The organism is Agrobacterium radiobacter (assembly GCF_040801995.1).
In the GTDB taxonomy this organism is placed as follows: Bacteria; Pseudomonadota; Alphaproteobacteria; order Rhizobiales; family Rhizobiaceae; genus Agrobacterium; species Agrobacterium radiobacter.
Genome location: NZ_JBEGHX010000002.1, coordinates 2,043,561 through 2,100,675, shown reverse-complemented (window position 1 = coordinate 2,100,675; position 57,115 = coordinate 2,043,561). Strand labels below are relative to the sequence as shown.

Sequence of the window (57,115 nt, the reverse complement as noted above, 5' to 3'; positions counted from 1 at the left end):
CCGTTGCCCTGTCAATCGAACGCGGATGGCGCAGCGATGAAGAGGTGCGAAGCGCTCTGCTGCAGGCAGCCAGCATGATCCGGGATTTGCATATCGTCCTCGACAGCGAAACCGAAATCAGCCTCGTCAAGCCAGCCAGTTGAGGGTTGGCGCCATCTTCGGATGGCCAAATGCAAAATGATACCAGCAATATTCAGTTCGCAAACATTAGGGTTTCATTAACCATACGGAGCCACCCTTCCCTCACAGCAACGATGGAGGTTGGCTATGGCCTATGACTGGAATCGCAATGAACGCGACGGCAGGTTCGATGAACTGGCGGCAGCTCTGATATTCTTCACCGTCGTCACTCTGCTTCTGGCATCCGCCTGTCTGGTGACAAGCTTTGCCGCATAGGCAGGGCGTGGCGTGCTTCACTGGCTGACCATCGCAGGGCGCTGAAGGCCCGGCGACGATACTGTGTGTGTCACCACAGACCGCTGCCGAGCCTGCTTCACGCCGCTCACACGGCAATCCTGTCCCTTTCCTCCTGAAACCGCCTCTCGCGTGTTTTCGGCCTCAGCAGGCGGATACGCGACTGCGGTTCGATCACAGACCAGTGCGGCTGGATCAGCTCACGCAGCATCTTGCGCAGTTCCGGCCAGGGGGTCTCTTCATTGCGAAGCTCCGGATCATACATCACCAGCATGCAGTGAAGCTTGGCGGCAATGTCGTGGATGTAATAGGGTTGCAGCGAAATCAGGACACGCCCGGCAATACCCTCGAACCGGGCAAGGTCCTGCGCCTTCGCAAGACTGGCGCTGTAACCGATGCGACGGTCAGCCGCATTCCATGCCCGTCTCAGTCTCAGCAACTCCAGACGCGCGCTCTCTGCCGCATCAGCGCCAATCCGCGGCGCAAGTTCCCTGATCTCCCCGAAAGAGGATACCGTCCCGACCGATGGACCACCATCGTCAACTGCAATCACGACAGCAGGACGACCGCCGGTCTCTTCCAGCAGTCGCGCCTCGAGTTCCCGGCATTCCCGCTCGGCGGCAAGCCGCTGCTGATACATGTCATACCAGTCCGGCCACAGTTCCTTGGCATGCACCGGTCCGGCAATGGTGCGCGAGGGAAGATCGTTGAGCAGCATCGGCAGGATCCGTGCGGCCAGCGGCAAAAGATTGCGCCGGTTGATCACGCTTGGCAGGTTGTCGACAAACGTCTCGTTGGGGAATGCATTTGCGCACGAAATTTTAGGTAAAGTTCTGCTATTCTCAGAATCAGCCATGATCCAAGCTCCTGATAGCTAGATTGTGGTCAGGTCGAGTCAGGCGGTAGGACGCCTGATTCGGCCGCCTGCATAACGCAGACATCTGATAGTAACTGGAATTGGTAGCGAAGCAATATTTTTCGCTAAATTATGGCGATTTTCATGTTTTCTGTTCAAGTGAGGATGGCGCGTGCCGCTTTAGGATGGGGAATTGTCGAACTTGCGGAACATGCGGGAATATCGACAAACACCCTGGTCCGCCTAGAAAAAGGTGAGGACCTCAAGGAATCAACGATCGAGAATATACGCTTTGTTTTAGAACAAGCCGGCGTGAAGTTCGTAGACAACGACGTCACGTTTGGTGTTCTCGTCAACAAAGACAATTACATTCCGTTGCCGTAAATCGCCTACACATATAACGGCGAGTTACGGTACCGAGCGAGCATCTTCGCTAAAGAGCGAAATTGCACCTGATCCTTTCCCAAAAATTGCGCCATATCAGACTTTCGAGCGCAGCTCTTTATCACGCGAACAGCGAGATCGGCAGCAGGCGGTTGACGATCGATCCGGTGGAATGAAGGATTGCGCAATGACCATTCATAACAACCTTTCCGGCCACATACTCCTTCTCTCCGGCCATCCCGGCTCTGGCAAGTCCACAATCGCCGAAACGCTCGCGCACTTGCCCGGTGTGCCAAAGGTGCATTTCCACAGCGATGACCTATGGGGTTATATCAAGCACGGCCGCATCGCCCCTTGGCTTCCGGAGTCCGATCAACAGAACCGGATGATCATGCAGATCGCCGCCGACGTTGCCGGTCGCTACGCCGAGGCAGGTTATTTCGTCATCCTCGACGGCGTCGTGCGACCGGACTGGCTGCCGGCCTTCATGGCGCTTTCGCGCCCGCTGCATTACATCGTGCTGCGCACGACAGTGAAGGAGGCGATCGAACGCTGTCAGGCACGCGGTGGCGACAGCCTCGGCGATCCGCTTGTCGTCGCCGATCTTCATGCGCAGTTTGCCGATCTCGGCGTCTTTGAACATCACGTCCTGTCAGTATCGGACAAGGACAAACAGGCTGCCCTGCACTCGGTCATCAATGCGCTGCAATCGACGCGCTTCCGTCTGGATGCATCGATCGATGGCGACCGATAACGCGGAAATGGGTGAAGCACGCGTGTCTGGACCGACAATCTACCTCCTGCGTCACGGCGAAACTGTCTGGAACTGCCTTGGCCGGTTTCAGGGGCAGTACCCTGACGACCGGTTGCCAGGGCAAATGGAAGTCGTTATAAGGGTTTTTGAATTTCCTTATAACGACTGTGCCGATTTATCGCGATCCCGGTTATAAGGAAAAAAACCGTATAATGACACATGTCGCCGCAAGGATCGCATGTCTTGAAACAGATTGACCTCGCATACAGGACAATGTTCGCGGAACTGGCGCAGCGATCGTTCGATGGGCAGTTCTCCACCGACTTCCCTCATAATGGACGGTTCGTGAACGTCCCCGTTAAAGGCAAGGGTTACTGGTACTTCGAGTATCCGACCCCCGATGGTGACAAGCGGCGCTATGTAGGGCCGGAAGCAGACGCGGAAATAACCGCGAGGGTACACGCCCACAGGGAAGTCAAAGACGACCTCAGAGAGCGGCGTCGGCTCGTTAACGCCCTTACACGAACTGGTGGCATGGCGGCGCCTGAACGTTTTGCCGGCGAAGTAACGAAAGCTCTTGCAGATGCCGGATTGTTTCGCCTTCGAGCGCTTATCATAGGCTCGGTTGCGTTCAGCTGCTATTCAGGGCTGCTCGGGGTTCGCCTTCCAAATGCCGCGCTCCAGACGGGCGACGCCGACTACGCCCAGGATTTTGCAATAAGCTCAGAGATTGGGGACAGCCTGCCACCAATCCTGGACGTCTTGCATACCGTCGATCCGTCCTTCAGAGCGGTACCACATCAGGCGGACAAGGCGCGTGTGGTCGCCTTCGTGAACTCGGACAACTATCGCGTGGAGTTCCTGACGGGGAACCGCGGGTCGAACGACCATACGGGCAAGCCGTCACCCATGCCTGCTCTCGGCGGCGCGTCGGCGGAAAACCTTCGCTTTCTGGACTATCTGATCTACGAACCCGTGAGAACGGTGCTGCTGTACAGAGAAGGCGTCAGCGTCAACGTCCCCGCTCCCGAGCGCTATGCCGTTCACAAGTTGATTGTCGCGTCTCGCAGGCGCAACGATGCCCTGGGCAGAGCAAAGCGTGACAAGGATCTTCAACAAGCATCCCTGTTGTCAGAGGCCCTGGTGGAAACACGGCAAGGATATTCGCTCGCCGACGCCTGGAACGAGGCGTGGGAACGCGGTCCCGCATGGCAGGAAGCGATCACTTCAGGACTCGCCATGATGCCGGAGAAAGCCAGGTTGCCCTTGGCAGTCGCGCTCGGCGTTTCCGCCGCTGATCCGGTTAAAAAATGATGGCAACCCCGGTGCAGATGCCCGAACTTCCCGTCCCTCGGGACCGGTTCTGTCGACTTCATAACGGCAGTTGCGGTCTCGTCACCGGTTGACCATCCAAAACTGCGCCTGCTCAGTAACGGACCGTTATTCCGCCGGCGAAACGTACTCGCGAGCCTCGCACGAAACGGCTGCCGCGGCGCTGACGCCGGAACCGGTTTGACGTTTAATCGATACGGAGAAACCCATGCCGACACTTCACGACATCTATCTCGCCTATCTCGACTGCCTCAACCGTCAGGCCTTCGATGAACTCGGCACCTTCGTCGACGATACAGTCGAACACAACGGCCGACCATTCGGGCTGTCGGGCTATCGCGACATGCTGGAGAACGACTTTGCCGACATTCCCGACCTGCGGTTCGAGGCAGAGATCCTTGTCAGCGGCGCGACCCGGGTCGCCGCCCGGCTTTCGTTCGATTGCACGCCCGGGGCCACCTTCATGGGCCTTCCGGTCAATGGCAGGAGGGTTCAGTTCTGCGAGCATGTGTTCTACGAATTTGAGCACATGAAAATCCGCAGGGTCTGGTCGGTCATCGACAAGGCCGCAATCGAACGTCAACTTGGGTGACGGCCTTGGCCTTGCAAAGACATCGGCGGCCGGCAAAGGTCCGTAAAATTACCCTGACGAGCGCGATCGCAAGCGACTTCCCACCGCGCCCGGGCAGCCTCCAGTTTATGCAGACAGTCGCCGAGATCGTGGGCGTTGCACAAAGGTTACATCATTTTTCTGGGAAAACGCATATGAATGATCTCTCATGTAAGGGAGTTCAGAGACTATGAAGAAAATCGTATCGACTATCGCATTCGTGCTCGCCGCATCGACTGCAATGGCGGCCGATGCCGTATCAGAAGTTCCTGCAGCCCCGGCAGCAGACGTTGCACCGCTGTTCAGCTGGACCGGATTTACAGCCGGTGTCCAGGCCGGTTACGGCTGGAATCAAAACGACGCTTCGATCGTGGGCCTTCCAGGTGAAACATCCGCAGACTTTGACGGCGCTCTTGCCGGCGGGTTCGTCGGTTTCAACTATGACCTTGGCAACAGCTGGGTCGTTGGCCTTGAAGCAGACTTCGAAAAGAACTGGGGCGACGATTCCGCCACTATTCTGGGCACAAGCTTCGACTACGGGTTCGACTGGCAGGGCTCGGTCCGCGGCCGCGTTGGCTACGCATTTGACCGTGCACTGGTCTATGGTACCGCAGGCTGGGCCTACGCCCGCGGCTATGCGGAAGTTCCAGGCGTTGCCGACGTGAAGGAAACCTTCAACGGTTACACCGTCGGCGTTGGTCTCGACTACGCGTTTACCGACATGGTGTTCGGACGCATCGAGTACCGTTACACCGACTTCGGCGACAAGGATTTCAATTTCGGCGGCGCTGCAATCAACGCAGATGTCGACCAGCATGCAATCCGCGTCGGCCTCGGCGTAAAATTCTGATCCACTCGGACAAGAAACAGCGAAAGCCCGGCCATCGTGCCGGGCTTTTTCCTTGTCCTTTTCCGAAGGCAGGAGAGCGACAAACCGGGGGTAAACAAGTGCGAGCGACCTGTTCGCCACACCTCATGGCACCACAATGATTGAAAACGCCGACCAGCACCGGACACGGTCAGGCACGCTCCCGCCAACCGCCAGCAAACGTCAACCGTTCCCGTCCGCGTTTTCCTCTTTGAGCAACTCCTCAAGCAGTTGACGATCGGCATCCCGCAGCGTCATCTGCGGCAGCTGACGCCGCAGCAGGTCGCGCAGCATCTGCACGTCCGGTTCCGCGGTTGTTTTCCGAAGTTCGCCGGTCACCCACGTGCCCAGCAGCATTTTCCGCCGTACCTCAAGCCGCCGTTCGCGTGCGGCAAGCCGTGCCATCAGCGAGCGCTTGCGTGCCTCCAGTTCCTCGATGCGACGGGCAACCGGTTTACGCACCATCACGGGTTACCTCGCAAGCTGTGGGGGCCTTCTTCTCCACCAGCCTCACCCGCACCAGATGACCGCCCTCGCCACAGCGCCGGACGTTTATGGCAGGGCAGGCATCGACGAAACCGCCAAGCCCGGCAAAACCGAAGTGGCGCGGATTGAACGCCGGCTCATGCAGGGCAAGCCAGAGACCGACCTTTGCCAAAGGTGACCAGCCGTCCTCCTCGATACTGGCAGACACGGCCTCTTCGATCATCGCCAGCATCTGCTGCTCGACATGGGCGGAGAGATCTGTTTCCCTGCCGGCGGTCTGTGTTGCGTCTGCTGTTGTGGCGGAGAGCCACCGCATCTCTTTGGACGGCCGCAGCCTGTCGAAACGGGTAAAGCTGCTGCAGGCGGCAATGAAGGAAGACGGTGTCTGCCGGCCACCAAATCCGTGCACGGCGATACCCTCCTCACGGATACGCAGCGCCAGCCGGGTAAAGTCGCCATCACTCGAGACGATGCAGAAACCGTCAAGGCGGTTCCGGTGCAAAAGATCCATCGCATCGATGATCATGGCGCCATCGGTGGCGTTCTTTCCCGGACAATTTGCAAACTGCTGAACCGGCCGGATCGCATGATCGCCAGGCCGGCTTTTCCAGCCCCTCATGGTTGCCTGTGTCCAGTCGCCATAGAGACGCCGGACAGTGGCATCGCCGAGCGTCGCGATCACGCCGAACAGCCCGCCCACGATTTCCGGCGAGACATTGTCTCCATCGATCAGCACCGCCAGCCTGGGGCCATGCCCGCCCGTGACGCTGCCTGAGTTTGGATATTCCGCGTTGGCACCTGATCTTGCCCTCGACCTCGCGAACCTGATCGCATCCATCACCATCTCCATTGCTCCCGGTGTCACAGGGCCGATGGTAGCGAGGATCGTTTTGCAGGGCATTCTGGTGAATTCACCATAGAGCCAGCCATCCCCCGTCCCGCTAGACTGAATTCGACAAGGGCGCACTTACGAGTTGCCGCCCTGGCGGCAGGCAAGACATCCAAGGGCTGACGTCCGGTTGTTTCCGGTCACCCGCGGGCGGGATCGGGGCGGAAACAGGTGTTCTGCCGGCGCGTTTTATCGGGAGACCGGCATGGCGATCTATCATTGCAGTATAAAACCGGTCGGCCGCAGTGCCGGCAAAAGTGCCGTCGCCGCCATCGCCTATCGCACCGCCAGCAAAATCCTCAACCAGCGTGACGGCATTACCCACGACTTCACCGCAAAGCAGGGTGTCGTCCATACGGAAATCATTCTGCCCGATGGTATCGACGCCCCGTGGGCGCTTGACCGGTCAGGCTTGTGGAATGCCGCGGAGTTTGCCGAACGGCGCTGCGATGCCCGTGTTGCTCGCGAGTTCGAGATCGCCCTTCCACATGAGCTGACCGATAGCGAACAACTGTCCCTCACACGGACCTTTGCCATTGATCTCGCCAATCGTTTTGGTGCTGCCGTCGACTTCGCCATTCATGTGCCACAGGGCAAAAGTGACGGGCGCAAAAGCGACGGGCGCAACATCCATGCCCATGTCGTCATGACCACCCGGGTGATCACCTCCGCCGGCCTTGGAGAAAAGACCCTGATCGAGCGCGAGAACGCATGGCTGGCCGGCCGTGGCCTGCCGAGCGCACAGATGCAGGTGAAACAGGTGCGCCAGGCCTTTGCCGGTCTCGTCAACCGTCATCTCCTGCGTGCCGGCCTTGATCGCCGTGTCGATCACCGATCGCATCTGTCCCGCGGTCTTGCCATCGAACCGACCGGCCATATGGGCGTGCATGCCGCGCAGATGAAGGAGCGTGGTGTCGATGTCTCCCGATGCCGCATCGATGACGACGCGGCACGGCGGAACGCCGAGCTGATCCGCCGTCGTCCCGAACAGGTGCTTGCCCTCATCACATCAGGCCAGAGCGTCTTTACCCGTCACGATATCGCCGGAACCCTCGGCCGCTACATCACCGGTACGGATGCCTTTCACGCGGCCCTTGCCGCCGTCATGGCCTCACCGCAACTTGTCCTTCTGCAGCAGGAGCAGCAACACCGGCCGGCCCGCTATTCCACCCGCGAGATGATCGAACTCGAACGGCTGATGGCAAAAAGTGCGATCAGGATGGCGGAGCGATCGGCGCATGCCGTGAGAGCGACAACGGTCAAAAATGCAATCGCCCGGCAAAACGAAGACCTCACAGGACGCGGCCTCGGTGACGAGCAGGTGCGCGCCGTGTTGCATGTCACCGGACCCGAACAGATTGCAGCCGTGACCGGCTTTGCCGGGGCCGGCAAGTCGACCATGCTTGCGGCCGCACGGCGGGCATGGGAGGCGGACGGTTATCGTGTTCATGGTGCCGCCCTTGCCGGCAAGGCGGCGGAGGGATTGTCCGCATCATCAGGCATTGCCTCGCGCACACTGGCCTCCTGGGAGCTTGGCTGGGAGAACGGCAAATCCCTGCCCGGCCACAAGGACATTCTGGTCATCGACGAGGCCGGCATGATCGGCAGCCGGCAGCTTTGCCGTTTCGTGCAGCAGGTTGAGGCGCGTGGCGCCAAGCTGGTGCTGGTCGGTGATCACGAACAGCTGCAGGCAATCGGTGCGGGCTCGCCCTTCAGGGCCATAACCGAGCGGACCGGCGCCATCGAACTGACAGAAATCCGTCGCCAGAAAGACGACTGGCAACGACAGGCCTCGATCGCCCTTGCCACCCGCCGTACAGCGCAAGCTCTCGCCGATTACGCCGCTCGCGACGCCATCCGCTTTGCCGATGACCGACAACAGGCCTGTGCGGACCTCGTGCGTGACTATCTCGCCGACCGGCGGGACAATCCGCACCACTCCCGCATCGCCCTTGCCCATCGCCGTGTCGATGTCCGCGCCATCAATGACGCCATCCGGCAAGGTCTGCAGGCAGAGGGTGTTCTGGCAAAAGACAGCAGCCAGTCCCTCACACGGGACGCAGTATCGGTCGGCGGAGATGATGCGGGGCAGACGGATGGAGAAATCATCTACCGGACCGTCAACGGCAAGCGTGCCTTTGCCGCCGGTGACCGTATCGTCCTGCTGCAGAACGATCGCGGGCTCGGGGTCAAGAACGGCATGCTCGGGACAGTGGACGCCGTCGAACCGGACGCACTACAGTTGCGGCTCGACGGCGGTACAGGCCGACAGAAAAACGGCCGCAGCATCACTATCCGCCCGAAACATTACCAATTCTTTGATCACGGTTACGCCACCACCATTCACAAGGCACAAGGGGCAACCGTCGACCGCTCCTTCGTCATGGCGTCCGCCACCATGGACCGGCACCTGACCTATGTCGCCATGACCCGTCATCGTCTTCAGGCAACGCTTTATGCCGGTCGTGACGCGTTCAACGACATCAACGCGCTCACCGCCGGCATGAGCCGTTCGGGGCTCAAGCAAACCACGCTCGATTATACCGGTACCTTTGCCGAACGCCGCGGGCTGAAGGAGCAAAAGGGTGACGATATCCGGCAGCAGCAGGCGACAAGACAACCCGCCCTGCAGCAGACGGTGGAAGCACAGCGGCAGCGGCAGCAACAGGCACCGGACACTGACGGGCTGGTACAGGGCGAGTTGCGCCATCACCATCAGCCGCCCGCCGTCCCCGCACCGCTCATTGCCGCCATTACCCGTTACGACAGGACGATCGGGGAGATCGCCCATGAGAAAGCGCTTCCGCATCTGGAAGAGAGGATCGACAGCCTGCGCCCCCTTGCCCGCTACGTCTATCACGATGCCTTCAGCGCCTGCGAAGCCATCAGGCCATGGATCCTCGACCCCGACACCGATCCTGCCACTCTGGAAAGGGCAATCCGGGCGTGTCCCGACCAGTTCGGGACGCTGCGCGGCAAATCGGGCCTCTTTGGCGACAACAGGGAAAGGAAGGAGGCCATGTATTATGCCGGGTCGGTCGCAAGGCTTGTCAGGAGCGCGGCGGAAAGCTGGAGACGGCATCTGAAGCGCGAACGCAAATCGGAAACATGGGAGCGCAAGAGGTGCGATATCGTCGAGGTCCCCGCCCTCACACCGCGCAGCGAGGAGATCCTCACACACCTTGACGCCCTGCCTTATGAGCAGAGGCCGGGTTTCGTGAGGCAGATGATGAACTCGGCGGAAGGCCGCACTGCACTCACGGAAGCGGAAGGCATCGACAACGCCCTGCGAAAACGCTTCGGTACGTCAAGCCTGCGCAACGAGGATTTCGAAAAACTCCGGATCACACCAGACGATGCCCTGTCCGTCGACCGCATCAAACAGGTGACCGGACTGGTCGAGCGGGCCCATCATGCTGAACTGGTCGAAAAGCAGAACCTAACATTCGGCGAGACCCAGGGCCTGCGGATGCGGATGTGAGAACCGGCGCTCGCACGCGTAAAAAACAGGGACAAACGGAAGATGTCACAGCCTGCCTTCGCCAATCCGCCAACAGGGGATCGCAAACAGCAGGAGAAGCGGCCCTTGAAAATATTCCCGATAGCCGTGGAACCGTTCGTCCTTGCCCGTATTCATATCGCGGACGGACCTTTCCCGCCGTCCATCCCTCCTTGCAGCCCTGCAAGGTCGGCACCACTCGAACCCTCCACGCCGGAGGGTTTCTTTTTTGCCGGAGAGTTCCAGAAAGCAGAAGGTCGCAAAAGCCTTGGCCGGCAATTGCCTCACGGTTTGTTTCGGGGCATCATAATCGCGCAGTACCCGCTGCATATTCTTCATTTGCCAACCCCAGGGAGGACAAAATGGAAGGTGCACCCGTACGTTTCAGGGCCATCGAGGACTGTGAGGCCTCGGGCATCCCCATCCCTGCCGGAGCGTATTTCGGCAAGGAAAAAATTCACACAGCAGACAACCATCCCGCCGGACCGGCGTTCCACTACAGCCTCGACTTGACCGAAAATGGCAAAAGCCTCGACGTCACGCCGCTGGTCGAACTCGGAAAGATTACCGTCGTCCGCCAAAGCGCGCTCTAGCAACGCGATCCAGACAGACAGTCTCTGGAGAAACCCTCCAACGTGGAGGGTTTCTTTTTGTGTCAGGCGGGCGAATTGTCCGCAAAGCTGGACAACTTGAATCCTGTCGTCGATAACCACCGCGCTGTCCGGCTCGATCAGCTACCCGGTCTCGCGCCCTGCGTCTTACGGGATCACGCTCATTCAAGGATCGTACATGCGCCCCCCCGCAAATTTGAAAGACAAAACGTTTCCAGGACAACGTCGGAATTCAATTTGCAGCTTACGAAATCATGCGTGATGATATCGATGAATTGGCGGGTGATTTTCGGGGGCGAAATGGATCAGCACAATACTCGTGGCAGCGCGCCTGCTGCCATACGACCGGCACGTTTTAGTGAGGGGATTGCTTGGGTAAATGCGCCATCCAGCAAGATCTTCGCGACATCGAACTCGCCCAGATCATATGAAGGACGCCGCGTGTGACCCTTCACGATCAAAGTTTAGCTGAAAACAGCAATCGGACGAATTCGGAAAAAAGAGGCCTCAAGGTTCGCCTTCTTGAAAAGGTCGACACACCCGCCGTTCGTGAAATCATGAAGCAACACCACGCTTCAACGGTGTTTCGTGACCAGGAATTTTCGGACTGGAAGCTTAACGAACACTTCAGCCTCATTTTATCCCGCCCACCACGCATGATTTGCCCGGTTGCCACGCTGGACGGAAAACCTGTTGGCGTAACCTGGGCAATTGCCGATTCTTATATGTTGAGCGATGGGCCGATATTTGTGACGGTGCACGTCATCGCGGTCGATTTATCTTTGCCGCCTGTTCGCCGTGCCAAGGTGTTTCTCGCCTTAGTCGCGGCTATCAAGAAATGGGCAGCCTCTCTCAACGCCAGCCATTCATTCATACACGTGACAACTGGCTCGCGCATCGAGGCAACGGACCGATTGATGAGAGCCGCAGGGGCAAAATTCATCGGAGGCACGTATGCGTTGGTATAAACGGTTGCGCTTTTACAGCCTCTCTGTGTCGGCTAAGATTTTTTTTACTTGGCTTGTCGCTGGCGTTTGCTGCTGCCTCATAAGCACCCGCGCCTCCGCATCAGATCCCGACAATATAGCCTCAACCAATGCGGTCCTCGAGTCATACATTCTGCGCGCGGCCAAAAAAGGTTCTTTCAACCACAGTTCCCCGATTTTTATTAACGTTAGAGCGGGAATTGGTAGTGATTCATTGTTTGGATATTTATCCCAGTGGTACAAATTCTATGCAGAGTTCTTTAATTTTACGCAGGATCCAAATAGAAATAATATTACAATACTAATTGGAAAAGACGTTCTGAAAGAGGCAAAATCTGGTAAAATTACAGGTTTTGGATCTAATTTTGACGTTGTAAATACTCGTTACGACTATTGTTATGTCGGCGCGATAAATGAAAATAATTCTAAAGACATTTATTATGAAGCTTCAATTTTGATTGACCCAAGCATGGGTGGCGATACAAGAAAATGCCTCTTAGAATCTTTCGTAAGGCTTTTTGGATTTCATTTTTCTCTGACGTTGTTCGTTAATGCGAACCCCCTTTACTATAAAGCGATTTCCGGCAAGTCGATAGATGAAGCGCAACTAAAAGCGTTTCAGATTAGAGAGAAGTGCCGGCCTTCCGTTGAAACCCCCGATTTCGAAGTCTGTGTCCGGAAGGAACTACAATATGACTGACCGCAAAACCGTTTCGATGACAAATGCCAACATCATTGATACGCTTTGGAGGGCTCCAAAGAGGCCTTTCTGTTTTCCGCGATGCGCTTGCTCGCACTTCCCGACAACGGACACACACGGCTGATCCCGAACGATTCCATCTCAGTGCTCCCGCTGAGGTTTGTGAATGTCGGAACGGTGGTGCAGTTAACTGACACCGCACTGGAAACAACTGCGCCAAGAGGAGAGCTGATAGCAGTCAACGGCACACCTTTGGGCCAGATTGAAGCCGCCGCAGAGAAATTTCTGGCGGGAACGCGCCAGAGGAAACGGGTCATTGGACCGATTCTTCTGGCATGGCCGTATGCATTGGCCCACCTCGGGTTTTCTTCGAAAGAGAATACGACTGAATATCGCGTGAAAGACGAGAATGGGCAGATAACCGATTTGAAAGTGGAGAATGGGCATACGGTTCCTGCACCGATGCTCTATCCGAGAAACGAGCATGGCAAGGCTGATCCGGCCTGGAGGCCCGAGAGATTTGTGGAGATCAAGGACTGGCAGGGGCTTGGGCTTTCAATATCATTGCCAAGTTTCTTCGATCCAAGTGAAAGTGCTCTGCCGAAAGCCATCTCCGGTGCAGCCGAGCATGTAAGCACCTGCCCGAACAAAAAACTCTTGATTGACGTTCGCGGAAACACCGGTGGCGACTTCCTTCAAACGATGCCCTTGATCGACGCCATCTCTTTACACGCAAGCAGGCAGGTTGTTGTGCTTGTCGACAAATTCACGTTTTCCGCAGCGATAGTATTTGTAGCCATCCTCAAACATCGTTTGGGATGTCGACTCAAAATCATCGGCGAAGAAATGGGCGACGGGTTGATTTTTTTTGCCGAGGGAGGGTTGCTCGATTTGCCGATCAGCGGAGCGGTCGTTCGATACTCATCAGCCTTTCACGACTGGGAGAACGGAATCAGTAACGAAACTACACCGGCTGAAATCGCGCAGCAAATGGTCCCGGCAGGAAAACTGAATTTGGATTGGGAATGGGTCGTAAGGTCTACTGCTGAGAATGCACAAGGCGCGTTCTACCAACAAGTTCTTAAGAGTCTGGACGATTAGACGAACAGCGGCTCAGTCCGCACTGCTGGCGGCCGCCCCCCGGAAAATGCTACGCCGAGTAAGGAATGGCCGCCTTCGGCGCTGCGGCAATCAGGCGTGCCACGGCCAACGACGCACACTTCTCCGTCCGCTTCTCGGCGCCCAAGCGAAGACCGCTTCGATCTTCATATAGCAGGTTCTCGAACTTCACGCCAAACCGCACCATCAGGAAATGTCGCGCGCGCTGACACGTAATTCCGCAGCCACCAAATAACACGAAATGATTAATCCTGCTGTAATACTTTAGCCTCGCTTTTACGTAAATATATTCACTTATAGCGAGTTGTTTACACCGCTTCTATTGTGGTATCTTCTCAGTCAAAATAAGTGTGAGGCGGCATCAATGTCATCACCTGTCAGCGTACCTGTATCCGTCGCGTTTGTGGACGATCACCCTATTCTTCTTGAAGGACTTGTAAGTCTTTACTCGAACAAAAAAGATCTCAAAATTGTTGGCCAGGGCCACAACGCTGTAGACGCAATCAAAATCACTGAACAACTTTCGCCTGACGTCATCGTCGTTGATCTCAGCATGCCCGGCGACTCGATGGCGGCGATTGAGGTGATTGTCCAGACAATGCCGGGAACCAAGGTCGTAATCTTCACGGCGACCTCCAGTATCGAGACAGCGATCAAGGCTCTCAATTGTGGCGTTTCCGGCTACGTCCTTAAAGGAAGCAGTTCGACAGACCTTCACGACGCAATTATTGCCGCGCACAACGGCGAGACATATATGACGCCAGGCTTCGCAACGAGGGTCATCATGTCGATGAAGGCGGCAGAGGCGAGACAAAGAGCTATACAGCAGAAACGCTTGAGCGTTCGCGAAGAACAGATTGTCTCCTACCTCATGAGAGGGCAGACAAATCGTGAAATAGCCAGAAGTCTCGACATAAGCGAAAAAACGGTCAAACATTACATGACGATCCTGATGCAGAAGCTCGACGTACGAAATCGTGTCGAGGCCGTTCTCGCCGCACAAAAAATTGGTGGGCCACCCGATCTCTTCAACTAGGATGACGTCCAAAATCTCCACAGCTTCTGCGCCAGACGGCCGCTAGATCATCTCGTCCGACGAAAGCTGATTGATGGGCAAAACTGCGACGATGATGGTTCCCGCCGCGCGCCTGAATATCCGCATTTTCCCGCCAAATGACCTTACGCGCCGCTTCTGACTGGTCAAACCAAGCTTCACTCGGGCTGCAGCGTTTTGGTCTGGACGCACAACACGCTCCCCCACATCAGCCACCACGATGATGAGTTTGTTGTCGTGGATGCGGTATCGGACCCTCTGCCTGTTATTGGCTGCGTGTCGGAATGCATTCATCAACCCTTCCTGAATAAAGCGATAGACGCAGACATTCAGGTGGGGTTTGTACATCTCGTGCGGTATCAGGCCGTCCATTTCAACGGGAAACGCTGTGAGATCCCTGTAGCGCGCCACGGCGAGCTTTATTGTTTCACTTAAGCTGAGTTCGTCAAGTTCAGGCAATGAGAGGCCGGCCGAGATTTTCCGCAGATCCGCAAGAACGCCTGAGACGAAATTCAGCAGCTTTTCAAGATCAGGGTTGACCTTCCTTCCGCTTAAGCGCTGCTCTGCAATCATATCGCTCAGGCGAAGACTTATAAGGGTGAGAACCTGCACTGGGCCATCATGCAGATCGTTGCCAATCTGGTCGAGTATCTTCTCATTCAGCTTGCCGGCTTCGAGTCTGGCATAGTCTGCTGCTTTCCTCAGCTTGTCGTTTTGCTCCCACAGATCAAGGGCGTTCAGGAGGTTCGCCTCGATCGCTCGCTTTTGCCGGGCAATCAGCCGGCTTGCTGTTAGTGCCATGAGATACAACAATCCAAGCATTGGCAAAGCCACGCCGGCCACAATCAGGAATGTTCCGCGCCGCGCAGAGCGAAGCTCAGCGATCAAATAATTCGGTTCTTCGTAAAACTCTCCAACGAGAATGACCTTGCCATTCCCGTCACGAAGAAGGGGCGCGTAGACCTCTAACAGAAGGTTCTGCTTTTCCTCGCCGGTATAAACATGTTTCTCCACCTCCGTACGGGATACAACGATCTCACCTGACAAGGCCGACCTCAACTCATCGAACACTCTTGGATGGTCGATTTTTTGATCGTTTGTCGCATAGAATATACTGCCATCGGCCCGCCAAAGTTTGATCGTGCGAACGTGCTGACCGATAGGCCCTGTGCCGAGCAGGTTTTCGAGGTGCGAGACCAGGACAGGGTCAATCGTGTCCTTGTGGAGATCAGCCTCCTTGATAAGGGGAGAAACAAAGGTTTCGAGATAAAGAGCTCCAACCCCGCCAGCTCCAGCGAGCATGGCGCGTTCAACCCGATCGGCAGCCCAGAACGTAAGGCACGACATCAACACAATCACGATCGGTGACATCAGGATCATGAATTGTGTCGAAAGATGCAGATCCCGGAACCAGTCTGTCAAACGTCGCAAGAACGATCTCCGTTTTCCGAGCGATCCATTGCGCGATTTTGCGTCAACACCAGTGTCGTCAAACGGTGAATGTTTCATGTCCCAACCCGCTGATGTTTTATGCACAAACCTCGTCGAATTCGCACTTATCAGAAACAGAACCGCATCCCGGATTTGATATTTACCAAGATTCAGGTGCGGATATTTTTATACAATTATACAATTAATTCAGCAATTTAATTTGCCAATTCCAATTCCGCAAGACCACATCAACCTTGGGCTGACGACCGTCAGACCAAGGTCTGATGAACTGCTGCGACCAAGGATCCTTAAACAACTGGACCATGTGAAGTGTTCTTACGCAAGCGTTTCCTGCAACCTAAGATCATGAAGGCTAGGGAATCTCCTTTCGGGCGAAAACGTGGAGATTGCGATTGTGCCTGGTGACCAATCAAGAACGCTCGAAGCCTCCATCCATGTAACGGCGTTTTGCGCTTAAGCGCTTCGGAGGGGAAAATGGCTGCTTTTACACTGAACCAGGCTGACCTGGCGTTTGTTCTTCATCAGATCAAGGTCGCGGAAGTCCATGCCTCTGGCGTTCCGCTCACTGAAATCCGTCTCAACCCTGATGGAACAGTGATTTCCGACCGGTCGCAATATGATGTCGTTACAGGCGTCTACCTTGGCAACCCGGCAACGCCTCGGGCCATCCCCGACCCGCATGTGCCGGTCGGTCTTCGTACCGTTGACGGCACCTACAACAATATCGTGGCGGGCCGCGAGCTCTGGGGGGCTGCCGATCAGGCCATGCCCCGCGCGCTTGACCCGAATTTCCGCAACGATGCCGATGGCGACACGATGTCGCTTGGAGGCCCCGCTGTCGTGACGAACACCGATTACAGCGTCGTCGGCACGCCTTCCCCATCAAATGGCGGTCATACAGCCAACGTCGCGGACGCAGACCCGCGCATCATCTCGAACCTGATTTCCGATATGAGTATCAACAACCCGGCTGCTGTATCAGCCTGGTTCAACAATCCTCTGGCGGTAGCGGCATGGGAAGAGGCCAACCCCGGCATGGTGCCCGTGGCACCCGGACAACCTCTTGGCACTAACGGTGTGTACCTCACCAATAACGACCTTGCTTCAATCCCGAACATTGCACCTGACGAAGGCCTCTCGGCCCCGTTCAATGCGTGGATGACATTTTTTGGCCAGTTCTTCGACCATGGTCTTGACCTGATCAGCAAGGGCAACAACGGCTCGGTATTCATCCCGCTACAGAGCGACGATCCATTGGTGCTCGGCGCTGACGGGCTTCCTGGAACAGCCGACGACTTGCCCCCAAGCTTGCGCTTCATGGTTATCACCAGAGCAGACCCTGTTGATGGCCCCGGTGCAGACGGTGTACTTGGAACGGCTGATGACACACATCACGAAGCCCGCAACACCACGACTCCGTTCGTGGACCAAAACCAGACCTACACCTCACATCCATCCCATCAGGTTTTCCTTCGTGAATACGCAACGATCGGAGGCGTCACTGTCGCGACAGGCCGTTTGCTTGATGGCCCGCCCCCAGCCGGTTCTCCCGCCGGAACACATGGTGGCCTTCCGACATGGGCGGACATCAAGGCCAACGCCCTGCAATTCCTCGGCATCCAGTTAAGTGATGCTGACGTCGTCAACCTGCCTTTGATCCGCACCGACCAATATGGCAATTTCATTCCCCATCCTTTGACGGGCTATGCGCAGGTTGTAACGGGTATCGGTGCAGACGGTATTCCAAACACTGCCGACGATGCCGTCGTTTCAGGTACACCCTCGGCACCTGTCAACACATTCGCGTCGCTGGCGCTGCGCACCGGCCATGCCTTCCTGGACGACATCGCGCACAACGCCAACCCCTTCAACAGCCAAACGGGTGCGCTGAAAACTGCGGACACAGATGATGTTGTCAACAGTGGGCCTCTTGCATCCGGTGTCTATGACAACGAGTTGCTGGAGCGTCATTTCATTACGGGTGATGGACGCGGTAACGAGAACATCGGACTGACTGCTGTTCATCACATTTTCCACTCCGAGCACAATCGTCAGGTCGATTCCCAGAAACTGACGATCCTGCAAAGCGGCGATGTCGCCTTCATCAACGAATGGCTGGCAACGGATATCAGCGGCCTTCCAGCCGGCTTTGAAAACCTTCCGGCGATTGATCAGCTCGCTTATGCGCAAGGACTGAACTGGGACGGCGAGCGCATGTTCCAGGCAGCCCGGTTCGCCACAGAAATGCAGTATCAGCACCTTGTCTTCGAAGAGTTCGCGCGTAAGATTCAGCCCGCGATCGACGTCTTTGTTTTCAATTCGGTCACAGACGTCAATCCGTCGATCTTCGCTGAGTTTGCCCATACGGTGTACCGCTTCGGGCATTCCATGTTGACCGACGGGATGCCGCGCGTTTTCCTGAATGCAGATGGTACGGAAACAGCAGCGACCGAACCCGAGCTCGATCTTATCGAGGCCTTCCTCAATCCGGTCGCCTTTGATCTCAACAGCACGATCAGTGCAGATCAGGCTGCTGGCGCGATCGTGCGAGGCATGGTCGTAGAGCACGGCAATGAAATCGACGAATTCATCGTCAGCTCCCTGCGCAATAACCTGCTCGGGCTGCCGCTTGATCTCGGCGCGATCAACATTGCTCGCGGCCGCGACACCGGCGTGCCTTCACTCAACGACGCCCGTGCACAACTTTATGCGGCAAGCGGCTCCACCTTCCTCAAACCCTATGACAACTGGGTTGATTTCGCCGCCAATCTCAAGAACTCGGCCTCCGTCATCAACTTCATCGCGGCCTATGGCACACATGGAACGATTACTGGCGAGACCACGTTGGCCGGCAAGCGGGCGGCTGCGACAGCGCTCGTCATGGGCGGCGATGGTGCCCCTGCGGACCGCGTTTCCTATCTCACGAGCACAGGGACATGGGCGGGCGTGGAAACGGGCCTCAACCTGATCGATCTTTGGATTGGCGGCCTTGCGGAAAAGAAGATGCCCTTTGGTGGCATGCTCGGATCGACATTCAATGCGATCTTCGAAATGCAACTCGAAAATCTGCAGGATGGCGACAGGTTCTATTATCTGACCCGTACACAGGGCCAGAATTTCCTCAACATGCTGGAGCAGAACTCGTTCGCCAAGATGATCATGGCGAATACTGATATCGCCCAGCCTGGCGCCGACGGCATCAGAGGCACCGCCGACGATGTCATCGCCCGCCACCTAGGCGTCGACGTCTTTGCCGATTACGATTTCGTCCTCGAGATCAACAAGGCAAACCAGGTCGGCGACGACCCAGTCGGGGACGATCCGATCATGGCCGCTCTTGGTCTCGGTAAGGTCCAGCGTGACGATTTGACCACTGCCGATGTTGACGAAAGTGTCGCTGACACCAGCGTCGATCAAAGCGGTGCTACAGGACACTATCTTCGCTTCACTGGTGGTGAACATACCGTGGTCGGCGGCACCATAGGCAACGATACCATCATTACCGATTTCGGCGACGACGGTATCTGGGGCGACGCAGGCGACGACCGCATCGAAAGCGGTGCTGGGGTCGATCTCGTCAATGGCGGCGCAGGCAACGATATCATCACTGACTCTGGCGATACCGGCGACTTTGTGAAGGGTGATGAAGGCGACGACGTAATCGCCAATTCGAACGGCATGGATATCGTCATGGGCGGAACTGGCAAGGACGTCGTCTTTGTCGGCGTCGACGACACGGAAGTGTTCGGCGGTGATGGTGATGACTTCATCCTTGGCGGTGACGGCGTCGATCTTCTCATGGGCAATGAAGGCGACGACTGGATGGAGGCGGGCGGCGGCTTCGACACCACGGCTGGCGACAACTCCGAGCTGTTCTTCAATTCGTCGATCGTCGGTCACGATGTCATGTTTGCCGGGAATGAAGAACACGATTTCGACGCGGAATCCGGCGACGACATTATGGTCCAGGGCGAAAGCGTCATGCGCAATGAGGGCATGTTCGGCTTCGACTGGGCAATCTTCAAGGATGTGGAGATGAACGCCTACGCTGATATGCGTATCCCGATTTTCACCACAGAACAGGAAGATATCCTTCGCAACCGGTTCGACAAAACAGAAGCACTTTCCGGCTGGAATTACAATGACACGTTGCTTGGCGACGACCGGGTCTTTGGTGACTTGGCGCCTGGCGATACGGTTGCCACGACAGAGGGCATCTTCTTCAAAGATGGTTTGACGCAGGCAGGCGTAGATCGCATTGAGGGCCTGCGCGCGCTTCTTGGCAACCTCATCGCAGCGGCTCCGGCTGATGTTGATCCCGAAACGATCACTGCCTTCGACCGTGGCAACATTCTCCTCGGTGGAGCAGGAAGTGACTCGCTGCGGGGCAATGGTGGAGATGACTTCCTCGATGGCGACGCATGGCTCAACGTTCGTATTCGCATCACGCCTGTCGGCGCCGAAAACTCGGACGGTAATCAGATTGCAACGGTGGACAGCCTGAAACATGTCTTTACCGAAGATGAGAATCCAGCCTGGGCTGGAAAGTCGCTCTTTGAATTGATGATCTCCCGTACCATCGTGCCAAGCCAATTGCATATCGTGCGAGAGATTGTCTCATCGACAACACCCCTCGCCGGTACTGATACCGCAGAGTTCAACGATGTTCGTGCAAACTACACGATTGTCAGAAATGTTGACGGCAGTTTCACCGTCACCCATAACACCGTCAGCAATGTTGTGGATCCGTTGACCGAACGAAATCTCGTGTCGGACGGTGTCGATACCCTGCGGAACATTGAAGCCGCGCGATTTTCCGACGGCGTCGAGGTCGCCCTTGTGAACAGGGCGGCGACCGGTGCACCGGTTATCAGCGACACATCGCCCACCGAGACACAGACATTGACTGCGGATACCTCCGGTATCGCCGATGAAAACGGCCTTGGAACATTCAGTTTCCAGTGGCAGACATCGACCAACGGCACGACCTGGGCAAATGTTGGGGCTAACTCGGCAAACTTTACTCCCCAGCAGCCTCAGGTTGGCCAACAGGTGCGCGTGGTCGTCAGCTTCACCGATGGGTTCGGCTCTGCTGAGCAAGTCGTTTCTCCGGCTACCGAAGTGGTCGGCGACGTCATTAGCGCCAGCAACGTCGGCACCGTCATCACTGGTACGGCAGGCGCGGATATCATTACCGGAAACCGCGGGAATGACACGATCAACGCCTTGGGCGGTGACGACGTTATTAACTGGAGCGCGAGCCTCCTGGGGCTGTTACCCGATGGTCGGGACAGCGTGAACGGCGGCGCTGAGGGCCTCGACGGAGACTCTTTCGTTGTCAACGGCTCCGCACTTGCCGAGACCTATCGTGTCTATACCCGCGCAGCAGCAGTCAGCGCAGGAATGACAGGTATCGCCACGGCAACGGAAATCGTCATTACGCGCAATGGCACCACCAACGGCGCGATTATTGCAGAGCTGACCGACATCGAGGAAATCGTCATCAACACCGGGGCGGGAAACGATACAGTCTTGGCAATCGGCGACTTTTCTCCGACCAATCTCAGCTTCAACACGATCACCATCAACGGCGAAGCGGACGACGAGACTGTCAACATTTCCGGGTTGATGTCAGCACATCGTATCCTGTTCCGCAGCAATGGCGGTGACGATACGATCGTTGGAACCCTGCGCCCTCAGGACGTGGTCGAGCTGGCGCCGGGGCAGCAACTCTCTAGCTACGCCCTTGTGGATAACGGTGACGGAACGAAGTCATTCTCAAACGGGACACATTCAATCACCTTTACAGGGAGCGTCGTGCCTCAGTTCCAGGAAGCCACCTCAGGCGAGGACGGTGACGACATTTCCGGTCACTTCGAATACACACCAAGTGATCTGGCTGGTCTCAAAGCCCTCGTGAACGGTCTTCCACCCAACGATGGTGATGATCCTGTCCCAACAGGTGTCCGCACCCTGTCGGGTCATGGAAATAATGCTGCAGATCCCGACGCAGGTGCGGTGGACACACCATTCATCCGCATCACCCAGTCGCACTACGGAGAACCGGATGCCTTTGGAAATTCCGCGATCAACCCGATCTTTGATGGACTCGATCCGCGAAACATCAGCAACATTCTGGGTGCACAGGAAGCAAACCTTCCTAAAGCCGATGCCAACATCTTCTTCATGGCGTTCGGACAATATTTCGACCATGGCCTGGATTTTCTTGGCAAAGGCGGAAATGGCACGATCCAGATTGGCGCTCCCGGAAACGGAGCCCCCGGCTCCGGCAATCCTGCTGATCTGACACGCGCGACCGTCGCCTACTACGACGATGGCGTTCCACAGCACATAAACAAGACATCGCCATTCGTCGATCAGAACCAGGCTTACGGCTCCAATGATCTTGTCGGGCAGTTCCTGCGCGAAGGGAATGGATCAGGTGGTTTGGGGGCACATTTGCTTCAAGGCGGTGCGGATCCCTCCAACCCCACCTTCAAGCTGATGCCGACATTGCGTGACCTTATCCTGCATCACTGGGAAAACGACACGGTTTTTCACTCACCGACGCTTGCAGGCGGTCAGGCTAGCTTCCGGTCCTATTTCCCGGGTCTCGTCGCGGCAGGAGTGATCAACGAAGTCATGGTTTCCGGGCTTGCTTCGGACTTCATGGGTAGCACGCACGCACTGCTTCTCGACACCAACCCTTATATCAGCCTGCTCGATCACTACGTGGCAGGCGATGGCCGGGCAAACGAGAACTTTGCCCTTACTTCAATGCACACCATCTGGGCCCGAAACCACAATTTTCATGTGGCAGGCCTTGAGGCGGCCGGTTTTGATGGAACAGCCGAGGAACTGTTCCAGGCCGCCAAGATGATCAATGAAGCCGAATATCAGCGCGTTGTCTTCACCGAATTTGCGGACAAGCTGATCGGCGGCATAAGAGGAGACGGCGACCACGGTTTTTCTGAGTACAATCCGAATGCTACGGCTGCGATCAGTCATGAATTCGCCGCTGCGGTCTATCGGGTCGGTCATTCGCTGATCGGCCAGACCATGACGGTACTCGACGCGGATGGGAACCCGACCCAGGTGGCATTGTTCGATGCCTTCTTGAATCCCACAAACGATCCAAGTGCCTTCAAGCTGCCGCTGAGCACACTTGCGCAGTACGGATATGTTCCACAGGAAGGCTACGAACAGCTCGGTGTGAGCGCGATCCTTGGTGGTATCGCGACACAACCCGCTGAAGCGGTCGATTTCAACATTGTCGATGCCGTGCGAAACGACCTCGTCCGTATCAACGCGGACCTGTTTGCCTTCAATGTTGCCCGAGGCTGGGACGTCGGACTTGGAACGCTCAATCAGGTTCGCATGGACCTCGCAGCATCCACCGACCCTTATGTTGCAGAAGCGCTGGGTTATGCAGGAGCAATGACGGCCTACACATCCTGGGACGACTTCCAGAGCCGCAACGACCTCTCCGATACCGTGATCGCCCAGTTCCGGCAGGCTTATCCGGACCTCGTTCTGGAAGCCGGCGAAATCGCAGCTTTTCGCGAAATCAATCCTGATATCGAGATTGCAATGCAGTCCAATGGGACTGGTGTGATCAAGGGGATCGACCGTGTCGATCTGTGGGTCGGAGGACTTGCCGAGAAACACATCAATGGCGGCATGGTCGGACAGACATTCTGGGTCGTATTGCAGGAGCAGTTCGATCGCCTGCAGGAAGCTGACCGCTTCTACTACACGGAGCGTTTCGACGATTTCGATTTTTATGAAAACTTCATCGACGGTGAGGAGTTTGCCGACATCATCGCCCGGAACACCGGCCTGACGAATCTTGAAGAAGATATCTTCTCGCCACGCGTCGAAGACAACGAGGAGGAAAACGACGACGAAGACGAAGACGAAGACGAAGACGAAGACGACGACGGCGACGGCGACGGCGACGAAGACGACGGCGACGAAGACGACGGCGAAGACGACGATGGCAACGGCGAGGAGGACGGTGATGACACCTGCTCGCACGAAGACGACGATGACGACGGACCGATTGTCTCGATCCCGATCGCAGCCGTTGCGCTGATCGGTACAGCGTCTGGTGAAGTGCTCGCCGGCCAGGGAGGCGACGATACGATCCTCGCGGGTGGCGGTTCGGACATCCTTTCCGGGGATGCAGGTTCCGACATCCTGAGGGGCGAAGACGGTGACGACGTCATCGTCGCAGCGGCGGACAACGATGTTGCGAGCGGTGGCAGCGGCGATGACGAACTGCATGGCGGCGCCGGCCACGATGTGCTCTTCGGAAATAGCGGGGCGGATCTTCTCTTCGGAGATTCCGGCAACGACATCATCGAAGGTGGTGCGAGTGACGACCAGGCCTGGGGTGGCGACGGGGATGATATCGTTCTTGCAACAGCCGGCGACGGCAACGACCGGTATTGGGGCGATGGCGGCAAGGATACGCTCGATTACTCAGTTGCCACGTCAAATCTGACCGTAAATCTAGGCACGGGCCTTATGGGACACGGCACCGTCATTAGCGCAACGACAGGAAACGACACGTTCTACAGCTTCGAGAACTTCGTCGGCGGCTCCGGCCATGATGTGATCACTGCTTCGAATGCGGCGAACGTGATGGATGGCGGTCTTGGCAACGACACCTTCCGGTTCACAACGACAAGTGCAGCCAATGGCGACTCAATCTACGGTTTCCAGCCTGGCGACAAGATCGACTTCGCGGCAATCGACGCCAACACGGGTGCTTCGGGCAAGCAGACCTTTACGATCAACAGTCCAGCATCGCTGACTGCGACAGGGGGAATTGCGATTACACACGAAGTTCGTGACGGAGAGGACTTCACGGTCATTCGTGGTCACACCGATGCAGACGGGAATGCTGACTTCGAACTGGCCGTTTCCGGAAAGCACCACCTGACCAACAGTGACTTCTCCGGGGTTTCCTGAGCAACCGCGAACGAACGGAGGCAGCGCCTCCCGTTAGCTTCGAAATCCCAACGCCGGTGAGTACTGGCACCGGCGTTGCAAGTGAAATGGGATGTCTTGGGTCAACGCGATCACTCCGGACATGCCGCGGACTTAACGCCGAATCTCGGCAAAGTTTCCAAGGGGACTTTCAGATGAGTGGCACCTGCAACAAAAAAGAAAACCAGATAAATGGCATGGGTGGCTTGATGATGTTCGTCTTTGGTCTGTCCGGCATCATCAATATTCTGGCCCTGACCGGCGCCTTCTACATGCTCCAGATCTATGATCGTGCGCTGACCAGCGGAAGCGTGTCGACGCTTGTCGCGTTGTCAGGCCTGGCAATCGGCCTTTATCTTTTCCAGGGCCTGTTCGATATTCTGCGCTCACAGATCCTGGTTCGGCTTGGCGCGAGACTCGATACGCAACTGGCCCCGCTGGCCCACAAAGTCGTCATCGATATGCCGCGTTATGGTTATTCCACGTCTGAAGCGACGGAGCGCGGCCGCGATGTCGATACGATCCGCGGTTTCCTGGCAAGTCCCGGCCTGATTGCGCTTTTCGATTTGCCCTGGATGCCAATCTACCTGGTATTTGTTTGGCTCTTGCACCCGATGCTGGGCATGTTGACCGTTGGCGGGGCCGTTGTGCTTGGCCTTTTGACGCTCTGCACGGAACTTCTGACACGGCGCCACGCCAAAGAAATGCTGAAATCAACTGTACTGCGAAATGCAGTCATCGATTCCAATGCTCGAAACAGCGATATCATGCACTCAATGGGCATTGCCGATCGTGCTGTGAGCCGTTTCGAGCGTGCCAACCGACGTCACCTGGATACGCAAACCAGGACCTCCGATATCTCCGGAACGTTCTCAGGCCTGTCCAAGGTTCTGCGGATGATGTTGCAGTCAGCGATTCTCGGTCTTGGCGCCTACCTTACAATCAAGGGGGAATTGTCGGCCGGCTCCATTATTGCCTCTTCAATCGTGACCGCACGCGCCCTCGCACCGGTGGATCAAGCGATCGCGCAATGGAAGGGAATGGTTTCGGCCCGGCGCAGTCATGCTCGTCTTAAGGAAACGCTGGCCGTTCTGGACGACAAGACCGGACTTTTGAATCTTCCTGCGCCGAAGGAAACTCTCACGGTTGAAGGTATTACGACGGTCGCGCCACACAGCGGCGCAGTCCTGTTGAGTGACGTAAGCTTCGAGCTGAAGGCTGGCCAAGCACTTGCCCTGATCGGTCCGAGCGGCGGCGGGAAGACGACCCTTGCCCGATCCATTCTCGGCATCTGGCCGACACTACGCGGTTCAGTGCGTATCGACGGCGCGGATCTCAAGCAATGGCCTTCAAGCTTCTTCTGCGAACATGTCGGCTACCTGCCGCAGGATGTCTGCTTGATGGACGGAACAATCGCCGAGAATATTTCACGTTTTGCCGAAACACCGGAGGCACATACGATTCTGCAGGCTGCAAGGGCGGCAGGCATCCACGATATGATCGTTCGTCTGCCGAACGGCTACCAAACAGACCTAGGACCAAATGGCATGTCGCTCTCGGCTGGTCAGCGCCAGCGCATCGGCCTTGCGCGGGCATTGTATGGCAGCCCGTTCCTGGTGGTACTGGACGAGCCCAACTCCAACCTTGACGCTGAAGGTGAAGAGGCACTGATGAAAGCGATTGCCGCAGTTCGCTGTCGCGGCGGGATCGTGGTGGTTGTCGCCCACCGCCCAAGCGCCCTGCAATCCGTTGACATGGTCGGCGTTGTTCAGAGCGGAAAACTCGTGGCGTTCGGTCCGAAGGACGAAATTGTGAAAGGGCCACAACCGCAACTGCTTCGTTCGGAACACACACGCATGCAGGCATCGTCCGGCAATACTCTGGCAGCAGAATAGACTTGTTCCTTTGCAACGCTCAGAAGCAACAGGAGGAGAACAGACAATGGAAGATAAACTTGTTCTGGGACTGCCTGACGTGGCAGCCTCCATAGCGCCAAAAAACCGCTTTGAACTTCACGACAAACCGGTCCCGCGCTACTGGAGCATAGTGAACCCGGCCGTCGCTCTTGCCGCGATCGGCGCTTTTTTTGGAAAGCTCCGTTCCGAAACGCAAGTAGACGGACCAAATGCCCCCCTTGTTCAAGGTCCAGTGACCGAAACGGAAACGCGTTCGGACGAGTCTTCTACGAACATCGACATTATTGAAGAGGTCGCCGCGTATCTCCGCCAAGTCGCCGAGGAAGCCGGCAATGCCGAACGCAAGGTAAGGTTTTTGGCTGAAACCACTACGTTTCCCTCCTCCTTCCATGCAAGGGCCGACCTGAACCTTGATAATCACTCCTTTCGGTCGCTACTGCAGTCCCTGTCCGCAAACGACAACCATCGGATCAACGGATATTTCGCACCCCTGACACCACTCGGCGCGCTTGGCAACGAGACTCCGATCATCTGGCACGAGAAAGATCAGCGGAGCGAAAACACCAACAAGCCTGAAGCGCCTCGTGCAGATCCAAATGAAAATCCGAGAAACCATGACGGGCCGCCCGCCGCGGAAAGCACTCCTCCGGCAGGCAACGCACGTCCAAATCGATTGCCGGTTGTGGCTGGACGGGTGTTTCTTGGAAGCGGGCTGATGAACCTTTCAGCACTCATCCTTCTCGACAATCTGGCTTCGGCCGCAACCGACGCGGACGGCGACACTTTGTCAATTCGAAACCTTCAGGTTTCTTCCGGCGTCATACAGACCTATGGCGAAGGTATCTGGCTTTACACGCCCGACCGTGGGTACATCGGCGAAGTCACCTTCACCTATGGCGTCAGCGACGGAATCGGTTCCGTGTCGGCGACGGCAATGCTGGACCTCGTTAAAGCAGCGCCGCATCCGGTCGAAGGAACCGATAAGGATGACATCTTGTTGGGTACGCCCGGGGACGACGTGATAGCGGCACTTGACGGAAATGACGTCGTCTACGGTCGCGAGAGCAACGACGTTATTTACGGTGGCGACGGCGACGACACCCTGATGGGGGGAAGTGGAAACGACACGATCTATGGCGAGGGCGGCCACGACCGGATTTTCGGTGGCGACGGCAACGACGTCATTTTTGGTGGCGCAGGCAACGACAAGATTTATGGCGAGGAAGGTGACGACGTTGTGGCCGGCGGTGACGGTGATGACATTGCCAGTGGTGGAGCGGGAAATGATCGTTTGTTTGGAGAGGCCGGCGACGATCGTCTTTCCGGCGATGCCGGCGATGACCTCCTCGATGGAGGAGACGGCAACGACGTGTTTGCGGGCGGCCTCGGTCACGATGCGGTAATCGCAGGCGCGGGCAACGACACCGTCGTCATAGGTTCTGGAACCGAGGAGGCGCGAGCATCGGTACAGCTTCTCGGTGTCAACGACGGGAACGACACATATTCAGGCGGTGACGGTTTCGACACATATGACGCGTGCTTTGCTTCAGACGCTGTTGAAATTGACCTCGCAGCCGGAATTGCATCGGGTTCGCAGATTGGAACAGACCACCTCGACGGATTTGAAGCAGCTATTGGCGGCAGTGGAAACGACACGTTGAACGGCGATGACGGGTCTAATCTCCTGATTGGAAGAGATGGGGACGATCGCCTTATCGCTGGCAACGGCGACGATACAGTCAGTGGTGGCGCTGGCGATGACACCATCGTCGTTCTCTTCACAACCAGCGGGTCAAACGATGGCGACGATCAATATTCAGGTGGCGAAGGCGTTGATACCTACGACGCCTCAGCGACGATCACAGCAGTTATAATCGATCTCGAAGGGGGTACGGCGACAGGCGTTGAAATCGGGACTGATCAGTTGGAGGGCTTCGAAGTCGCCATCACAGGGCTCGGCGACGACGTGCTGGTAGCCAATTCGGACATTAATTTCCTGACCGGCGGCGCAGGCAACGACGTCTTCATTTTCCGCTCGGTGGAGGCCGTCTTCAACGATGGCCAGGGAAGGGACAAAATTCTCGACTTCCAGATCGGCGATCGGATTGATTTGTCTGATCTCGCAGATGAAATCGGTGGGCTGATGTTCGACCGGATCATGGGTGAGATCAATGACCAGCAGGATGTCCGGCGCATCCGACTCTACAGCGAGTTTGCGGACGGCGAGACCGCCATTGTTCGCGCCGTCATCGATCTTGCGGGAGAACAGGACGATCTCGAGTTACTGATCTACAGCCACCAGGCGTTGACTGAAGATGATTTCATTCTCGCGGCTCGTGATGACGACACAGGCCTGGCAAGGACGTAACTGGAATAAGGCGAAAAGCCACATAAGGGGAGCTTAGGGACATGGTGCGCGAACAAAAAAATACAAGCAAACAATTGACGCCAGAAGCACAATCCTTCGGCATCGCGCCACGCATCGTCGTCTCAGGCGTTCTGGCGGCTCTACTCGTGTTCGGAGTCGGCGGATGGGCGGTTCAGGCCAAACTTGCCGGTGCGGTTGTCGCGCAGGGCCAGCTTGTCGTGCCAGATCAGGTCAAAACCATCCAGCACCGTGACGGCGGGATTGTCGCTGACATTCCCGTGGCCAATGGAGACACAGTGAAGGCTGGTGACGTGCTTCTGCGCTTTGATGAAACTCAGACTCGAGTAGAATTGACCATCATCCGAAGCCAGCTATCGCAGTTGCGAGCGATGAAAATCCGGCTGGAGGCGGAACGTGACGGTAAGGACACCATTTCATTTTCCGACGGCTCTATCGTCCCCGAGCTTGCGCGTAACGAAACGAAGCTGTTTCAGGAAAACCGCCGTATGATCCTGAACCAGAAACAGCAGCTGGAAATGCAAATATCCCAACTCGAAGACCAGATTGACGGACTGATTTCGCAACGGAAAGCAAACGACGTTGAAAAGAAGATAATTACCGAAGAAATCGGCGTCAGCGAGAGGCTCGCCAAAGGCGGATTAATCAAGTTATCGGAATTTCGCGAGCTCCAGAAGCAGGTAGCCCGCATCGATGGGACCAGCGGCGAAGTGGCAGCCCGTGTGGCCGAGGCTGAAGGAGAGATCAGCGAGTTGCGCATCAAGCTTCTCTCCATTGACCAGACAACACGATCCGAAACTCAAAAAGAGATTGTCTCAATCGAATCCAAGCTCGCCGAACTGGGGGAGCGCGAAATCGCCGCATATGACCGTCTTTCACGCATGGAAGTTCGTGCGCCCGTCGATGGGTTTGTCTATGATCTGCAGATACATACGATCAACGGCGTTATAGGCGCAGGCGCAACTATAATGTCGGTCGTTCCCAAGACTGATGACATGAAGGTCGAATTCCGGATCGCGCCGGCAGATATCGATCGAGTAGCACCAGGACAGGCCGCCAGAATGAGACTGACCGCATTTAACAGCGCAACGACTCCAGAGGTTTTCGGAATTGTCGAATTCGTCGCAGCAGCAACCGTGATAGATAAGACGAACGGTCAACCCTATTATTTGGCGACAGTTGATATGATTGACCAACAGGAAGTCATTAGAGATCTCAAGCTTATGCCGGGCATGCCAATTGAGGTTTTCGTCCACACGGCTGAGCGCTCAGCGTGGTCTTACCTAACGAAGCCATTTACAGATCAGGTAATGAAGGCGTTTCGTGAGGAATGATGGACCGATGTAACTTTACGCGAAGGTGAAAGAGAATCAGATTTTCCCACGGAGCAACGGGCGGCTTTTTTGGGTAGACCCATGAGCGCCTTGCGGAGGACTGTTGACCTGAATCCTTTAAACTGGACCATTTTTGGTTAGAGTTTTCCGGTGCATTTTCCTGGTTGGAAAAGGAACGGAAGACGATGAACGCATCGCAGTTTTCAGACGCTCAGAAGGCGTTTATTCTGAAGCAAAGTGACGATGGTGTCCGCTTCAGAGGCAGGCGTGGCGAGGATCGCTATGACCGACAAGAAGGCGCGAAGCAGCCAGGACGACTCTTAATCCGGGACTGTCATGGCTTTCGGCGAGTAGCCTTTGCAGTCTCGACACCTGAAACCAGGTGGTTGTCGAACCAGACGATCATTTCCTGAATCATTTCCTGTGGAGGCGTGACGTCACCCGTGTTCACCAGTTCAGCGGCAGCCTGGGACATTGCCAACAGGATACGGGCGGTTTCTGGCACGTAAGGCAGATCGACCCCTTTTTCGTGGCGTTGGCGTATAATCTGATAACGAAGGTTCTCAGGATAAGTCCACGCGCTGACGAGCATATCATGGACGCTGACCTGTTGGCCTCCAACATTAATCGTGGCATCTCGATCAGTCTCAGCATACCCTGATGCCTCTATGCGCTCGCAGGCGTTGATTGCCGCATTCATCATACCCCTGATCACATTCCAGTCTGTTTTCATGGCACCTTCCCTACCAATTGCGCGAACCGGTTGACCGTATGTCGATGATCCAGCACATACAATGATCACCATTGGCGTTTTGCGCCAATGCTGAAGTTAGCCCATTGCGGCAATCGACCCGTTCAGGAATTGTAACTGCCCTCAGCCAACGATGACGGCATCTGCGTCTCTGGCGGATGGACGGGGTAAAAGAAATGCTTGATAACGCCCGTTTCGATAATCATCGTGAGCCTCTTTAGCAATGCCACGCCTACAGCCTGGAACGTTGGCAGGCGAAGGGCTGACGTTAGAAGGAGTTAATGGTCAGCGAGCAGTGGAAACGGCCGGTGAAGCCGTGCTGCTGCCTGTCGCTGATACTCTGTGGTCTGCGTAGAAAGGCCAAACAGACGCCTTGCTCCTAATCCCTTCAGTTCAGCGAAATGATCACGGAAGGCACAGGACTGAGGTGTACATCCCCTTGCGTCGGGTATTGCATCCCATCCGTCAATCGCTTTGCCTTCGGGCGCGCTTGTCCGAGGGTAAGCATAGACTACAGATAACCCCGGCCCGCGGAGATCGACAGTCGTGCCATCCGTCGAGTCCAAACCAATACCAGGCAACTCCATCCCAAGTAAATGCCTGACTGCTCCTTCGTCATTCGGGGTCGGAAATGTCTCATCCCTGCCGGTTTCATTCATTGCCACCTCATCGTACTTCCTGTCTGTCGACGTTACAAAATTAGTCAATTTTCATACCACTGCAATGTCGTCTGTTGGCGCGAGGGAGACCGTCGGCTATTGCCGATAGCCATGAGCCTTTAACCTATAACTCAATCTGCTCCGCAATTCTGAGGGAGTCGTCGACTTCGACGCCAAGCCAGGTTCCTCGGCGGGCTGACCTTCAAAACAAATGCATTGAAGCTTGTGGCTGGACCACTTACACGCTGCTCGCAAGTTCATGATGATTGCGATAGCCGGTCCCTTATTTAGGGAGCGCGCATTAGTATGCATGGAAGCCGACAAAGGAACGCAGATGTCGATCACTGTACAGAAAACAATCCCCGCTGCGCGTATGCGCCAGTTCCATCAGATGGTTGATAGGTGGCTTGAGGAGGGTCCAATCAAGCTCGCGACGAATGCCACAATAACCGCAATGGACAATGCCGGAATCACGAAAGCTGAACAGTCCGCTATCATCGAGGATCGAGATATCATCATGAAATACAATATGCGCCTCGGTGTAATCAGCGAAGTATTCGCCCCAGCCATCGAGAGAACAGTGAATTCGTCTCGGTCAGGAAGTGAAGCACAGGATGAGATTGCTCGGTTGATTGTGACTGCAGTAGGCATCCGTCAGGAAGATGACAGTGAACTGGTCACATTCACCTTTACGACGGAAGATGAGGCAGACGCATTCGATAAAGCCATCTAATACATCGCGAGCGGTTTTGAATTTGATTGATTGACAAGCACCCTGCCACCCTGCCGACGATAATTCCGTTCAGAATAGGGGGCGAAGTCGGCAATGTCCGCTATTGGCGGATATTGTTGATTTAGTCGGGCGGTTCTTCACGTGGGCATCAGACCGTTTTGGGGCCGCCAGAAGAATGCCTCTCCAGTCTCATGAGCCATGGAAGCGGACGTCATACGTCGAAAAAAGCAACCCTCCTGTTGACGAGACGGTCATTGCTAAACGGCAACGACAACCTTTCCCTTGGCGCGCCCTGTCTCGACATAAGCCAAGGCGTCTGCCGTCCGCGCGAAGGGAAATACCTTGTCCACGACAGGACGGATGGCGCCATTATCGATCAGCTTGGCAATCTCTCGCAGTTGCTGGCCTTCCGCCCGCATGAAGAGGAAGGAATAGTCGACGCCCCGGCTCTTTGCCCTCTTCAGAATGCCTCGGCTCAGCATCCGCGTGACAAGGCGCAGTATAAGGCTCAGCCGCAGGGACTTCGCGAAAGGGACGTCCGGCGGACCAGAGATCGAGATGAGCTTGCCACCCGGTTTCAGCACGTTCACCGACTTTGCCAGCGTCTTGGCATCCTGGCTGTTGAGCGCGAGATCGCACCCAGACAGTACCTGCTCGAAGTCCTGCCTTTTGTAGTCGATCACCACATCAGCGCCCAGGCTTTTCACAAGCTCGATATTCGCCGTACTTGTCGTGGTGGCAACTGTCGCGCCGAGATGTTTGGCGAGCTGGATGGCGAATGTGCCGACGCCGCCGGAACCGGCCTGAATGAACACCTTCTGGCCGGGCTTGACCTTGCCCACCTCGACGAGCGCCTGCCAGGCGGTTAGCCCGACCAGCGGGATCGACGCAGCCTGCTCCATGGAGAGGCTTTTCGGTTTCAGCGCGAGATCTGAGGCGTCAACCGCAATCATCTCCGCAAATGTGCCGATGCGACCGTCGCGCGGGCGGGCGTAAATTTCGTCGCCGGATTTGAACTGCCGCACATTGGCGCCGACGTGGATGACCGTTCCGGCCAGATCGTGACCGAGAATGAAGGGTGGACGATAGGGCAGGAACAACTTGAATTCGCCGTCGCGCACCTTGGAATCCAAAAGATTGATCGCGGTGGCCTCAATGCGAACCAGCACATCATTGGCGCCGATGACGGGATCGGGCATATCGGCCAGACGCAGCGGGGCCTTTTTCTTGTATTTGTCTACGACGAAGGCTTTCACGAGGGTCTCCAGTGTGAAACGATGATCATGTCAGGCAGCCAGGAAAGCCAAGGCTTTCGGCACGAATTCAGCATGGTATTAGAAGATGCCGCCATGGCCAGCATCTGCGTAGATCAACAGTCGGCATTGGGGATACGCTGAGCCAGATCGCGGCTGTTGGATGTCAACACCATGATATCATTGTCTCCGCTGGCTACGAGAACGGGAATGCGTATGCGTCCCAGATTCTGCGGTGCACGACACCCCCAGGCCTTGATGGCGCTGAGCTGGCGCATGAACGCACGCGGTGTAGGCCCCTTGTCACGGTTCATCTTGCGCTCGTTCAACCTTCGTGCAAGGCAGCGGTCACCTTTTTCCAGCCATCGATCTGCGCCTGGGTATAAATGCCTGGCGTGTCCTGGTAGCCTTATCCCTGCTGCGAAATCTGGGTGGCCTCGGAAACGATGCGCTGGGCGTAATATTCGGCAGTCAGGTCGCCGGGCACGAAGCCCGCGCCGGCGCGATTGCGGGTGAGTGGCGCCATGACGATGCGGTTCGTAAGGGTGAAGGCGCCTAGGGCGGTGGGTTCGAAGAGCGTGGTCTTGGTCATGATATACCTGTGACGTTTCTATTTATCGGCGCGGGTTCATCGACTGCGGAAAGCTCACGCCTGCGTGCGATAGCGTTCGGCAGGGAGCGCATTGACGAGATTGCCGAGCATGGCCTTGCGCGCGCCATCAAGCGCGTCCCACTGGCTGCCGTCGTGCAGCGGCGGGATCGTCACCGGTTCGCGGCGGTCGAATCCGACAAGGGCCGCATCCACCAGATCGCCCACTTCCATGACATTATTCATGGCGTTCACGTCGGCGCCCACATGATCCCAGATCTCGGTGCGGGTCGTGGCGGGAAGCACAGCCTGGATGTACACACCTTTCGGTCCAAGCTCGTGGGCGAGTCCCTGTGACAGGAACAGGACAAAGGCCTTGGTCGCGCCATAAACGGTCATGCCGAATTCGGGGACGAGCCCAACGACCGAACCGATGTTGACGATCGCGCCTTCGCCCGCATTGGCAAGACGGGGAGCAATGGCGCTGGCAAGCCGGACCAGTGCGGTCGCGTTGAGTGCAACGAGCTTGGTCATGTCATCGGCGTTCTGGTCGACGAAAGTTCCTCCGATTGCCGCACCGGCATTGTTGACGAGAACGCCGATGCGCTCATCGTCGCGCAACCTGGTCTCGACCTTAACAAGATCCTCAGCCTTGGTGAGATCGGCCTGGAGGATGTCGATTGCGACGCCGGTTTCCTGGCGCAGACGGCTTGCAAGCGCCTCCATTCGCACAGCGTCTCGGGCGACAAGCACGAGATCATGGCCGCGGCGTGCGAAGCGTTCGGCATAGGTTGCCCCAATGCCTGTGGAGGCGCCGGTTATCAGAACTGCAGGAATCTGACTCATTTTGGATTGTTCTTTTCTGTGGTTGATCCTATATTCATGACGATCATCATGATTGGATTTAAATATGATGGCCATCATGTAAATGTCAATGGCCAGCTCGGAGTATTTTGGAAATGAAAGTCAGCCGAGAACAGATGGCGGAAAATCGTCGCCGCATCCTGGACGTCGCCAGCCGATTGTTTAAGGATAAGGGATTCGATGCGGTCAGCGTCGCTGAGGTCATGAAGGCAGCCGGCATGACCCATGGCGGCTTCTATGGCCATTTCAGTTCGAAGGACGAGCTGGTCGCCCAGACGCTTGTCCATGCGCTTGCGGCAGACAGTTTCGGGGACGGCAAGTTCAGTGGCTTCGTCCGCTCCTATCTGGCGCCTCGTCATCGTGACAACCCCGGCAACGGATGCCCGATGGCAGGCTTGGCCGCCGCAATTCGCCACCAGACACCTGCCGCGAAAGCGGCCATGACTGAAGGGCTACGCAACCAAATCGCACGTATCGAAGATGCCCTTCCGGACCAAGACGCAACCGGCAAGCACCGTGCAGCGATTGGAAGCTGGGCGGCCATGGTCGGAGCGGTCATCCTGGCCAGAGCGGTTGATGATCCTGAACTGTCAGACGAAGTTCTTGAGCAGACGCGTGCCTGGATCGACGCCAGAGTCGGCTAAGGGCATCGGAAAGCACGCATTTAGAGCGCCTGATCTATGCCTGCTGCGAGGAAACGATCGAATCTCGGGAGCGGCCCTCTGAGCCTGGACGCGGCCCTGGCTCCACGCAGACTTGTAATTTTCAGATGGATAAGATGCCGCTAAAATGTAAGCAGCGGTCCCCTGACACGTATCACGCGCCCAAGCCACATAGCTTTGCGCCACGGAGCCGCCGCCAAGTCGGTTATTTAGGCGAGTTGAATTTGTCTGGGTGTTTGGAATCGAGATAGAGCTGGGCGTAAGCAATCACGCAGTTTCGGTGTACAGCGAATGGGACTTTCCCTCATCTTAATGATCGGCCTGCTTGCCGGGATCATCAGTGGCATAATTGGTACTGGCTCTTCCATCATGCTCGTCCCGGTCTTGGCCTATGTCTATGGGCCAAAAGAAGCTGTACCAATAATGGCGGTGGCCGCCGTCATGGCAAATATTGCCCGGATTCTTGCGTGGTGGCGGGGAGTTGATTGGCGTGCTGTGGCAGCCTATGCGGTTGCCGGCGTTCCTGCAGCGGTTCTTGGTGCACGAACGATGCTTGTTCTGCCGCCCCGGGCAGTAGATGCGGCAATTGGAGTATTCTTGCTCTTGATGATCCCCGGACGTCGCTGGTTGGCAGCAAACCTTATCCATTTAAGGTTACCCCATTGGCCGCAGCCGGAGCATGCATCGGCTTCTTGACCGGGATCGTGGCCTCTTCTGGACCTGCCTCCGTACCAGTGTTCATCGGTTATGGTCTGACCAAGGGAGCCTTTATCGGAACCGAAGCTGCAGCTTCGTTAGTGATCTACACTGCCAAAACGCTTACCTTTCAGGGCTCTGGAGCACTTCCTTTCGCTGTTATCCTGAAGGGCCTAACTGTGGGCGCCTCTCTCATGGTCGGTTCCTTTATAGCGAAACCTTTCCTTCTCCGTCTCACGCCCGAAGCTTTTCGCCATATCATGGATGCGCTGCTGGTTACCTCAGGACTCAGCCTGCTTTGGGGAGCGACAATTTAAGCAAGGCCTACGAGGGCAACATGATCGAGCATCTCCACCCTTGCTCGTTGGCACGCTGATCTACACATCTGCCTTCATTCTTCTGTGCTTCAACGCCCGAACTGCCGGATAAGCCGGACAGTGTCTGCCGTTTCGCCCAGAGCGTCGGGGTAACAACCAATCTCGCCTTCGTACTCGGCCACCTGCTGCTTCGGCCGCTCGCCAACTCTGGATACTCAAAGTCCGGCAGGCAATGGAGATCGAAACGAGCTGGTCGCCAATCATTGTCGCCGTTCGGCTCGCCAGCATCGGCTCTAGCATGTGGTGGGCACGCCTAAATCCCGAACGAGTGCATGCCCGGACCAGAGCGAAGCGGCATTGCACCGAGCACGATAGATGGGAGTTTAAACCTGTCAGGATTCGAGATGCGGCCGAAGTCACTCGGCAGCCATCGAAAGCACCGGATCGGAAACGCTTTCTTCCGATTGTTTCTCGCCTTTGGGCGGCTTGATGCGGAACCATGCCGCGTAAAGCGCGGGGAGAAACAACAGGATCATGACGGTTCCAACGGCCGTACCGCCAATCAGCGTATAGGCCATCGATCCCCAGAAGACCGAGTGCGTGAGCGGAATGAAGGCGAGGACGGCAGCGAGCGCCGTCAGGATAACGGGTCGCGTCCTCTGTACGGTCGCTTCGATGACGGCATGGTAGTCATCCAGACCCGCCGCCTGATTTTCCTTTATCTGCTCGGTCAGGATCAGCGTATTGCGCATGAGGATACCGGCCAGGCCGATAAGCCCGAGGATGGCGTTGAAGCCGAAGGGTTGATTGAAAACGAGCAATATTGGAACCACGCCAGCGAGCCCGAGCGGCCCGGTGAGCATTACCATCGTCATCGTCGACAGGCTGCGGACCTGAAGGATGATAACGATAAGCATGGCGGCAACCATGGCCGGGAAAATCTTCACCAGCGCCACATTCGCCTTGAGGGACTCCTCAATATTGCCACCCATTTCGATGCGGTAGCCGACGGGAAGCGAGGCAATCAAGGGCTGGAGGGCCTTGAAGACCTGCTGCGACACTTCCGGCGGCTGGGTTGTCTCATTTATATCGGAGCGGATGGTGATGACCGGCGTGCGGTCACGACGCTTCATTACCGGCTCCTCGAAACGGATTTCGGAATGACCGATTTGGTCGAGTGGTACCCGGCGTCCGTTTCTGCTCGTAAGAGAGAAATCCGAAAGCCTCGAAGGATCAAGCCTGTTTTCGCCGGCGCTGCGGGCAACGACGGGAACGTTGCGGATGTTTTCGCGAACCTGTGTGATCGGTACGCCACTCAATAACAACTGCATCTGCTGGGCGGCCTCGGCGGGCGAGAGGCCGATGAGGTTGAGCCGGTCCTGATCGGGGATGAACCGCAGGACAGGCGTGCGGTTGCCCCAGTCGCGATTAGGTTGGCGAACGTCGGGCACGGTCTTCATGATGGCAAGCGCCTCCTCAGAGATCCTGTACAATTCATCCGGATCCGGCCCCATGATGCGGAACTCCACCGGGAAGGGCGTGTAGGGACCGAAAACGAGTTGCGTAACTCGCACATTGGCTTCCGGAGCAAGTCCGCTGGACACCGCTTCGCGAAGACGATGTTTGAGCGCCTCACGCGTATGGGCATCGGATGTCAGCACGACGATTTTGGCGAAAGCGGGATCCGGCAATTCAGGCGCCATGGCGAAGAAGAAGCGCGGCGCGCCCTGCCCGACATAGCTGGTAGCGATCTTCGTTTCGGGTTGCTTTTTCAGCCAGCCTTCGAGTTTCTCGACCGTTGCCGTTGTCGTCTCGATGCTGGTGCCCTCGGGCATGCGCACTTCCACCAACACTTCGGGACGATCAGATGTCGGGAAGAACTGTTGCTTGACGGATCCCATGCCAACGACAGAGGCGGCCATGATGACGCCAACGAGACCACAGGTCAGGAATTTGTGACGGACCGCAAATTCGATGAGGCTACGCAGCCTGCGGTAATTTGGCGTGTTGTAGATCGCGTGGTGACCACCTTCCACCGGCTTTATCTCGGGCAACATCTTGACGCCGAGATAGGGCGTAAAGATCACCGCAACGAACCACGAGACGATCAATGCGAACCCAACGATCCAGAAGATGTTACCGGCATATTCACCGGCGGTTGACCTGGCAAATCCAACCGGCATCAACCCGATGATGGTCACAAGTGTGCCGGAAAGCATAGGGGCAGCCGTGTGGCTCCACGCATATGCCGCCGCCTTGATGCGGTCCATGCCTTCTTCCATTTTGACGACCATCACCTCGATGGCGATGATGGCATCGTCCACGAGCAGCCCGAGCGCTAGAATGAGCGCACCAAGCGTAATGCGGTCGAAGAACCGCCCGGTTTCCAGCATGATCAGGAAGACGACGCCGAGTGTGAGCGGAACCGCAAGTGCCACGACGATGCCGACGCGCCAGCCGAGACTAACGAGGCTCACGAACAACACGACTCCGAGCGCCATGGCGAACTTCAACATGAACTCGCCGACAGCCTCATCAATGTTGACGGCTTGATCGCTGACTTTAGCGAGCGTCATGCCAAGCGGCAGGGTTTGTGCAATCGTCGAAGATCGGTCTTCCAGGGCCTTGCCGAGTTCCAGCCCATTCCAGCCCTGCTGCATCACCACGCCCAGCATGATGGCGGGTTCGCCATCGTGGCGGATGACGTAGGTGGCGGGATCCTGATATCCGCGGCGCACCGCGGCGAAATCCGATAGCTTGAGGACGCGTCCGCCCGCGACGATCGGCGTTTCGGCAATCGACTCGACGCTGTCATAAGCTCCATCGAACCGGATGAAGACCTGCGGTCCCTGCGTATCGATTGAACCCGCCGGGGTGACGGTATTGCGCCGTTGCAGGGCGGAAGCGATATCCTGCGCCGAGATGCCCAGCGTTGCCAGCTTGGGATAGGAGAATTCCACGAAAATCTGTTCCGGCTGCTCGCCAAGAATGTTGATCTTTTTCACGCCGGGAACGTGAAGCATGTCCTGACGGATCGTCTCGGCCTGGCGCACGAGGTCACGCATCGCCATCCCCTTCGCCTTCAAGGCATAAAGGGCGAAGCTGACGTCGGAGTATTCGTCATTGACGAAAGGGCCGATCACGCCGGGGGGAAGGTTTCGGGATTCATCGCCAAGTTTCTTGCGCGCCTGGTAGAACTCCCCCTCAACGGCCGAGGCTGGCGTATTGTCCTTGAGCGTCACGGTCAGGAAAGCGTAGCCGGGGCGTGTGGTCGTTTCCACACGATCGTACCAGGTCAATTCCTGAATACGCTTTTCGAGCGGCTCGGCGACAAGATCCTGCATTTCGCGCGCAGTCGCTCCCGGCCAAACCGAGGTAACGGTAAGTGTCTTGATGGTGAATGACGGATCTTCGGCTCGTCCCAGCTTGACGAAGGCGTAAGCGCCGGCTGCAGCCAACAATACGATGAAGAACAGGGTGACGGCTCGTTCGCGAACGGCGAGCGCCGAAAGGTTGAAACTCATCAGTTTGCCGCCTCTGCTTTTTCAACGCCGGTGCGCACGCTTGCGCCGTCCTGAAGCAAATGCGCGCCAAGGGCGACAACAGCCTCCCCTGCCCTCAGGCTCGAAACGATGGCCTTTTCCTCGCCGATCCGTTCGACCTTCACTTCGCGAAAACGGACGCTTGAGGATTGTTCGTCGACGACCCACACGCCCGTGCGCGTGCCGTCATCCAGAAGCGCACCGATGGGAACTTCGGCATGCGCCAGCGCGTCCTTGTTTTCCACGCTGATCGTAACCGTTGCGCCGAGCGGCGCGGATGCCGCAGCCCCCTGCAACACCCAGCGCGTTTCATAGGTTCTGGTCTGGGGATCGGCGGCATCGGATATCTGGCGAAGGACCGCTTTCTCTTGCCCGCTGCGACCATAGACCGTGGCCTGCGCTGCGGCGCCAATCTCAGGCCTCAGATTTTCAGGGAGCCAAACGAGAGCTTCGCGTGGTCCTGCCTTCGCGAGCCGTATGACGGGCTGACCTGCCGAGACCACCTGCCCCGGTTCGCCGAAGGTCTCAACGATCGTCCCGTCGGCATCAGCCAGCAATACTGCGTAGGCTGCCTCGTTTTCTGCGACTGCTGCATCAGCCCTGGCTGCGGCAAGTTGTGCCGTCGCCGTATCCATAGTGGCCTTTGATCTTTCATACTGCTGGGTGGACGCAGCGTTGGACTTGACGAGAACCGCGAAGCGCTTCTCGTCGGCCTGGGCCTGTATGAACGTTGCCTCAGCGGCAATAACGGCATTGCGTTTCGCGGTCAGGGCAAGTCGAAGATCGGTCTCGTCGATCCGCATCAGAAGCTGCCCGGCCCTTACTTCCTCGCCAAGGCCCACCACCCGTTCGATGATCTTTCCGGGAACCCGAAAGCCGAGATCGCTCTGCACCCGGGCCGCAACCGTGCCGGTGAAGCTTCGGCTTGCCGTGTCCGGGGTCTTGACCTTTGTCACGCTGACAAGCGGAGCCAAGCTGCGGGGATCCGCGGCCTGCGCATTCGTGTCCGTTGATGGCATCAGGAAAATAGCAGCGCCAACCCCGATGAGGGCGGCCATTGCCACGGTCGAGAGCAGGATTTTTTGTTTCATGGCACTGGCCTTCTTGATGGCGATAACATAATTCTTAGATTGCAATCTAAATCTAAAACGAATATAGATGTCAAATGAAATCTAATCGGAGATCCACATGAGAGTGAGCCGCGCACAGGCCGAGGAAAATCGCGACAGGATCATCACCGTCGCAAGCCGGCTGTTTCGAGAGCATGGATTTGACGGAATCGGGCTGAAGGATCTGATGAAAGGTGCCGGCCTTACCCAAGGTGGGTTCTACAAACAGTTCACGTCGAAAGATGATCTTGCCGCTCTTGCATCCAGACGCGCTCTGGAAAGCGCAACGAGAAGATGGTCCGCCGCGGCCGCAGATACCTCAGATCCACTCGAAGCTGTTATGGCGTTTTATCTTTCCAAAGATCACAGGGGAGAAAAGGCGGAAGGTTGCCCACTCGTTGCACTGGGGGCGGACGCGGCGAGGCAAAGTGCAAATGTTCGACGTCCGTTCGAGGACGGCATTCGCGCTCACTTCGAGATACTGGATGAGCTCATGGGAGACGCTGACAGTTCAAGCCCCAGCGAAAAGGCTATGGCGATATTGTCTATGATGGTGGGCGCCGTCACGCTCTCCCGCATCATTGAGGACGAAAGCTTATCGGAACGCGTTCTTGACGCAGCCGCCGGCGAAGTCAGGCGTATAGCTCGCAGTGGTGGTGATGACTGATGGCGATGGCCGTATGAGAGTCTCCTAGGCTCTGCTTGAACCGCATGTCTTGAGAAATGATCCTGGCCTTGTTGTCGGTCAGGACGTCAAAGGCATGCCTATTTTTATGGCAAAATCAGGTGAAAAACAGATGCGTCGTATCGTTGTAACAGGAATGGGAGCCGTTAGCCCCCTTGGTGCGAATGTGGATATCTCATGGTCGCGGCTCCTTGCCGGCAAGAGCGGAATTCGGCGGTTGACCGACGATGTCGTAGGAGATCTTCCTGCGAAAGTGGGAGGTGTTGTCCCTTCTGTCAGCGAAGACTCTGAAGGAGGCTTCGATCCGGACAGGATCATTGCGCCAAAGGATCAACGCAAGGTCGACCGGTTCATCATCTTTGCGCTGGCGGCGGCAGAAGAGGCATTGGCGCAGGCAAATTGGAAACCGACCTCGAATGAAGACAGGCTGCGAACAGCGACAATCATCGCATCCGGCATCGGTGGCTTCCGTGCGATCACGCAGGCGGTGCGTACCGTCGATCAGAGCGGTGCTCGCCGCCTCTCCCCGTTCACGATACCGTCCTTCCTCGTCAATCTCGCGGCCGGCCAAGTCTCCATCCGTCATGGTTTCAAGGGCCCGCTCGGAGCACCCGTGACGGCATGTGCCGCTGGCGTTCAAGCCATCGGCGATGCGGCAAGACTAATCAGGTCGAACGAAGCCGATATTGCAGTTTGCGGCGGAACAGAAGCTTGCATGAACATCGTCAGCCTCGGCGGTTTTGCGGCGGCAAGGTCGCTGTCGACCGGTTTTAACGAGACGCCGGACAAGGCATCACGCCCCTTCGACACGTCGCGCGACGGCTTCGTCATGGGTGAAGGCGCGGGCGTACTCGTCATAGAAGCGCTGAGCCACGCTATTGCTCGCGGCGCCACCCCGATTGCGGAACTGGTCGGATACGGCACGACAGCCGATGCCCACCACATCACCTCCGGCCCTGAGGACGGAAGCGGGGCGCGTAGGGCTATGGAGATCGCCGTCGCCCAAGCAGGCATTGCCCCTCACGAAATTGGCCATCTGAACGCGCACGCGACATCGACGCCAGTCGGTGATCTCGGAGAGATCAGGGCCATCAAGAGTGTATTTGGGCAACGAAAATCGGTTGCTGTCAGTGGAACCAAATCTGCGACGGGACACCTGCTTGGAGCGGCCGGCGGGCTGGAAGCCATCTTCGCGATTTTGGCACTTAAAAACCAGATCGCCCCCCCGACACTGAACTTGAACACGCCCGATCCGGAGTCGAGCGGGATCGATTTTGTCGCAAACGAAGCGCGGTCGCTGGATGCTGAATATGCCATATCCAACGGTTTCGGTTTTGGCGGTGTCAATGCCAGCGTTCTTTTCCGGCGCTGGCCAATGGCGATTTACTAAAGCGACGGCCATGGAAGGTTTTAAATGTTGAAGCGGTTTCTAAAAAAATGGCAGATATGGGAGCAAGCCTTCCTCGGCGTCGACGACCTGCAAGGAGACTACCTGACCGCGCTGGAAAATCGGCTCGCCCGGCTGGAGACGGAGGTTGCCGGATTAAGCGCTCAGACCGAGCAGGAAACTCTGGCTAAAGACGCCCCGGAAAATACAGGGTGATGTTGCTTCGCCGTTGTGAGGCAACCACAAGAGTCGGCGGACCGCACATGTCAGGCGCACACCTTGAATAGCTCGCTGAGCATCCGACATAGGCTGAGAACATGGTGGGTCCGGCCAACCTTTGTCGGCAATACCTTTCGATCTCCCCAGAGCGCTCCTACTGCCGGCGAGCAGAAGTCTTCGTGCTCTACGAGCATCTGTCACATCAATCTCACCGCACCTGCAATCCAAGGTTCGTGCCTGAATGTGCGAGTTAGAAACTCGTGTTTCCCGCATATTGAGGGAAGCGGCCAAACGGCACTTTGCCAATCCATCAGCAAATTGGATACCATATTGCCGATTCAACGACTTCAAATACACCTTTCAAACCACTGCAATTGATTAGTTGCCAAACCTGCAGAACAGGTCCACTGTAATAGCTCCAGCAGCCATTTTACGGGCGCTGCTGTTTAAGGGTTGAATACCCTGGCCCTGACAAAGGAGGACGCCATGTCTTCCATATTTCACCTACCCACGAAACATGATCTCGCAACTGTGGCTGGCTACGTCTTGTCTGCGGCAAGCCTTGCGCTGATCGTTTACATCCTCTTCGGAGCATAGTTGCGATACCGGCTGCAACTGCCGGTCTACAACGCAGCGGAAAACGGTGTTCGAAATGATCGAAAGAACAACAGAGACCGAAATCACATTCAAGCATCCGTTCCGTCTGGAGGCCCTTACGGAACTCTTGGGAGCGGGCACATATCGCCTGGTCGTGGACGAGGAATTGATAGAAGGGTTGAGCTTCACGGCATATCGCCGGGTGGCAACCCATCTGGAGATTCCCGCGATTTCCATCGCGGTGGCCCGACGCCAGTTCCTGCAGGTATCATCAGCCGAGATTGATGAGGCATTGGCGCTTGACGGCGCGAGCGAAGATGTCAGCCCGCGCGTTGTTCCGTAACGACGCCACAATCGAGCATTGCCAGTGCGTTCTGGATTGCGGCGCCGGAGGCCGTGTTGTCGAACACGCACCAGGAGCCGGCGGAAAGGCGTTTTTCAAAAGAGCGGATTTCTTCCGCGCTGTAGTCCGAATAATACATCCTGGGCGCACCGTGCAGACGGACATATCTTGGCGGCTCTGAAAAATCACTTGCGGGCCAGACCGGTGCCGGATCGGCCAGAACGCGATCAACGGCATATCGTGTTAAAACCTCTTCCGCCGGGGGCGTGGCCCAGCTTGTGTGGCGCGGCTCGATTACCAGCATGCCTGGAAAAACCTCACGCATGGCTTCGAACGCGGCTGTGGCCTCATTGTCATCGAACTTAAGGGTGGATGGCAATTGGCACAATAATGGGCCTAGCTTGCTATTCAGCCCCGCGAGCTCTTCAACGAATGTCTTGAAAATTTGGCCGACGGCATGCAGCCGATGCTCGTGCGTTATCTCGCGGGGCAGTTTCACGGCGAAGCGGAACTCATCCGGCACCGAGTTTGCCCAGCGCTCGAACGTCGTCATCCGATGGTGGCGATAGAAGGTGGAATTGATCTCGACACCGTTGAAAACAGCGACATAACGGCTGAGCCCGCTTCCCGTTTCGGGAAAAAGGTGGGCCACGGTCCTGGGGATGGACCATCCAGATGTTGCAATGACCGGCACTCTCGTCCGCCCTCTTGGATTTGAAAGAAAGGCCGGCATGTGCCGGCCTTTCTTCGTTGCGAGATCTAGCGTCTGTAGCGCAGACGCTCCTGTTCGATTTCAGCTGGTTCATAAGGATCCAGCGTGTCATCAAAGCGTGACCAGCCCTCTTTGGCATAGGCCTCACGGCGCTGATCGGGATCGACCCAGTTGGACTGGCGCAGTATGTCCTGCGCGTCCGCATAAAGGCTGTCTTCCACTTTCGCGGTTACCAGCGTGCCGCCGCGGCGAACGCCTTCCGCATAGACATGGGCATGGTCTTCCGGCACGCCGGACTCCGTTAGCGCGCCGATAAGCCCGCCGGCGGCACCGCCTGCCACGGCACCGGCCACGGCGCCCGCCGCCGTAGCGGCAAGCCAGCCCGCGGCAACCACCGGCCCGACGCCGGGAATTGCCATGATGCCAAGGCCGGTGAGCAGACCGCCCACGCCACCGACGGCGGCACCGATGCCGGCACCTGTGCCGGCGCCTTCAGCGGCGTTTGTAGACTTGCCGTGGCGTTCATCTGCATTGTTCGACACGATGCTGATATCCGAAGATGGTACACCGCGTTCTTCGAGCGCGCTGACAGCCGCGCTGGCATCGGAGTAGTCGTCGAAAAGTCCTGTAACGGTCTTCATAGGATTCTCCTGAAGAGTGAATTAGTTAGCGACAATGTTGCCCTGATAGTCGAGCGCCAGGCTTACGGGCTTGCCATCTTTCGAGGCCTTGGCCTGCCAGACACCCTTGTCATCCTTCATAAGGCCGCTGACATCGGTATATCCGGCCTCCGTGAGGCGCGTTTTCGCCTGTTCCTCGGTGAAACTGTTTGCGCCTTCGACAGGCGCTGTCGGATTCTTGGTCTTGGGCGTGGCCACGGCGGGCGTTTTCCCATCGGTTGCCGGGGCGGGGGTGGTCTGTGCGAAGGCGGCAAGCGTCGACGCGCCGACAAGCGCTGCGGCTAAGAGAAGTTTTTTCATGATTTTTTCCTCGTTGTAGCCTTTCGAGCAGGCTCCCACAGCAAACACTATGCTCGCCGCATGGTTCCGCCGCTCTGCAAATAGAATTGGATGGCACCCACGTCATCGTGACGGTGGATGGCTTCCCGACGTGTTGCGCGGGCAGGCATTGCGGCGGAATGAAAATTATTTTGCCGCCGCAGGAACGTCGCCACGGTTCGAGGGTTCTCCAAGTCCAGCACTCAAAAGCGGATTCCCGGATGCCTGCGGAAAAGTCATTGTACGACGTGTTGCCTAACAGGCTCGAGGACATCGGCTTTTCCGCAAACCAGACACTGAAGGCCCAGTCGAAAATGGCGTGAGCCGCCCACTCTGTTCGGGCCGCCTTTCAGGGCGGCTTTTTCATTTCCGGGCCGCGATAGGCCCCTTCCAATTCAGGAGCCACACCATGGCCAAGACCACCAACAGCAAATCACCGCAAGACAAGACCGAGACCGTCACTATTCACGACCAGAAGCTGGAGCGCGGCGCCGGCGGCGAGCTACACCAGACGGCCGAAACAGACGCGCCTGTGCTGACGACCGCCCAGGGCGGGCCGGTTGCCGACGACCAGAATTCTCTGCGGATCGGCGCGCGCGGGCCGCTTGTCGTGGATGATTTCCATTTCCGGGAGAAAATCTTCCACTTCGACCACGAGCGCATTCCCGAGCGCGTGGTGCATGCGCGCGGTTACGGCGCGCATGGCTTCTTCGAGACCTACGAATCCTTTTCGGCCTATACCAGGGCGGATTTCCTGCAGCGAGCGGGCGAAAAGACCCCGGCTTTCGTCCGCTTCTCAACGGTTGCCGGCAACAAGGGTTCGGCCGACCTTGCGCGCGATGTGCGTGGTTTCGCCGTCAAGCTCTACACCCAGGAAGGCAACTGGGATCTCGTCGGCAACAATATTCCGGTGTTTTTCATTCAGGACGCCATCAAGTTCCCCGACCTGATCCATGCCGCCAAGCAGGAACCGGACCGGGCGTTTCCGCAGGCGCAGACCGCCCATGACACGTTCTGGGACTTCATCAGCCTGACGCCGGAAAGCATGCACATGATCATGTGGGCCATGTCGGACCGCACCATACCGCGGTCCTTCCGTTTCATGGAAGGTTTCGGCGTCCACACCTTCCGCCTGGTCAATGCCAAGGACGAATCGACCTTCGTCAAGTTCCACTGGAAGCCGAAGCTGGGGCTTCAGTCGGTCGCCTGGAACGAGGCGGTCAAGATCAACGGTGCCGATCCCGACTTCCATCGCCGCGACCTCTGGCAGGCCATCCAATCCGGCAACTTCCCGGAATGGGAATTGCAGGTGCAGCTGTTCGACCAGGACTTTGCCGACAGCTTCGACTTCGACGTGCTCGACCCGACAAAGATCATCCCCGAGGAAGTATTGAAGCCGCAGCCGATCGGACGGCTGGTGCTCGACCGCATGCCCGACAACTTCTTCGCCGAGACCGAGCAGGTCGCCTTCATGACCCAGAACGTGCCGCCGGGCATCGACTTCAGCAATGATCCGCTGTTGCAGGGACGGAACTTCTCCTATCTCGACACCCAGCTGAAACGGCTTGGCGGGCCAAACTTCACCCACCTGCCCATCAATGCGCCGAAGTGTCCCTTCGCGCATTTCCAGCAGGATGGCCACATGGCCATGCGCAATCCTGTCGGCAGGGCGAATTACCAGCCGAACTCGTTTGGTGAAGGTCCGCGGGAATCGCCGAGCCGCGGCTATCGCCATTTCCCGGCCGAAGAACAGGGAAGCAAGGCGCGGCTACGCCCGGAAAGCTTTGCTGATCATTACAGCCAGGCCCGACAATTCTATATCAGCCAGACACCACCCGAGCAGCGTCACATCGCCGCCGCCCTGACATTCGAACTGAGCAAGGTGGAAACACCTGTTATCCGCGAACGCATGGTTTCGCATCTGATGAACATTGACGAGACGCTGGCAACCACCGTTGCGCAGAAGCTGGGATTAAAGTCGATGCCGAAGCCGGCGGATGCGGCTATGCCGACCCGTCAGGATCTGGAGCCCTCACCAGCGCTCAGCATCGTCGAGCGCGGCCCCAGGCGCTTCGAAGGCCGCAAGCTCGGTATCCTCGTCACCGATGGGGTCGATGCCAAGCTGCTGAATGGCCTGATGTCGGCGATTGCCAGGGAGAAAGCCGTCTGCGAACTGATCGCGCCGAAAGTCGGCGGCGTCACTGCCTCGGATGGCAGCTGGTTTAAGGCCCATCACATGATCGATGGCGGGCCGTCCGTTCTTTTCGATGCGGTCGCACTGCTGACCTCCGTCGAAGCGATAGACGATCTGGTCAATGAGGCAACGGCGCGGGACTTCGTGGCCGATGCCTTCCAGCACTGCAAGTTCATCGGCTATGATCAGTCGGCGCTGCCCTTGCTGGAAAAAGCCGGCATTGCCGACGCTCTTGATGAGGGCACCGTTGCCCTCCCCGGGGAGGAAGGCCTCGCCGGCTTCGTATCGAACCTCGGCAAGCTTCGTATCTGGGGTCGGGAACCTTCGGTAAAGCTCGGAAAGGCTTCACCGCCAATGAAATGAAATCACCAGCGGGCGCGGCAGCGATGCGGCGCTTGGTGGCGCAGGCACTTTCGGGAAAGGAATATCCGCAGCGACAGGTTAGCCGAGGTCGGAAGCAGTCAGAATATTCATATTACGACGCGATTTGGCGTAGACCTTCCGTGCCGCCGCGTAGATGGCGGTGCGCATCGCGTCGAAAGAGGAAAGGCACTGGGCTTCCGACATGCTCATGGCGTGTCCCCGGCCCTTCCCGAGCGCTTCGGCCTCGACAAAAAACCGGATTTCGAACATGCCGTCATGGCCGAAAAAGCGAACCGCTTTACGCACCTCGTCAAAACTGCGGGCCGTGTTGGGGAAAGCGAGCGTCATGACTTGCTCCCCGTGCGCTCTTTCCTGCGCAATGCGTTACGCCGGTTGAGGGACAGCATACCGTCGGTCGCTTCCGCTATGCTGAGATGGGTCAGCCTGCGGCCACCGATGCGCACCGGCACGCCGGTGAAGACATGGTATATCGTCCAGCTCTGATCCCTCTCGATCCGTCTTCCATATTGGGTCTCGAGCGTATCGGAGACGGGAGCTCCGCCTTCGTTCTCCCAGGTCTCTATCCTGAGCGCCTGGCGCCGGTGTTCGTTGCACGTTTCCATGGTGTTGCCTTTCATATGGAACTCGCACGCGGATGTCGTCCGCGTGGAGCCCGTTTCATTCTACGCCGCTATTGCCATGTTCCGCCGGACGAACGTTACGCGGAGGCATAAAGAAATGGCTGATGGTGTATGATCGCCGCTACCGGCACACGCCTGTCGCAATGGGTAAAACTTCGCGGCATCGTCAAAAATGACACCGAAACGCTTGCGCAAACATTTGCAATCGGACGAAGAAAAGAAGACGGCGCCTCTCTGACACCGCAGCGCCATGCGGCCAGCATGACGAAGCCCAATCATGCGCCCGGATTGCGCGGAAAACAAGGCGATGAGCGGCCACACGCCGTATAGGAGAGCACAACTTTTTGACGAGGTTAAATATCGTCAAAAACCAATAGTTGACACTCCGGCAGAGGCAGGATATAAGGAGCAATCGAATTTGCTTGCTTAGCTTTGCTTGTCACGCGTCTGGCACCGCGTTCTGAACGAACCTTTCCTTTCAAAATCGCTATCATCATCCGCAGCGCACGAGTGCTGTGGTTTCTCTATTGCTATGAAAGGGTTCATCATGACCACTGGCACAGTTAAATGGTTCAATTCCACCAAGGGCTTCGGCTTCATTCAGCCTGACAATGGCGGCGCTGACGCGTTCGTCCATATCTCCGCCGTCGAGCGCGCCGGCATGCGCGAACTCGTCGAAGGTCAGAAAGTCGGCTTCGAGCTTGAGCGCGACAACAAGTCGGGCAAAATGTCGGCCTGCAATCTGCAGGCTGCCTAAGGGTCTGTGCTTCCCTTTGACCACGGATGTACTGGCACTGACGAAGCACGCCAACCCAATCAAGGCCAGGCAAATTGCCTGGCCTTTTGTTTTTCGCTCGCTGGCCGAGCCCTATCACCGGAACACCCATGACAGAAAAATACAGTATTTCCCGCCAGAAGGCCGAACTCGCCTTCAGCCACATCCAGACACCGTTCTTCGCAAAAGAAAAAGCGCTTGAGGAGCTCGATTCCATTGCGCAATCCCGCGATGCAAAGACCCTGCGCCTTCGGGAAGCCCGTCTTGCGAAGGAATTATCGGATCGTACCGCCGCAACATCCGCTCTCCTTGCCAAACGCGCCCGCGCGCGCTGATCGATATCCGCGCCGTGATCGTCCTCCGCACAAGACCTGCCTTGACAACCTGACCACCGGCCGGAACGTCGCGAGCGTAAAAGCGTTGCAGACTAAAGGACATGACGATGGCTCTTTCAGGGACAGTGCTGCATGAAGATACGCGCCGGGTTCGATATTGCCTATGAATGCGAAAATGAGACGGCGATGCTGCTGGTTCTCAACATCCATCCCGACCGGCGCGCGGATTTGCTCACCGAACAGGTCCTGACCTTCGACCGGCCGATCGAGGCCTGGGGATATCTGGACATCTTCGGCAATGCCTGCAGCCGCATATCCGCACCGCCCGGACTGACGACGATCTCCACGCGCTTCGACATATATGACGGCGGCCTGCCGGATCCCGTTCCTGAAAACGCCTTCCAGCACGATATCAAGGATTTACCGGACGATGTTCTGGTGTTCCTGCTGGGCAGCCGCTACTGCGACACCGACCGGTTGGCGGACTTTGCCTGGAAAAACTTCTCCGCTACACCACTCGGCTGGCCCCGTGTTCAGGCGATCGTCGATTTCGTCCATTCCCATATTGTCTTCAACTACGAGAAAGCCGATCCGCTGAGGACGGCTTATGGCGGGTTCAACGACAGGACCGGCGTTTGCCGCGACTTCGCGCATCTTGCTATCACCCTCTGCCGCTGCATGAATATCCCGGCCCGCTATTGCACCGGTTATCTCGGTGATATCGGCGTGCCGACAGACCCCAACCCGATGGATTTCAGCGCTTGGCTTGAAGTCTATCTCAGCGGCCGCTGGTATACGGTCGACGCCCGTCACAACACGCCCCGCATCGGACGCATATTGATGGCGACAGGACGTGATGCCACAGACGTCGCGCTGTCCACCGCATTTGGACCGGCTATACTTAAGCGGTTCGAGGTGATCACAGACGAACTGGTTGGATAACGACCAATACGGGGGAATCGCAACGTTTTCGCTTTGACCTCGACAGACGCGACCTGAATGACCTCGGGAGCCGACCCGTATCTCGACTTGTTCTGCCGGGGAAAGACGATGAATTCTTCGGCGGGAAGCGGTCTGGAAAAGAGCCAGCCCTGACCGAAGTCGATACTATGTTCCCGCAGATAGACCGCCTGCTCTTCCTTCTCGATACCTTCCGCAACGGAAAACAGCCCAAGCTCGCGCACCATCAGGACGCTATGGCCGCTCTGTCGGTATGGTCAGGGTCGTACGACGTCAAACGGACTATTCTTCACTTTGTCGGCGGGGCGAAATATTTCTATTCAGACGGGAAAACACGAATGAGGATCAAGAATTCGAAGGTCATCATAGGAACCGGCTTTGCCGTTGCTGCCCTGCTTTGGTGGAACCTGCAAGACGATCTCGCGCACGCAGAGCGGCTTTGAAGAACAATGCCGGTCTGGACAGAAGCCAATATCGAGACCTCCGCACAGGGAGCTGAGAGCACGGCGCATCTATGGGGCCTTGGCGAAGCGTTCCAATTTGCCCAGCGTTTGCTGACCCAGTTCCACGGCACCGAAGCCCTTCGCTTGCTGGAACTCGGCCTCCGTGCTGAACACCATGCCCAGCACGACTTTCGTCGCGCCGTCCTGATCTTCGAAGGAGGCCCAGGCGTCGGCATGTTTCGACCCGTTCTCGCCCCATAGCAGCGTATAGCCGATCCTCTCTTCGGGCCGGACCTCGACATAACGATGATGGTTCGGGAAGACTGTGCCGTCAGGACCGATCATGTCAAAAAGCCATTCCCCGCCGGTTCGCAGATCAATCCTCTTCGTGCGGCAGGAAAACCCTTCGGGTCCCCACCATTGCGGCAGCGTCTTTTCGTTCATCCAGGCTTTCCAGACAATGTTTCGCGGCACCTTTATCGTTCGCTCCAGCACCATGGTCCGCCCGGCCACGTTCGCCAGATTGTTGAGACCGGCGCTGAAACCTTGTTGATAGCCATCGCGCATATCATCGGCCAGGGAGGAAAGCTGCACCGTTACAGTCAAGCGGCTACGCTCTTCCGTGGCCTGAAAATCGGCAGTCACCAGCGCTGCCGATTGCGTTACGCCGCCGGATGAGACCACCTCGTAATTCACGCTGCGGCGGGTTGGCTGCAGTTCCAGCCAGCCGCATTCACAGCGCATATCCGGCTGGCCGGCAACCTTGCAGAGCGAAACCTCTCGACCGCCCAGCCTGCTGTCCGCCTCCAGAAATTCCAAGGTAACCGAGGGCGCGGGAGAGGCCCAGACCGCCCGGGCAGCAGGTGACAGCCAGACCTGCCAGAGCGCCGATAACGGAACGGCAATCTCCCGTTCGAAGCTGAGCGTCGCAAAACGCTCTTGTGGCAGATGTGGTTCAGCGCGTGCGCTCTGTTGACCGGGTTTCGTTGTCATTCCGAATCCTCCTTCATGGTCTGCATTGCAAATGCCTCCAGCCGGTCAAGCCGGCTCTCCCACACGGCCCGTTGCTCATCGAGCCATGTTCTGACCGGCTCCAGCGCTTCGGGCACGATGGCGCAGGTGCGCACCCGCCCATCCTTGGACGTGATGATCAGCCCCGCCTCCTCCAGCACGGAAAGATGCCGCATCACCGTGGGCAGACGCAGCCCCGTGGGCGCGGACAACTCCATCACCGGTGCCGGCCCGCCGCCGAGGCGCGCCAGAATCGCCCGCCGCGTTGGATCGGCCAGAGCCTGGAAGATCAATGAAAGTTCCTGATGATGCTTAGTCATGTTGCTAACTATCATGTTCCACCATGACCGAGCAAGGAAAACTTAGCACATTAACTAGGTTTCATCGGGAGGAATTGCCCTGGGATGAAATACCGATGCGTCGCCCGGCCGTTTCGTTCGGGTAACCGAGCCATTCCCCTTCATGCGCATGGCGTTCGGCAACGGGCGGCAGATGCGACTGCTGGGCTGGAAACAAGCCATCAAAAGTTGCAAAAAAAGATTGACTCTCGCAGCTGCCTGAGTGAGCTTCGCCGGGAAAAGACGGGGAAAAATCAAATCATCATGTCACCGGAACGCTTTAATCAATGCCTGCGGGTGATCCGCTGGACGCCGATCAATATTGCGTCCGCGCTGCAATGCGAACTTTCATGGATTGAGGCGCTGGAAGCGGGCAACGAGGAGGTTCCCGCTGGCCTGGCGACATGGCTTGAGACGCTGGCGCAAGCCCATGAGGCTCTTCCGCCTCCGTCTACCTACAGAGGAAAACGGTCGACATTCTGATGCGACCGGCAGCTTTCAGCCTTCACCAACGATTGGATTATCCAAAATGAAATATGTCATAGCAGCGCTTGGCCTGATCGCCTTCTCAAGCCCCGTCCTCGCCGCATCCTGCGAGAAGAACTTCACTGTCTCAGGTGTACCGATGGTGACGGCTGTCTCTTACAAGTCCTGGCAGGAACTGCCCAAGGCGAAAGCGCCCGCCGTGCTTCAAAAGCTCGCGCAGGCCGTGGCGGCGGAAGGTTTTTCAGGCATCCAGATCAACAAGGCGCTGTCTTCCATCGATGCGCACCAGGAGACCAGCGGCAGCGGCAGAATTCAGACACTGCGGGTCGTGGCCCGGCAGAAAGGCGCTGCGGTACGGATTGATGCTGTCTTCAACATTCAGGCAGGACAGATCGCGGACAAGAACGTTATTCGCGAGGGCATCTGCAATATCATCAATGGTGCGTGACGCACGGTGAACAAACTGCCCCTTCGCAGTCTCGATGCCGGCGCACGCTGGCATCGAGAAGCAGGCGGCTGTACGGGTGCGGAGCATCTGTGGCGGAGCGACCGTGCCGGCTGGCGCGGCGCAGGCATATGCGGATTCATGCCGTTGATGGCGATGCTTGTGGTATAGCGGGCAACCCCGGAATCTGCGATGGGTGCAGACAGGGATAGTGTCCGCAGCCGGAAGCAGACTGCGAATCGACGGGGAAAACATGCCGATCTATGAACTGGCTGCAGTGGGCGCCGCGACGTGCTGGGCGATAACCGGGCTTCTTGCCGCGGGCCCGGCGGGGCGGCTCGGAGCGCTCGCCTTCAACAGGACGCGGCAGCTTTTTGTCGCCGCTCTGCTCGGGGTCTATGTGTTCGCGTCAGGCTCCTGGCGGGAGCTTCAGCCAGAGGCGCTGTCGTCACTTCTTCTTTCCGGCTTCATCGGCATTTTTGTTGGCGACACGCTTCTCTTCACCTGCCTCAACCGGCTGGGGCCGCGCCGTTCGGGAATCCTGTTTGCGCTGAATGCCCCGATCGCCGCACTGCTGGCATGGGCGGTGCTTGGCGAGCAGCTTCCCGCGAGCGCCATTACCGGCATAGGCCTGACACTCAGCGGCGTGCTGCTGGCAATCCTCTTCGGCAAGCGCAAGGCGCAGCTGCATGAGTGGGAGAGCGTGAAGGGGTCGCTCTGGCTCGGCGTGCTCTTCGGCCTTCTGGCCGCGCTCAGCCAGGCGGTCGGCTCGCTCATCGCAAGGCCCGTGATGGCGACCGGGATCGATCCTCTTGCCGCTTCGATGCTGCGTGTCGGGGTGGCCGCCCTTTGCCTGACGGCGCTAACCATGCTGCCGATCGAGGCTGTCAGGCCCAGAGGCCCGATGACCAGAAGCCTGTTTCTCCAGACGGCGTTCACGGGCATCATCGCCCTGGCTTTCGGCATGACGCTGCTTCTCTTTGCCCTTTCCGGCGGCAAGGTCGGCATTGTCTCGACACTGTCGGCAACGACGCCGGTGATTATCCTGCCATTGCTGTGGCTGAGAACACGGGAAGTGCCGGCACCCGGCGCATGGGCCGGCGCCGCACTTGTCGTGGCGGGTATGGCGCTCATGTTCTGGAGATAACTTCAACCCGATGGAGAAGGGGGGCGGAAACGCCTCATCCGCGTCGAGACTTTTCACACCAGGATTCAGACAGCGCTGCCCCCTTGCTAAGCAACTTTTGCGTGCTTAAAAGGCGGCTAATATCAGTTCGTTAGAGAGGACCAACTTCGTGGAACAGGAAAACATCCAGACCGGCAAGGGTCGGCGCCGGGCGCTTTGGGCGGCGGTTGCAATTATTGCCGTTGCTGCCGCAGGCGTCATCGGCGGCAAGACCTTCTACGAAGCAAAGGTCAAGGAACTCGTTGCCCGCAGCGGCGCGACCGCCACTTCCATCGAGGTCGATTTTCTCGGGAAAATTCATGTTCGCGATCTGACGCTGCCGCTTGAAGACGGCAAGAATATCAAGATCGCGGCTATCGACGGACGTCCGAAACTTCCGTTTCTGGACGGCGCGCTTGACATGACGACCATCGATATCGATGTGCCCACCGGAAAGATTTCGATGGCGCAGGCCCGCGTCGAGAATGCCGCTTTCGAAAAGCCGGGACAGGCGGAAGAAAACGGCAACTCCCTGCCCCGGCGCATCGAGCGCTTCGCAGCCGCGCGCATTTCCACGCCTGAGGTGACGTTTACCCAGTCCGTCGCGACCACCGAGCAGAAGACCGTTTACAAGAACGTCGCTCTCTCCGAGATCGCCGGCGGTCGCATCGCCAGCTATTCGATCGACAGTGGCGGCTACGACATCAAGATGCAGCTTCCCGACAGCGATGGCGCGATGAAGGACAAGCATATGGTCGTCTCGACCGGCGCAATCGCCGGCCAGGTCATCGATATCGCTTATCTCGCCCGGCTCTATACGGAAAAGGCAGGCCCCGAAGACAAGGAGGCAAAACCTCTCTACGGGCCGCTCTCCGTCAAGACGGTTTCATTCTCTGACGGAGATGGTCATTTCAGCTACGATGAAATCCGCAGCGACGGCTTTACCGCCCGTATGCCATCAGAGCCGCTGCTGGATACCCTGAAAGCGCTAACGGCGACCCAAAATCCCGACGAGCTTTCTCCGCAGGCGCGCCAGGCGCTTTTCGCAAAGGCCATTTCCATTCTCGACATGATCGGCAAAAGCAACATGCAGCTAATCGGCATGAAGGTCGATGCGCCGGATGAAAAAGAAGGGGCTGCTGGCAAAAGGGTCAAGGTTGCCATCGACCGCATCGACATGCAGATGGACAGCCGCAAGC

50 protein-coding genes and 5 pseudogenes (2 of these 55 only partly in view) are annotated in these 57,115 nt (G+C 57.3%); 34 read left to right on the top strand and 21 right to left on the bottom strand.

Going from position 1 to position 57,115, the window contains the following annotated elements; all coding sequences use genetic code 11:
• Both MRBLRC7O_RS23390 and MRBLRC7O_RS23385 read left to right on the top strand, forming a co-directional pair.
• Nucleotides 1–143, top strand: the 3' end of a protein-coding gene (locus MRBLRC7O_RS23390; protein ID WP_111821070.1) for a hypothetical protein. Its footprint begins 178 nt before the window's first position; only the last 143 of its 321 coding nucleotides appear in the window; its start codon lies beyond the left edge, outside the window; the stop codon is at nucleotides 141–143.
• 124 nt (nucleotides 144–267) lie between these two features.
• On the top strand, nucleotides 268–396 hold the full coding sequence (locus MRBLRC7O_RS23385; protein ID WP_306958252.1) for a hypothetical protein: 129 nt from the start codon (nucleotides 268–270) through the stop codon (nucleotides 394–396).
• Nucleotides 397–502: 106 nt separating this feature from the next.
• Here MRBLRC7O_RS23385 and MRBLRC7O_RS23380 read toward each other — a convergent pair whose 3' ends face one another.
• On the bottom strand, nucleotides 503–1,270 hold the full coding sequence (locus MRBLRC7O_RS23380; RefSeq protein WP_162690851.1) for a hypothetical protein: 768 nt from the start codon (nucleotides 1,268–1,270) through the stop codon (nucleotides 503–505).
• 144 nt (nucleotides 1,271–1,414) lie between these two features.
• Between MRBLRC7O_RS23380 and MRBLRC7O_RS23375 the strand changes: the two genes are divergently transcribed.
• From MRBLRC7O_RS23375 to MRBLRC7O_RS23355, 5 genes are all read left to right on the top strand, one after another.
• Nucleotides 1,415–1,654, top strand: coding sequence for a helix-turn-helix domain-containing protein (locus MRBLRC7O_RS23375; RefSeq protein ID WP_165000616.1), 240 nt, complete (start codon nucleotides 1,415–1,417; stop codon nucleotides 1,652–1,654).
• Between the two features lie 187 nt (nucleotides 1,655–1,841).
• Nucleotides 1,842–2,408 (top strand): P-loop nucleotide/nucleoside kinase family protein, encoded by a 567-nt coding sequence (locus tag MRBLRC7O_RS23370; RefSeq protein WP_111791493.1) that lies wholly within the window; start codon nucleotides 1,842–1,844, stop codon nucleotides 2,406–2,408.
• 243 nt (nucleotides 2,409–2,651) lie between these two features.
• Nucleotides 2,652–3,722 carry a nucleotidyltransferase family protein gene (locus MRBLRC7O_RS23365; RefSeq protein ID WP_080864382.1) on the top strand — a complete coding sequence of 357 codons (1,071 nt, stop codon included), beginning with the start codon at nucleotides 2,652–2,654 and terminating at the stop codon, nucleotides 3,720–3,722.
• Between the two features lie 226 nt (nucleotides 3,723–3,948).
• Nucleotides 3,949–4,332 carry an ester cyclase gene (locus MRBLRC7O_RS23360; protein WP_111785391.1) on the top strand — a complete coding sequence of 128 codons (384 nt, stop codon included), beginning with the start codon at nucleotides 3,949–3,951 and terminating at the stop codon, nucleotides 4,330–4,332.
• 208 nt (nucleotides 4,333–4,540) lie between these two features.
• Complete coding sequence (locus MRBLRC7O_RS23355) at nucleotides 4,541–5,200, top strand: outer membrane protein (protein WP_060723868.1); 660 nt, start codon at nucleotides 4,541–4,543, stop codon at nucleotides 5,198–5,200.
• Between the two features lie 201 nt (nucleotides 5,201–5,401).
• Here MRBLRC7O_RS23355 and MRBLRC7O_RS23350 read toward each other — a convergent pair whose 3' ends face one another.
• Nucleotides 5,402–5,683: a hypothetical protein gene (locus tag MRBLRC7O_RS23350; protein WP_060727155.1), complete on the bottom strand. Its 282-nt coding sequence runs from the start codon at nucleotides 5,681–5,683 to the stop codon at nucleotides 5,402–5,404.
• Nucleotides 5,673–6,542 (bottom strand): NYN domain-containing protein, encoded by an 870-nt coding sequence (locus MRBLRC7O_RS23345; RefSeq protein ID WP_077998817.1) that lies wholly within the window; start codon nucleotides 6,540–6,542, stop codon nucleotides 5,673–5,675. Before MRBLRC7O_RS23345 ends, MRBLRC7O_RS23350 begins: the two co-directional genes overlap by 11 nt.
• Before the next feature lie 256 nt (nucleotides 6,543–6,798).
• On the opposite strand from MRBLRC7O_RS23345, the gene traA reads away from it, so the two are divergent.
• On the top strand, nucleotides 6,799–10,074 hold the full coding sequence (gene traA, locus MRBLRC7O_RS23340) for a Ti-type conjugative transfer relaxase TraA (protein WP_364653629.1): 3,276 nt from the start codon (nucleotides 6,799–6,801) through the stop codon (nucleotides 10,072–10,074).
• Between the two features lie 45 nt (nucleotides 10,075–10,119).
• On the opposite strand, the gene MRBLRC7O_RS23335 is transcribed toward traA, so the two are convergent.
• On the bottom strand, nucleotides 10,120–10,431 hold the full coding sequence (locus MRBLRC7O_RS23335) for a hypothetical protein (protein ID WP_150964285.1): 312 nt from the start codon (nucleotides 10,429–10,431) through the stop codon (nucleotides 10,120–10,122).
• Between the two features lie 23 nt (nucleotides 10,432–10,454).
• On the opposite strand from MRBLRC7O_RS23335, the gene MRBLRC7O_RS23330 reads away from it, so the two are divergent.
• The 5 genes from MRBLRC7O_RS23330 to MRBLRC7O_RS23310 all read left to right on the top strand — a co-directional run bounded on the left by MRBLRC7O_RS23330 (nucleotide 10,455) and on the right by MRBLRC7O_RS23310 (nucleotide 14,544).
• The gene (locus MRBLRC7O_RS23330) at nucleotides 10,455–10,685 is read left to right on the top strand and encodes a hypothetical protein (RefSeq protein WP_060727159.1); all 231 of its coding nucleotides are present in this window, start codon (nucleotides 10,455–10,457) and stop codon (nucleotides 10,683–10,685) included.
• Between the two features lie 461 nt (nucleotides 10,686–11,146).
• Nucleotides 11,147–11,671, top strand: coding sequence for a GNAT family N-acetyltransferase (locus tag MRBLRC7O_RS23325; protein WP_060727160.1), 525 nt, complete (start codon nucleotides 11,147–11,149; stop codon nucleotides 11,669–11,671).
• Nucleotides 11,658–12,389, top strand: coding sequence for a hypothetical protein (locus tag MRBLRC7O_RS23320; protein WP_060727161.1), 732 nt, complete (start codon nucleotides 11,658–11,660; stop codon nucleotides 12,387–12,389). The genes MRBLRC7O_RS23325 and MRBLRC7O_RS23320 overlap by 14 nt, the downstream gene beginning before the upstream one ends.
• Nucleotides 12,390–12,434: 45 nt before the next feature.
• Nucleotides 12,435–13,490, top strand: coding sequence for a S41 family peptidase (locus MRBLRC7O_RS23315; protein WP_223564927.1), 1,056 nt, complete (start codon nucleotides 12,435–12,437; stop codon nucleotides 13,488–13,490).
• Between the two features lie 382 nt (nucleotides 13,491–13,872).
• Complete coding sequence (locus MRBLRC7O_RS23310) at nucleotides 13,873–14,544, top strand: response regulator (RefSeq protein WP_060727162.1); 672 nt, start codon at nucleotides 13,873–13,875, stop codon at nucleotides 14,542–14,544.
• Between the two features lie 42 nt (nucleotides 14,545–14,586).
• On the opposite strand, the gene MRBLRC7O_RS23305 is transcribed toward MRBLRC7O_RS23310, so the two are convergent.
• Nucleotides 14,587–16,071 (bottom strand): sensor histidine kinase, encoded by a 1,485-nt coding sequence (locus MRBLRC7O_RS23305; protein WP_112493396.1) that lies wholly within the window; start codon nucleotides 16,069–16,071, stop codon nucleotides 14,587–14,589.
• A 417-nt stretch (nucleotides 16,072–16,488) separates the two neighbouring features.
• Here MRBLRC7O_RS23305 and MRBLRC7O_RS23300 point away from each other — a divergent pair, with 417 nt between their 5' ends.
• The 4 genes from MRBLRC7O_RS23300 to MRBLRC7O_RS23285 all read left to right on the top strand — a co-directional run bounded on the left by MRBLRC7O_RS23300 (nucleotide 16,489) and on the right by MRBLRC7O_RS23285 (nucleotide 30,644).
• Nucleotides 16,489–24,990 carry a peroxidase family protein gene (locus MRBLRC7O_RS23300; RefSeq protein WP_367727708.1) on the top strand — a complete coding sequence of 2,834 codons (8,502 nt, stop codon included), beginning with the start codon at nucleotides 16,489–16,491 and terminating at the stop codon, nucleotides 24,988–24,990.
• 173 nt (nucleotides 24,991–25,163) lie between these two features.
• A complete protein-coding gene (locus tag MRBLRC7O_RS23295; RefSeq protein ID WP_060727165.1) occupies nucleotides 25,164–26,903 on the top strand; it encodes a type I secretion system permease/ATPase in 1,740 nt (579 codons plus the stop codon).
• A 46-nt stretch (nucleotides 26,904–26,949) separates the two neighbouring features.
• Nucleotides 26,950–29,292, top strand: coding sequence for a calcium-binding protein (locus MRBLRC7O_RS23290; RefSeq protein ID WP_060727166.1), 2,343 nt, complete (start codon nucleotides 26,950–26,952; stop codon nucleotides 29,290–29,292).
• 41 nt (nucleotides 29,293–29,333) lie between these two features.
• Nucleotides 29,334–30,644, top strand: coding sequence for an HlyD family type I secretion periplasmic adaptor subunit (locus MRBLRC7O_RS23285; protein ID WP_060727167.1), 1,311 nt, complete (start codon nucleotides 29,334–29,336; stop codon nucleotides 30,642–30,644).
• Between the two features lie 334 nt (nucleotides 30,645–30,978).
• Here MRBLRC7O_RS23285 and MRBLRC7O_RS23280 read toward each other — a convergent pair whose 3' ends face one another.
• Nucleotides 30,979–31,377 carry a hypothetical protein gene (locus tag MRBLRC7O_RS23280; RefSeq protein ID WP_060727168.1) on the bottom strand — a complete coding sequence of 133 codons (399 nt, stop codon included), beginning with the start codon at nucleotides 31,375–31,377 and terminating at the stop codon, nucleotides 30,979–30,981.
• Nucleotides 31,378–31,499: 122 nt separating this feature from the next.
• Nucleotides 31,500–32,054: pseudogene (locus MRBLRC7O_RS23275) on the bottom strand (peroxiredoxin).
• 310 nt (nucleotides 32,055–32,364) lie between these two features.
• Between MRBLRC7O_RS23275 and MRBLRC7O_RS23270 the strand changes: the two are divergent.
• On the top strand, nucleotides 32,365–32,787 hold the full coding sequence (locus MRBLRC7O_RS23270; protein ID WP_077998819.1) for a hypothetical protein: 423 nt from the start codon (nucleotides 32,365–32,367) through the stop codon (nucleotides 32,785–32,787).
• 257 nt (nucleotides 32,788–33,044) lie between these two features.
• Here MRBLRC7O_RS23270 and MRBLRC7O_RS23265 read toward each other — a convergent pair whose 3' ends face one another.
• The 4 genes and pseudogenes from MRBLRC7O_RS23265 to MRBLRC7O_RS23250 all read right to left on the bottom strand — a co-directional run bounded on the left by MRBLRC7O_RS23265 (nucleotide 33,045) and on the right by MRBLRC7O_RS23250 (nucleotide 35,475).
• Nucleotides 33,045–34,043, bottom strand: coding sequence for an NADP-dependent oxidoreductase (locus tag MRBLRC7O_RS23265; RefSeq protein WP_060727169.1), 999 nt, complete (start codon nucleotides 34,041–34,043; stop codon nucleotides 33,045–33,047).
• Between the two features lie 78 nt (nucleotides 34,044–34,121).
• Nucleotides 34,122–34,372, bottom strand: a pseudogene (locus MRBLRC7O_RS23260) (alpha/beta fold hydrolase); the annotation flags it as partial.
• A gap of 2 nt (nucleotides 34,373–34,374) precedes the next feature.
• Nucleotides 34,375–34,632 (bottom strand): annotated as a pseudogene (locus MRBLRC7O_RS23255) (oxidoreductase); the annotation flags it as partial.
• A 54-nt stretch (nucleotides 34,633–34,686) separates the two neighbouring features.
• Nucleotides 34,687–35,475, bottom strand: a complete 789-nt coding sequence (locus tag MRBLRC7O_RS23250; protein WP_080865038.1) for an SDR family NAD(P)-dependent oxidoreductase — start codon at nucleotides 35,473–35,475, stop codon at nucleotides 34,687–34,689.
• Nucleotides 35,476–35,588: 113 nt separating this feature from the next.
• On the opposite strand from MRBLRC7O_RS23250, the gene MRBLRC7O_RS23245 reads away from it, so the two are divergent.
• Both MRBLRC7O_RS23245 and MRBLRC7O_RS23240 read left to right on the top strand, forming a co-directional pair.
• Nucleotides 35,589–36,137, top strand: coding sequence for a TetR/AcrR family transcriptional regulator (locus tag MRBLRC7O_RS23245; protein ID WP_060727171.1), 549 nt, complete (start codon nucleotides 35,589–35,591; stop codon nucleotides 36,135–36,137).
• A 309-nt stretch (nucleotides 36,138–36,446) separates the two neighbouring features.
• A pseudogene (locus MRBLRC7O_RS23240) lies at nucleotides 36,447–37,168 on the top strand (TSUP family transporter).
• A 416-nt stretch (nucleotides 37,169–37,584) separates the two neighbouring features.
• Here the strand turns inward: MRBLRC7O_RS23240 and MRBLRC7O_RS23235 are convergent.
• On the bottom strand, nucleotides 37,585–40,692 hold the full coding sequence (locus MRBLRC7O_RS23235) for an efflux RND transporter permease subunit (protein WP_060727172.1): 3,108 nt from the start codon (nucleotides 40,690–40,692) through the stop codon (nucleotides 37,585–37,587).
• A complete protein-coding gene (locus tag MRBLRC7O_RS23230; RefSeq protein ID WP_060727173.1) occupies nucleotides 40,692–41,801 on the bottom strand; it encodes an efflux RND transporter periplasmic adaptor subunit in 1,110 nt (369 codons plus the stop codon). Before MRBLRC7O_RS23230 ends, MRBLRC7O_RS23235 begins: the two co-directional genes overlap by 1 nt.
• Nucleotides 41,802–41,898: 97 nt before the next feature.
• On the opposite strand from MRBLRC7O_RS23230, the gene MRBLRC7O_RS23225 reads away from it, so the two are divergent.
• The 4 genes from MRBLRC7O_RS23225 (at nucleotide 41,899) to MRBLRC7O_RS23210 (ending at nucleotide 45,050) form a co-directional block, all read left to right on the top strand.
• On the top strand, nucleotides 41,899–42,486 hold the full coding sequence (locus MRBLRC7O_RS23225; RefSeq protein WP_060727174.1) for a TetR/AcrR family transcriptional regulator: 588 nt from the start codon (nucleotides 41,899–41,901) through the stop codon (nucleotides 42,484–42,486).
• Between the two features lie 130 nt (nucleotides 42,487–42,616).
• A complete protein-coding gene (gene fabF, locus MRBLRC7O_RS23220) occupies nucleotides 42,617–43,894 on the top strand; it encodes a beta-ketoacyl-ACP synthase II (RefSeq protein ID WP_077998792.1) in 1,278 nt (425 codons plus the stop codon).
• A gap of 24 nt (nucleotides 43,895–43,918) precedes the next feature.
• Nucleotides 43,919–44,107 (top strand): hypothetical protein, encoded by a 189-nt coding sequence (locus tag MRBLRC7O_RS23215; protein WP_060727175.1) that lies wholly within the window; start codon nucleotides 43,919–43,921, stop codon nucleotides 44,105–44,107.
• Nucleotides 44,108–44,762: 655 nt separating this feature from the next.
• Complete coding sequence (locus MRBLRC7O_RS23210) at nucleotides 44,763–45,050, top strand: hypothetical protein (protein ID WP_060727319.1); 288 nt, start codon at nucleotides 44,763–44,765, stop codon at nucleotides 45,048–45,050.
• Here the strand turns inward: MRBLRC7O_RS23210 and MRBLRC7O_RS23205 are convergent.
• From MRBLRC7O_RS23205 to MRBLRC7O_RS23195, 3 genes are all read right to left on the bottom strand, one after another.
• Nucleotides 45,028–45,744, bottom strand: a complete 717-nt coding sequence (locus tag MRBLRC7O_RS23205) for a DUF72 domain-containing protein (protein ID WP_367727707.1) — start codon at nucleotides 45,742–45,744, stop codon at nucleotides 45,028–45,030. The genes MRBLRC7O_RS23210 and MRBLRC7O_RS23205 overlap by 23 nt on opposite strands.
• A gap of 65 nt (nucleotides 45,745–45,809) precedes the next feature.
• Nucleotides 45,810–46,403, bottom strand: coding sequence for a general stress protein (locus MRBLRC7O_RS23200; protein ID WP_035228422.1), 594 nt, complete (start codon nucleotides 46,401–46,403; stop codon nucleotides 45,810–45,812).
• Nucleotides 46,404–46,424: 21 nt separating this feature from the next.
• On the bottom strand, nucleotides 46,425–46,742 hold the full coding sequence (locus tag MRBLRC7O_RS23195) for a PepSY domain-containing protein (protein ID WP_080864399.1): 318 nt from the start codon (nucleotides 46,740–46,742) through the stop codon (nucleotides 46,425–46,427).
• 86 nt (nucleotides 46,743–46,828) lie between these two features.
• On the opposite strand from MRBLRC7O_RS23195, the gene MRBLRC7O_RS23190 reads away from it, so the two are divergent.
• Nucleotides 46,829–47,083: a hypothetical protein gene (locus MRBLRC7O_RS23190; protein WP_367727706.1), complete on the top strand. Its 255-nt coding sequence runs from the start codon at nucleotides 46,829–46,831 to the stop codon at nucleotides 47,081–47,083.
• A gap of 86 nt (nucleotides 47,084–47,169) precedes the next feature.
• A complete protein-coding gene (gene katE, locus MRBLRC7O_RS23185) occupies nucleotides 47,170–49,317 on the top strand; it encodes a catalase (protein ID WP_367727705.1) in 2,148 nt (715 codons plus the stop codon).
• Between the two features lie 78 nt (nucleotides 49,318–49,395).
• Here katE and MRBLRC7O_RS23180 read toward each other — a convergent pair whose 3' ends face one another.
• Together MRBLRC7O_RS23180 and MRBLRC7O_RS23175 are read right to left on the bottom strand one after the other, a co-directional pair.
• Nucleotides 49,396–49,665, bottom strand: a complete 270-nt coding sequence (locus MRBLRC7O_RS23180; RefSeq protein WP_003504091.1) for a DUF1488 family protein — start codon at nucleotides 49,663–49,665, stop codon at nucleotides 49,396–49,398.
• Nucleotides 49,662–49,955 carry a hypothetical protein gene (locus MRBLRC7O_RS23175; protein ID WP_060725691.1) on the bottom strand — a complete coding sequence of 98 codons (294 nt, stop codon included), beginning with the start codon at nucleotides 49,953–49,955 and terminating at the stop codon, nucleotides 49,662–49,664. Before MRBLRC7O_RS23175 ends, MRBLRC7O_RS23180 begins: the two co-directional genes overlap by 4 nt.
• Nucleotides 49,956–50,069: 114 nt before the next feature.
• On the opposite strand from MRBLRC7O_RS23175, the gene MRBLRC7O_RS23170 reads away from it, so the two are divergent.
• From MRBLRC7O_RS23170 to MRBLRC7O_RS23155, 4 genes are all read left to right on the top strand, one after another.
• On the top strand, nucleotides 50,070–50,288 hold the full coding sequence (locus MRBLRC7O_RS23170) for a hypothetical protein (RefSeq protein WP_111797238.1): 219 nt from the start codon (nucleotides 50,070–50,072) through the stop codon (nucleotides 50,286–50,288).
• A gap of 217 nt (nucleotides 50,289–50,505) precedes the next feature.
• A complete protein-coding gene (locus MRBLRC7O_RS23165; protein WP_060725689.1) occupies nucleotides 50,506–50,715 on the top strand; it encodes a cold-shock protein in 210 nt (69 codons plus the stop codon).
• Between the two features lie 128 nt (nucleotides 50,716–50,843).
• Nucleotides 50,844–51,068, top strand: coding sequence for a hypothetical protein (locus tag MRBLRC7O_RS23160; RefSeq protein WP_003499608.1), 225 nt, complete (start codon nucleotides 50,844–50,846; stop codon nucleotides 51,066–51,068).
• Between the two features lie 132 nt (nucleotides 51,069–51,200).
• Nucleotides 51,201–52,010, top strand: coding sequence for a transglutaminase-like domain-containing protein (locus MRBLRC7O_RS23155; protein ID WP_367727704.1), 810 nt, complete (start codon nucleotides 51,201–51,203; stop codon nucleotides 52,008–52,010).
• Between the two features lie 185 nt (nucleotides 52,011–52,195).
• Here MRBLRC7O_RS23155 and MRBLRC7O_RS23150 read toward each other — a convergent pair.
• The 3 genes and pseudogenes from MRBLRC7O_RS23150 to MRBLRC7O_RS23140 all read right to left on the bottom strand — a co-directional run.
• Nucleotides 52,196–52,255 (bottom strand): annotated as a pseudogene (locus tag MRBLRC7O_RS23150) (hypothetical protein); the annotation flags it as partial.
• A 285-nt stretch (nucleotides 52,256–52,540) separates the two neighbouring features.
• Complete coding sequence (locus tag MRBLRC7O_RS23145; protein ID WP_060727183.1) at nucleotides 52,541–53,464, bottom strand: SRPBCC family protein; 924 nt, start codon at nucleotides 53,462–53,464, stop codon at nucleotides 52,541–52,543.
• Nucleotides 53,461–53,802, bottom strand: a complete 342-nt coding sequence (locus MRBLRC7O_RS23140) for an ArsR/SmtB family transcription factor (RefSeq protein WP_060727184.1) — start codon at nucleotides 53,800–53,802, stop codon at nucleotides 53,461–53,463. Before MRBLRC7O_RS23140 ends, MRBLRC7O_RS23145 begins: the two co-directional genes overlap by 4 nt.
• Nucleotides 53,803–54,084: 282 nt before the next feature.
• Here MRBLRC7O_RS23140 and MRBLRC7O_RS23135 point away from each other — a divergent pair, with 282 nt between their 5' ends.
• The 4 genes from MRBLRC7O_RS23135 to MRBLRC7O_RS23120 all read left to right on the top strand — a co-directional run.
• The gene (locus tag MRBLRC7O_RS23135) at nucleotides 54,085–54,303 is read left to right on the top strand and encodes a hypothetical protein (RefSeq protein WP_003505772.1); all 219 of its coding nucleotides are present in this window, start codon (nucleotides 54,085–54,087) and stop codon (nucleotides 54,301–54,303) included.
• Between the two features lie 46 nt (nucleotides 54,304–54,349).
• On the top strand, nucleotides 54,350–54,754 hold the full coding sequence (locus tag MRBLRC7O_RS23130; protein WP_020009925.1) for a hypothetical protein: 405 nt from the start codon (nucleotides 54,350–54,352) through the stop codon (nucleotides 54,752–54,754).
• 250 nt (nucleotides 54,755–55,004) lie between these two features.
• Nucleotides 55,005–55,898, top strand: coding sequence for a DMT family transporter (locus tag MRBLRC7O_RS23125; protein WP_060727185.1), 894 nt, complete (start codon nucleotides 55,005–55,007; stop codon nucleotides 55,896–55,898).
• A gap of 148 nt (nucleotides 55,899–56,046) precedes the next feature.
• A protein-coding gene (locus tag MRBLRC7O_RS23120) for an aq_1923 C-terminal domain (RefSeq protein ID WP_060727186.1) crosses the window boundary here: on the top strand, nucleotides 56,047–57,115 show its 5' portion. The gene runs 935 nt beyond the window's last position; the window shows 1,069 of its 2,004 coding nt (coding positions 1–1,069); the start codon lies at nucleotides 56,047–56,049; the stop codon falls past the right edge of the window.

Coding starts and splice junctions, on each gene's coding strand:
- MRBLRC7O_RS23360 (WP_111785391.1), top strand. CDS start 3,949: ATGCCGACACTTCACGACATCTATCTCGCCTATCTCGACTGCCTCAAC.
- MRBLRC7O_RS23370 (WP_111791493.1), top strand. CDS start 1,842: ATGACCATTCATAACAACCTTTCCGGCCACATACTCCTTCTCTCCGGC.
- MRBLRC7O_RS23345 (WP_077998817.1), bottom strand. CDS start 6,542: ATGGATGCGATCAGGTTCGCGAGGTCGAGGGCAAGATCAGGTGCCAAC.
- MRBLRC7O_RS23180 (WP_003504091.1), bottom strand. CDS start 49,665: ATGACGCTCGCTTTCCCCAACACGGCCCGCAGTTTTGACGAGGTGCGT.
- MRBLRC7O_RS23250 (WP_080865038.1), bottom strand. CDS start 35,475: ATGAGTCAGATTCCTGCAGTTCTGATAACCGGCGCCTCCACAGGCATT.
- MRBLRC7O_RS23210 (WP_060727319.1), top strand. CDS start 44,763: ATGATCGAAAGAACAACAGAGACCGAAATCACATTCAAGCATCCGTTC.
- MRBLRC7O_RS23215 (WP_060727175.1), top strand. CDS start 43,919: ATGTTGAAGCGGTTTCTAAAAAAATGGCAGATATGGGAGCAAGCCTTC.
- katE (WP_367727705.1), top strand. CDS start 47,170: ATGGCCAAGACCACCAACAGCAAATCACCGCAAGACAAGACCGAGACC.
- MRBLRC7O_RS23230 (WP_060727173.1), bottom strand. CDS start 41,801: ATGAAACAAAAAATCCTGCTCTCGACCGTGGCAATGGCCGCCCTCATC.
- MRBLRC7O_RS23125 (WP_060727185.1), top strand. CDS start 55,005: ATGCCGATCTATGAACTGGCTGCAGTGGGCGCCGCGACGTGCTGGGCG.
- MRBLRC7O_RS23130 (WP_020009925.1), top strand. CDS start 54,350: ATGAAATATGTCATAGCAGCGCTTGGCCTGATCGCCTTCTCAAGCCCC.
- MRBLRC7O_RS23320 (WP_060727161.1), top strand. CDS start 11,658: ATGCGTTGGTATAAACGGTTGCGCTTTTACAGCCTCTCTGTGTCGGCT.
- MRBLRC7O_RS23310 (WP_060727162.1), top strand. CDS start 13,873: ATGTCATCACCTGTCAGCGTACCTGTATCCGTCGCGTTTGTGGACGAT.
- MRBLRC7O_RS23145 (WP_060727183.1), bottom strand. CDS start 53,464: ATGACAACGAAACCCGGTCAACAGAGCGCACGCGCTGAACCACATCTG.
- MRBLRC7O_RS23280 (WP_060727168.1), bottom strand. CDS start 31,377: ATGAAAACAGACTGGAATGTGATCAGGGGTATGATGAATGCGGCAATC.
- MRBLRC7O_RS23375 (WP_165000616.1), top strand. CDS start 1,415: ATGTTTTCTGTTCAAGTGAGGATGGCGCGTGCCGCTTTAGGATGGGGA.
- MRBLRC7O_RS23330 (WP_060727159.1), top strand. CDS start 10,455: ATGGAAGGTGCACCCGTACGTTTCAGGGCCATCGAGGACTGTGAGGCC.
- traA (WP_364653629.1), top strand. CDS start 6,799: ATGGCGATCTATCATTGCAGTATAAAACCGGTCGGCCGCAGTGCCGGC.
- fabF (WP_077998792.1), top strand. CDS start 42,617: ATGCGTCGTATCGTTGTAACAGGAATGGGAGCCGTTAGCCCCCTTGGT.
- MRBLRC7O_RS23350 (WP_060727155.1), bottom strand. CDS start 5,683: ATGGTGCGTAAACCGGTTGCCCGTCGCATCGAGGAACTGGAGGCACGC.
- MRBLRC7O_RS23175 (WP_060725691.1), bottom strand. CDS start 49,955: ATGAAAGGCAACACCATGGAAACGTGCAACGAACACCGGCGCCAGGCG.
- MRBLRC7O_RS23235 (WP_060727172.1), bottom strand. CDS start 40,692: ATGAGTTTCAACCTTTCGGCGCTCGCCGTTCGCGAACGAGCCGTCACC.
- MRBLRC7O_RS23295 (WP_060727165.1), top strand. CDS start 25,164: ATGAGTGGCACCTGCAACAAAAAAGAAAACCAGATAAATGGCATGGGT.
- MRBLRC7O_RS23160 (WP_003499608.1), top strand. CDS start 50,844: ATGACAGAAAAATACAGTATTTCCCGCCAGAAGGCCGAACTCGCCTTC.
- MRBLRC7O_RS23380 (WP_162690851.1), bottom strand. CDS start 1,270: ATGGCTGATTCTGAGAATAGCAGAACTTTACCTAAAATTTCGTGCGCA.
- MRBLRC7O_RS23140 (WP_060727184.1), bottom strand. CDS start 53,802: ATGACTAAGCATCATCAGGAACTTTCATTGATCTTCCAGGCTCTGGCC.
- MRBLRC7O_RS23200 (WP_035228422.1), bottom strand. CDS start 46,403: ATGAAGACCGTTACAGGACTTTTCGACGACTACTCCGATGCCAGCGCG.
- MRBLRC7O_RS23225 (WP_060727174.1), top strand. CDS start 41,899: ATGAGAGTGAGCCGCGCACAGGCCGAGGAAAATCGCGACAGGATCATC.
- MRBLRC7O_RS23300 (WP_367727708.1), top strand. CDS start 16,489: ATGGCTGCTTTTACACTGAACCAGGCTGACCTGGCGTTTGTTCTTCAT.
- MRBLRC7O_RS23335 (WP_150964285.1), bottom strand. CDS start 10,431: ATGAAGAATATGCAGCGGGTACTGCGCGATTATGATGCCCCGAAACAA.
- MRBLRC7O_RS23195 (WP_080864399.1), bottom strand. CDS start 46,742: ATGAAAAAACTTCTCTTAGCCGCAGCGCTTGTCGGCGCGTCGACGCTT.
- MRBLRC7O_RS23170 (WP_111797238.1), top strand. CDS start 50,070: ATGATCGCCGCTACCGGCACACGCCTGTCGCAATGGGTAAAACTTCGC.
- MRBLRC7O_RS23355 (WP_060723868.1), top strand. CDS start 4,541: ATGAAGAAAATCGTATCGACTATCGCATTCGTGCTCGCCGCATCGACT.
- MRBLRC7O_RS23385 (WP_306958252.1), top strand. CDS start 268: ATGGCCTATGACTGGAATCGCAATGAACGCGACGGCAGGTTCGATGAA.
- MRBLRC7O_RS23285 (WP_060727167.1), top strand. CDS start 29,334: ATGGTGCGCGAACAAAAAAATACAAGCAAACAATTGACGCCAGAAGCA.
- MRBLRC7O_RS23305 (WP_112493396.1), bottom strand. CDS start 16,071: ATGAAACATTCACCGTTTGACGACACTGGTGTTGACGCAAAATCGCGC.
- MRBLRC7O_RS23270 (WP_077998819.1), top strand. CDS start 32,365: ATGGAAGCCGACAAAGGAACGCAGATGTCGATCACTGTACAGAAAACA.
- MRBLRC7O_RS23155 (WP_367727704.1), top strand. CDS start 51,201: ATGAAGATACGCGCCGGGTTCGATATTGCCTATGAATGCGAAAATGAG.
- MRBLRC7O_RS23135 (WP_003505772.1), top strand. CDS start 54,085: ATGTCACCGGAACGCTTTAATCAATGCCTGCGGGTGATCCGCTGGACG.
- MRBLRC7O_RS23245 (WP_060727171.1), top strand. CDS start 35,589: ATGAAAGTCAGCCGAGAACAGATGGCGGAAAATCGTCGCCGCATCCTG.
- MRBLRC7O_RS23290 (WP_060727166.1), top strand. CDS start 26,950: ATGGAAGATAAACTTGTTCTGGGACTGCCTGACGTGGCAGCCTCCATA.
- MRBLRC7O_RS23165 (WP_060725689.1), top strand. CDS start 50,506: ATGACCACTGGCACAGTTAAATGGTTCAATTCCACCAAGGGCTTCGGC.